Genomic DNA, 56,474 nt, shown 5'->3' with positions numbered 1-56,474 from the left:
GGGGGCGGGATGGCCGAGGTTGGCCACCCGGATAAACCTGTCCCAGCCCGCCCCCGCCGGAGGCACTCATGAGGTCGAGGAGCCTAAGCTCCTCGCGGGGGCTCCAAGGGGGCAGAGCCCCCTTGGCCACGGCCTGAACACCCCAGGATCAACCGGCCCACCAGGACCGGAGCGCCCGCGCCGTCAGGTCTGGCGGGATGCGCCGATCAGCGCGGCCAGGGCGTCCGCGGCATCCTCGCCGCCGTAGGGCTTGTTCAGCACCGCCGCGTCGCGGAAGCGTTCGGGCAGGATGGTGTTGGCCTCGTAGCCGGTGGTGAACAGGAAGGGCACGCCGCGTTCGGTCAGCACGTCGGCCACGGAAAACACCTGCTCGCCGTTCAGGTCCACGTCCAGCAGCGCCCCGTCCAGCGGCTTGCTGACCGCCAGCCGCACCGCCTGCGCCAGGGTGGCGGCCGGGCCTTCCACCGTCGCCTCGCGCCCGGTCAGCGCGTCCACCAGTTCCATCGCCACCAGCGCCGCATCCTCCGCCACCAGGATGCGCAGCCCGGCCAGGGAGAAGCGCGCTGGCGGCGGCGGCGGCGCGGGTTCCGGCACCGGCGCGCTGCTGGTGGCCTCCACCATCTGATTCAGGGGGATGGTCACCACGCAGCGCAGCCCGGCGGGGTCGAAGTTCATCTCCGAGGTGCCGCCCAGCTCGTAGCTCAGGCCGCGCTCCACCACGGTGGAGCCGAAGCCGCGCCGCTTGGGCGGCGACACCGGCGGTCCGCCGCTCTCCACCCAGTCCAGCAGCACGTTCTCGCCGCGCACGCCCCAGCTCACCGATACCTGCCCGGCCGGGCTGGACAGGGCGCCGTACTTGGCCGCGTTGGTGGCCAGCTCGTGCAGCGCCAGGCTGACCGCCAGCGCCGCCTTGGGCTTCAGCCGCAGCGCCGGCCCGCGCACGAAGGCGCGCTCGGCGCCCGCCGCGCGGTAGGGGCGCAGCTCCTCCTCCACCAGGGAACGCAGGTCGGCGCCTTCCCAGCGGGTGTTGGTCAGCAGGCTGTGCGCGACCGCCATGGCGCGGATGCGCCGGTCGAAATCGTGCACGAAGCCTTCCAGGCTGCCGGCGCCGGAGCGGGTGTGGCGCACCAGGGCCTGGATGTTGGCCAGGGTGTTCTTCACCCGGTGGTCCAGCTCGGCCATCAGCAGGTCCTGCTGTTCCCGCGCCTGGGACCTTTCGCGCGACACCTCGTCGATGCGGCGCAGCACCACCTCCAGCAGGCTGACATGCAGCGCCTGGGCGGCCTCCACCTCCACCGGCTTCCAGGGGCGGGAGCGGCCACGCACGGTTTCCTGCCAGGCCGCGAAGGAATGCCGCGGCGACAGCCGGGCGCCGTCGCCGCCGGGCTCCACCGGCTTGTCGGGGTTGCCCGCCCAGGTGACGGTGCGCACCGCTTCCGGCCGGAACCACAGGATGACGTCGTGCGGCGCGCGGCTGACCGACAGGGCCAGCACGCCGCTGGCAACCTCCGCGAAGTTCCTGGCCGGCTCGTAGACCTCCGGCAGCCGGTCCAGCGCCGTCACCCCGTCGCCCGCGGTTTCCGCCAGCCAGGCCGCCAGCGCCCGCACCTCCGCCTCGTCGGGCGTGACCCCGGCGCTGGCGTAGCGGCCGTCGATCAGCAGCGCCACGCCCTCGGAATCGACGTAGTCCTTCAGGCTGGGGCGGTTGCGGATCAGCCCGTCGCCGAGCTGCTCCTCGCGCGCCATCACCTGCACGAGTTGCTCGTGCACCCGCTGCATGTGCAGGGCGTAGTCGTGGTCCGCGCGCTGCTCGATCGCTTCCAGCTGGAAGGAGAACATCTGCGCGAAGAGCGCGCAGGCCGTGCGCAGCATCGGCGCCAGGTGCCAGGGCGCGCGGTGGTGGCAGGCAAACAGGCCCCACAGCTTGCCGCCGCGGATGATGCTCAGCGACATCGAGGCCCGCACGCCCATGTTGCGCAGGTATTCCAGGTGCACGGGCGACACGCTGCGCAGCGCGCAGTCGCTCATGTCCAGCGGCTGCCCGGTCAGCGGGTTCAGTGCCGGACGCAGCGGCGACGGGCGGTACTCGGCATCGGGGATCAGCCGCAGCCACTGCCGCAGGTACAGGGCCCGCGCCTGCCTGGGGATGTCCGAGGCCGGGAAGTGCTGCCCCATGTAGCTGTCGATGTCGGCCGCCTTGGCTTCCGCGATCACCGTGCCGCTCTCGTCGGGCAGGAACTGGTAGGCCATCACCCGGTCGAAGCCGGTGGCGGCGCGCAGCTCCGTCGTGGCGGCTTGGCAGAACTCCGTCAGGGAGGAGAAGCCCTGCAGCCGCGCCATCATCGCCTGCACCAGCGACAGCGCCTGGGGGCGGAAGCCCGGGCCGGGCACGGCCAGCGGTTCCAGCTCCATGATCAGCCCGGCCGGGGAGCGCCGCGCCTGCAGGTCGAAGCGCCGGCCCGGGGCCAATTCCACCGCGGGAAAGACCTGTGCCTGGCCGTCCAGGCCGCCGCCCGTGGCCGCCGCTTCGCGCAGAGCGGACAGCAGCTCCGCGCCCAGCACCGCCTCGGCCGGACCGTCCAGCACGGCTTCGGGCGCGCGGTCCAGCAGCCCCGCCGTGTTGCCCGCCAGTTGCAGCACCCGTTCCCCGGCGGGGTCCAGCACCAGCAGCAGGCCGTGCGGCTGGATGGAGCCGGGAATGTGGATCGGCTCGCGCTCGCAGGTCGCGAGGTCGGCGAGGTGGCTGTCGGGCAGGGTGTCGTCGCTCACGCCGCGTCGGCCTCGACCGGCAGGCAGCGCGGCATCCAGTCCGCCAGCGCGGCAAAGGTGGCGGCCGCGGCCTCCGTGGCGGCCGGCGCGTCCGCGCAGTGCGCTTCCAGCGCTGCGCGAAAGGCGCGCCAGCTTTCCCCCGCCGGCGGACGGCCCAGCCCGGCATGGAAGGAGGCGCCGCTTTCCGCCGATACGCCCAGCGCGGCCGCGGCCCGCCGCAGCACCACCTGCCCGCCCAGCACGGAGCCTTCCAGCACGTAAAGGCCGCCGAAGGCCTGGTCGCGCGTTTCGAAGCGCGGCAATGCGACGCAGCGGGGCAGGGCGCGGATGCGGGCCGGGCTTTCGCCCAGCGCCGCGAGATCCGCTTCCAGCCGGGCCGGGCGCCAGCCCACCACGTTCCGGCCGAGGCCCAGCGCCTGCCAGTCGAAGCCGGCCAGGGCCGCTTCCAGGGGCGCGAAGCCGCCCAGCATGGCGCCGAGCATGGCGGCATAATGCCCGCGCGACCGCAGGCACCGGTCCAGGTCCAGCTGCGCCTCGAGCTGTTGGTGGAGGGGAGCGGTGCCGGCTCGCAGGGCAGACAGCACGGAAGTGGCAGGGCTTATGGCCGGGGCGTCCAGAAAACGGGACGTGATCATGCCGCAGCGGCGCCCGGAAGAACAGCGGCCAGCGCCCGCCGGCCGGTTGCGCCGGTGCCGCAACGAGCCGGCGGCGGGCGGGAACGAGAAGGGGCGCCTCGCGGCGCCCCTCCGGTGTGTCCGTGCGGGAAAACCGCTCAGACGGAGTAGTACATCTCGAACTCGACGGGGTGCGGGGTGTGCTCGAAACGGTACACGTCGGCCCACTTCAGCTCGATGTAGCTGTCGATCTGGTCGCGGGAGAAGACGTCGCCGGCCATCAGGAATTCGTGATCGGCCTGCAGCGCGCCCAGCGCTTCGCGGAGCGAGCCGCACACGGTCGGAATGCCCTTCAGCTCTTCCGGCGGCAGGTCATAAAGGTCCTTGTCCATCGCCTCGCCGGGATGGATGCGGTTCTTGATGCCGTCCAGCCCGGCCATCAGCATGGCTGAGAAGGCCAGGTAGGGGTTGGCCGCCGGGTCGGGGAACCGCACCTCGACGCGCTTCGCCTTGGGGTTGGTCGCGTAGGGGATGCGGCAGGAGGCGGAGCGGTTGCGGGCCGAATAGGCCAGCAGCACGGGGGCCTCGAAGCCGGGGATCAGGCGCTTGTAGGAGTTGGTGGAGGGGTTGGTGAAGGCGTTCAGCGCCTTGGCGTGCTTGATGATGCCGCCGATGTAGTACAGCGCGTACTCGCTCAGGTCGGCGTAGCCGTTGCCGGCGAAGAGCGGCTTGCCGTCCTTCCAGATCGACTGGTGCACGTGCATGCCCGAGCCGTTGTCGCCGTAGACGGGCTTCGGCATGAAGGTCGCGGTCTTGCCGTAGCTGTGGGCGACGTTGTGGATGCAGTACTTGTAGATCTGCATGTGGTCGGCCTGGGTCAGCAGCGGGCCGAACTTGGTGCCCAGTTCGTGCTGGCTCTGCGCCACCTCGTGGTGGTGCTTCTCACCGATGACGCCCATCTCCATCATGGTGGAGAGCATCTCGGCGCGCAGGTCCTGCTCGCTGTCCACGGGGGGAACGGGGAAGTAGCCGCCCTTCACGCCGGGGCGGTGGCCCATGTTGCCCTCGGGGTAGTCCTTCAGGCTGGCCTTCGGGCCCTCGATGCTGTCGAGCTCATAGGTGCCGTAGGTGCCGCCGGTGCCGAACTTCACGTTGTCGAAGATGAAGAACTCGGCTTCCGGCCCGAAGAAGGCGGTGTCGCCGATGCCGGAGGACTTCAGGTAGGCCTCGGCCTTCTTGGCGGTGCCGCGCGGGTCGCGCGAATACAGCTGGCCGGTGGAGGGCTCGATGATGTCGCAGAACAGGATCAGCTGCGGCTTGGCGCTGAACGGGTCCATGCAGGCGTTCAGCGTGTCCGGCATCAGGATCATGTCGGACTCGTTGATCGCCTTCCAGCCGGCGATCGAGGAGCCGTCGAACATGAGGCCCTCGGCGAAGGTTTCCTCCTCCACCGTGGAAACGTGCTGCGCCGTGTGGTGCCACTTGCCGCGCGGGTCGGTGAAGCGGAAATCGACGTACTCGACGCTGTTTTCCCGGATCATGTCCATGACCTTGGTCACGCCGTCCGGAACCGCCGGGGCCGCCGGGGCTGCTGCGGGCTTCTTCGCCATGCTGTGGGTCCTGTTCCCCTCGTGGTGATCAACGCAGAGTGCGCTTCAAACAACCCGCGCGGTTCCCGGGCAGACGTCGCCCAGGAGCGCTCGCGGCACGCCGGACGCGCCCGGCACGCGGGGACGGGTTCTGGGCCCGACCGCCGGCGCGGCGCGTCCGGAATCTCGCTTCGCTAGACGGCGTCCTCGCCGCGCTCGCCGGTGCGGATGCGGATGACTTCCTGGATGTCGGACACGAAGATCTTGCCGTCGCCGATGCGGCCGGTTCGCGCGGCCGCGGTGATCGCCTCGATGGCGCGCTCGGCCAGGTCGTCGGGGCAGATCACCTCGATCTTCACCTTGGGCAGGAAGTCCACGACGTATTCGGCGCCGCGGTACAGCTCGGTGTGGCCCTTCTGCCGGCCGAAGCCCTTGGCCTCGACCACGGTGAGGCCCTGCAGGCCGATCTCGTGCAGGGCGTCCTTCACCTCGTCGAGCTTGAAGGGCTTGATGATCGCCTCGATCTTCTTCATCGGCTCCGCGTCTTCGTTTTCGAACCGCGCCGTTTCTGCGGCACGGCCGGTCGTTCCCCGGTTACGCGCGGCCGGTGGGTCCGGCGCTGTTTCCGCAGCTGGGCTCGGCCCTGGGTGTTGCACGCCCCGTGCCGGGCCGGCAATGGCGGCGAAGGGAGGTTTCGGCCCCGCCGCCCCGGAGGACCGCTGCCCGCCTCGGCAGGCTGCCTAAGAATTGGGCATCGGGCTGCGGTGCAGACCCGCCATCATGGCCCAGGGCAGGCGGCAGGCTGCATCCGGTCACCACGGCCGCGGTCCCGGCGCTTGCGGCAGGCGCTGCCGCGCCTGCACGTCCCTCCCTGGCCGGCAAGCCCGGCCCCGGTTGCGCGAGGGGGGAGGGGTCCCCATCATGCGCTCTCGCCGCCGGGCCGGACGGGAACGCGCGTTCACCCGGGAACGCCGCGCCGGTTCCTCGCGCCGCTTCCCGACCCCTGGCCGGGCAGCACCGCGAGGAACCGGGCATCCGGGCGGGCGGGAAAGGAAACACGCCCCATGAAGCCGCAGAACTCGCTGCTCTCAGGCATCGGCACCACCGTGTTCACCGTGATGTCGGCCCTGGCGGCGCAGCACGGCGCCATCAACCTCGGCCAGGGCTTCCCGGACTACGAGGGGCCGGAGGACGTGGTGCGCGCCGCCGCCGACGCGCTGCTGGACAACCGCAACCAGTACCCGCCGCTCACCGGCCTGCCCGAGCTGCGCGAGGCCGTGGCGGCCGCCAACCACCGCTTCTACGGCATCCAGGCCGACCCGGCCGCGGAGGTGATCGTCACCTCCGGCGCCACGGAGGCGATCACCGCCTCGCTGATGGCGATCCTCGATCCCGGCGACGAGGTCGTGCTGATCGAGCCGCTCTACGACACCTACCTGCCGGTGGTGCGGCTGCTGGGCGCGGTCCCGAAGCTGGTGCGCCTCGCCCCGCCGAAGTGGGAGCTGCCGCGCGCCGAACTGGCCGCGGCCTTCGGGCCGCGCACCAAGGCGATCCTGCTCAACAGCCCGATGAACCCCTGCGGCAAGGTGTTCACCGCCGCCGAGCTGGCCTTCATCGCCGACCTCCTCCAGCGCCACGACGCCTACGCGATCTGCGACGAGGTCTACGAGCACCTGACCTTCGACGGCTGGAAGCACATCCCGCTGATGACGCTGCCGGGGATGCGCGAGCGCTGCCTGCGCATCGGCTCGGCCGGCAAGACCTTCTCGCTCACCGGCTGGAAGGTCGGCTACGTCACCTGCGACAAGTCCATCGCCGGCAACGTCGCCAAGGCGCACCAGAACCTGACCTTCACCACACCGCCCAACCTGCAGCGCGCCGTGGCGCTGGGGCTGCGCAAGGGCGACGACTACTTCGACAGCCTGGCCAGCACCCTGCAATCCCGCCGCGACCGGCTGGCCGCGGGGCTGGAGCGGCTGGGCTTCGGGGTGCTGCCGGCGATGGGGTCCTACTTCATCACCGCCGATTTCCGCCCGGTGATGGGGGCGGAGGCCGCGGACGACGTGGCCTTCTGCCAGCACATCACCGAGGCGGCCAAGGTCACGGCCATTCCCGTCAGCGCCTTCTATGCCGGCGCCGAGGCCCCCACCCACTACGCCCGCTTCGCCTTCTGCAAGAACGAGGCGGTGCTGGACGCCGCCCTGGAACGGCTAGCCACCTGGCAGGCCGGCCGCGGCGTGGCCCGGGCGGCCCCCCGTGCCGCGGCGGGCTGAGGTGCGCCGCCACCCGGCCGCCCAGCACCCCGGTTGACGAGAACCGGGCCGGCGCCCTACACCGCCGGCCCGGACCCGTGCCATGCGCGGGTCGGGCACCTCGCCTCGCGCGGGGTGCGGGTCCTCGTTTCGCGAGGTCCCCCGGGGTGGCGGCCTTAGCTCAGTTGGTAGAGCGCCAGGTTGTGGTCTTGGATGTCACGGGTTCGAATCCCGTAGGTCGCCCCATCCCCTTTTCTCCCGCTTCCTGACCTGATTCCCCGCTGGCACGGGACTGGCTGGCGTTTGCCGGACCGGCCGGAAAGGACCCCATGCGGAACCAGCGCGCCCCGTCCCCGCCCGCCGCGCCTGCGCCACCGCCCGCGGTCCAGAAGCATTCCGCCCTGGAGGACGCGCATGCCCTGCTGATGGGCGCGCTGTTCATCGCCTTCGGCTTCGCCCTGCTGCAGCGGGCGGAACTGACCACCGGCGGCACGGCCGGCATCGCGCTCACCCTGCACTACGTCACGGGCGCCTCCACCGGGCTGCTGTTCTTCCTGCTGAACCTGCCCTTCTACCTGCTGGCCTGGCGCAGCATGGGACGCGCCTTCACCCTGAAGACCCTGGCCACCAACTTCCTGCTCGCCGGGCTGGGCTGGCTGCTGCCTGAGGTGCTGAGCCTGTCCTGGGTGAACCCGCTCTTTGCCGCGCTCGGCGCGGGCACGCTGATGGGCATGGGCGTGCTGGCCCTGGCGCGGCACCGCGCCAGCGTCGGCGGCATCGGCATCCTGGCGATCTACTTCCACGAGAAAGGCCGCTGGCGCGCCGGCCGCGTGCAGCTGATCTGCGATGCCGCCATCATCCTGGCCGCCACGCTGGTGCTGCCGCCCGACCGCGTGGCCCTGTCCGTGGCCAGCGCCGTGGCCCTCAGCCTCGTGCTCATCATCAACCACAAGCCCGGCCGCTACGCCGGCTACTGACCCACCGGCTCAACGGCTGGTTTCGTGCCGTGCGGGGGCTGTTCCGGATGGGGCGGGTTCGCTTGGGGTTTGAGCGTCGGCCAGGGGCGCTGCCCCTGGACCCCGCCGGGGAGTTACGAACTCCCCGGACCCCGCGTTGAGTGCCTCCGGCGGGGGCGGGATGGCTGACGGTGGTCATCAAGGGCCGCGTTATCCGGCCCGCCCCCGCCGGAGGCACTCATGAGGTCCAGGAGCCTAAGCTCCTGGCGGGGTGTCCAGAGGGGCAGAGCCCCTCTGGCCCAGGCACGAACACCCAGGGAAAACCCGGTCCACCCGGAACAGCCCTCCCGCGCGGCCCGGAACCAGCCGCCGACCGGGTGAGCCCCGGCGGTCAGCGCTTCGGGGTGCCGCCATAGGGGCCGGGGTAGGGCGGGGCTTCGTAGGCGGGCGGGTAGGCGCGGGCGTCGGCGGCGTCCACGGCGGAGCCGACCATGGCTCCCAGCAGCGCGCCGGCGGCGGCGGCCGAGCCGGCATCGGTCAGGGCGGGGTCGGGCACCACCACCTGCACGCAGCCGCCCAGCAGCAGGGCGGCCAGTGGCGCCAGCAGGGCCGCGTGGGGGATGGGCCGGGTCAGGGGGAGGCGGGTCATGCGCGCGGCATCTGCTGCTCGGCCAACGTCGCCCAGTAGGAGGCGCCGACGGGCAGGATCTCGTCGTTGAAGTCGTAGAGCGGGTGGTGCACCAGCGGGTCGTGCGGCGTGCGGCCGCCGCCCAGCATCAGGTAGGCGCCGTCCTTGGCGTTGAGCATGAAGGAGAAGTCCTCGCCCCCCATGGTCGGGCTTTCCATCTCGTGCACGCGGTTCTCGCCGGCCACGGCCATGGCGGCGCGGCGGGCGAGGGCGGTGCTCTCGGGCTCGTTCACCGTGGCGGGATAGGCGCGATCGAAGCGCACCTCGGCCGCCGCGCCGAAGGCGGTGGCGATGCCGCCGGCCAGCTCGCGCACCTTGCGCTCCAGCAGGTCGCCGACCTCGGGGCGGAACCAGCGGGCGGTGCCGCGCATCCGCACGCTCTCGGGGATCACGTTGAAGGTGTGGCCGCCCTCGATATGGGCGATGGTGATCACCCCCGCCTGCACCGGCTCCACGTTGCGCGCCACGATGGACTGCAGCGCGGAGACGATCTGCGCCGCGATCACGATGGGGTCGTTGCCGTTGTTGGGCATGGCGCCGTGCGCGCCCTTGCCGGTCACCAGGATCTCGATGTTGGCCACCGCCGCCATCACGGGGCCGACGCGCCAGGCGAACTGCCCGGCGGGGATGGAGGGCCAGTTGTGCATCCCGAAGACGCGCCCCATCGGGAAGCGCTCGAACAGCCCTTCGCGCACCATCACGTCGCCGCCGCCGAAATTCTCCTCGGCCGGCTGGAAGATGACGTAGGCGGTGCCGGAGAAGTTGCGCGTTTCCGCCAGGTACTTCGCCGCGCCCAGCAGCATGGCGGTGTGGCCGTCATGGCCGCAGGCATGCATCACCCCCGGGGTGGCGGAGGCATAGGGCAGGCCGGTCTGTTCCTCGATCGGCAGGGCATCCATGTCGGCGCGCATCCCGATGGCCGGGCCCTGGCCGGGGCCGCCCGCACCGTGGATCACACCCACGACGCCGGTGCGTGCAATGCCCGTCACCACTTCGTCGCAGCCGAATTCCCGCAGCCGCTCCGCCACGAAGGCCGCGGTGCGGTGTTCCTCGAAGGCGAGCTCGGGGTGGCGGTGCAGGTCCTGGCGCCAACCCGTCATCTCGTCGTGGAATTCGGCAATTCGGTTGAGAATGGGCATCAGGCGTGATCCGGCAGGCTGTGAGGAGGTTTGGGGCGCCCGGGCCGCGAAGGCAAGCATTCCGGATGCCAGCTTCCTTGTCAGGGACGCGAAAAGGTCAGGCGCAGCCCTTCTTCCAGCCCGATCGGGTCCACGCCCAGCTCCCGCCGCAGCGGCCCGACGTCGAAATCCTTGTTCTCCCCCAGGCGGCGCAGCTCCGCCGCGCGCACGGTGGGCAGGCCGGGCAGCAGCCGCGTCAGCGGCGCCAGGACCAGCAGCGGCCAGAGCGGCACGGGCAGCACCCGGCGCGGCGCCACCCCGGCGGCGCGGCACACCGCGGCCAGGAAGTCGGCGTAGCGCAGTGCGGCAGGGCCGGCCACCACGATCGCCCGCGGCCCGTCCCAGTCCCGCCGCAGCGCCGCCAGCAGGGCGCGCGACACGTCCGACTGATGCACCGGCTGCACCAGGGCGCGGCCGCCGCCCGGCAGCGGAGCCACCGGCAAGCGGCGCAGCAGCGCGGCCAGGCGCTGCACGTTGTCCTCGCCCTCGGCGCCGAAGATCATGGTGGGGTGCAGCATCACGCCCGGCCGGCCGCTCGCCAGCAGCGCCGCCTCGCCGGCGCGCACGCCGTCGCCATGCGCGTCGCGCCAGCGCGAGAAGCGCCGGGTGCTGCCCATCAGCACCAGCGGTGCCCCCGCGGGGGCCGCCGCGATCACCGCCGGCGCGTGCCGGGCATGGGCGCAGCTCGCCACCCGCCCGGCCCCCGCCAGCGCCGCCCGCAGCGCCGCCGGGTCGCGCAAGTCGGCCACCGCCGGTTCGCCCGGCAGGCCGGTGGCACGCCAGCGGCCGGGGTCGCGCACCACCGGGCGGAAGGCTTCCCCCGCGGCCAGCAGGGCGCGGCACAGCGCGGCGCCGGACCGGCCGGACGCGCCGATCACGGCGATGGGTCCCGAACTCAAAGGCAGCTTCTCCACGGCCCGCGATCGAGGTGGAAGTGGTCGCGGTGCGCCGCGTTGTAGTCCGGCCCCAGCACGCCGTCGAAGACCCGGCAGGCGCCCGCCCGCACCTCCCGCAGAAAGGCGCCGCGCGGGCCGGGGTCGTCCCAGTCGCGCAGCAGCGTCACCTCCCGCCCGTCGGCCAGGGTGAAGCCGGCGACGTCCAGCGCGCTGGCCGTGGCGTGTTCCGAGCGCCGGGTGCCGCCGCGCACCGCCCGGCAGTTGAAGGTGCCGAGCTGCCGCACCCGCACCACCGCCTGGCCGAAATGCCGCGCCGCGGCCGGCTGCACGGCATGCGCCTCGAAGATGGTCCAGGCGGCGGCCAGGGCGCAGGTCGCCACCGGACCGGGCGGGGCGAGCGCGGCGCCGCCGGTGGACAGGCGCAGCGCCCCCAGGATGGGGCAGTCCTCGCCGCCGTCGCGGTCGGGCACCCGCGACACCGCGATGCCGGAGGCCGCGAAGGCGGCGAAGCAGTTCTCCGGCTGCCAGTCCATGCGCGCCAGCTTGGGGCGGGTCAGCAGGTTGGGCGGGGCGCGCAGGTCCAGCGGCGCCCAGGGGTCCCATGCCGGCGGCAGCCGCAGCAGGCCGGAAAAGGCGATGCTGCTGCCGAGCAGGACGAAGAGCAGGAGGAGGAGAAGGCTGCGCCGCACCGCCGCGAGGTGGGGTGCCCCCCCCGCCGCCGCGAGGGCCGGCAGGGTTCGCGCGACGCCGGGAAACATCGGTGGTATTCTGCTACCACGCCATGTGGTATGAAAATACCACCAGCCGGAAACCCGGCTTTTCGCTTGACGCGCCGGGCCGCAACGGCGATATCCGGCGGCGATTTCACGCGCTTTATTGGATCATCATGCTCGCGACGCAGACCCGCTCGATCAAGCCGGCGGAGGTCAAGAAGGACTGGGTGCTCATCGACGCGGACGGGCTCGTGCTCGGCCGCCTCGCCGCCCTGGTCGCCAACCGCCTCCGCGGCAAGCACAAGTCCACCTTCACCCCGCATGTCGACTGCGGCGACCACGTCGTGATCGTGAACGCCCGCAAGGTGCGCGTCACCGGCGCCAAGGCGGAACAGTCCATCTTCTACTGGCACACCGGCTTCGCCGGCGGCATCAAGGGCCGCTCGGTGCGCGAGCGCCTCGACAGCCGCTTCCCCGAGCGCGTGATCGAGAAGGCGGTGGAGCGCATGATCACCCGCAACAACCTCGGCCGCCAGCAGATGCGCAACCTGCACGTCTATGCCGGCGCCGAGCACCCGCATGCCGGCCAGACGCCCTCGACGCTGGATGTCGCCGGCATGAACCGCAAGAACGTCGCCGTTGCCGCTGGCGGCGACCAGAACAAGGCCGCCTAAACCGTGAGCGAGCAGACCTCTTCCCCGACCACGGGCAACTCGCTGGCCGACCTCAAGACGCTGGTCGCCGGCACCCCGGCCGCCGCCGGCGTGCAGGATGCCATCCCCGTCGAGCCCAAGCGCGACGCCCAGGGCCGCTCCTACGCCACCGGCAAGCGCAAGAACGCCGTGGCCCGCGTCTGGATCAAGCCCGGCAAGGGCACGGTCGAGATCAACGGCAAGGCGATGAGCAAGTATTTCGCCCGCCCCGTGCTGCGCATGCTGATCGCCCAGCCCTTCCTGGTGGCCGACCGCTACCAGCAGTTCGACGTGAACTGCACCGTGGTCGGCGGCGGCCTGTCCGGCCAGGCCGGCGCGGTGCGCCACGGCATCAGCCGCGCCCTGACCTATTACGAGCCGGCCCTGCGCCCGATCCTGAAGAAGGCCGGCTTCCTGACGCGCGACCCGCGCGTGGTGGAGCGCAAGAAGTACGGCAAGGCCAAGGCCCGCCGAAGCTTCCAGTTCTCCAAGCGCTGATCGGGCCGCGGGCGCCCATCGGCGCCCGGGCCCTGGCGGCACGGTTCATACGGCAAGGGCGGTCCCGCAGGGGGCCGCCCTTTCTGCTTTCCCACCCCCGTCTTGCTTTTCCGGCGCGACCCGTGCGCCATCCCACCCGAGGAGAGGAGTTCCCGCGTCATGCCCAAGGGTCCCCTGCCCAGCGTCTTCGTGGACGGCGAGTCCGGCACCACCGGGCTGCAGATCGTGGAGCGCCTCGCGGCGCTGCCCGGCCTCGTCCTGCGTTCCCTGCCGGCCGAGCGACGCAAGGACCCCGCGGCCAAGCGCGACCTGATGGCCGAGGTGGACGCCGTGGTGCTCTGCCTGCCCGACGATGCGGCGCGCGAGGCCGCCGCCGTGGCCGCTTCCTTGGGCGAGCGCGCCCCGAAGTTGCTGGACGCTTCCACCGCGCACCGCACCGCGCCCGACTGGGTCTACGGCTTTCCCGAGCTCGCCGCCGGCCAGGCCGAGGCGATCGCCGCCGCACCCCGCGTGTCCAACCCGGGCTGCTACCCCACCGGCGCCGTCGCGCTGCTGCGCCCGCTGGTGGATGCCGGCCTCGTCCCGGCCGACTTCCCCATCACGGTGAACGCGGTGTCCGGCTATTCCGGCGGCGGCAAGTCCATGATCGCCGAGCACGAGAGCAAGGGCGCCCCGAGTTTCGAGCTCTACGGCCTCGGCCTGGAGCACAAGCACGTCGCGGAGCTGCAACGCTATTCCGGGCTGATGCGGCGGCCGATCTTCGTGCCCAGCGTCGGGCATTTCCGCCAGGGCATGCTGGTGTCGGTGCCGCTGCACCTCGACGCGCTGCCGGGCAACCCCCGCAGCGCCGACCTGCGCGCCGCGCTGGAGAAGCACTACGCCCGTTCCCCCTGGGTGCGCGTGCTGCCGGCCGACCCGTCCAACAAGCTGGAACCGGAAGCGCTCAACGACAGCAACGCGCTGGAGCTGCGGGTCTTCGGCAACGACGCCCGGCACCACGCCGTGCTGGTGGCGCGGCTGGACAACCTGGGCAAGGGCGCCTCGGGGGCGGCGGTGCAGAACCTCGGCCTGATGCTGGGCGTGGACGTGGAAGCCCGGCTGGGGCGCGCGGCATGAGCGCCGCCGGCCCGATCCTGCCCTACGAGGGCATCCTGCCGCGCCTCCACGCCACCGCCTGGGTCGCCCCCACCGCGCTGGTGGTGGGCGACGTGGAGCTGGGGGAGGAGAGCAGCGTCTGGTACCATTGCGTGCTGCGCGGCGACACGGCGCGCATCACGGTGGGCGCGCGCTCCAACATCCAGGACGGCACGATCGTCCACCTCAACGCCGACGAGCCCACCACGATCGGCGACGACGTGACGATCGGCCATGCCTGCATCATCCATGCCTGCACCCTGCGGAACCGTGCCTTCGTGGGCATGGGCGCCACGGTGCTGGACCGCGCGGTGATCGAGGAAGGCGGCATGCTCGGCGCCGGCGGGCTGCTGCCGCCCGGCAAGCGCATCGGCCCCAATGAGTTGTGGGTCGGCTCGCCCGCCCGGCTGGTGCGGGTGATGAGCGCGGAGGAGCGCGCCCGCTTCGACCGTACCGCGCCGCATTACGTCCAGCTCGCCCGCCGCCACCGCGCCAGCCAGGCGGGCTGACGCAGAGCCGCCGCGGAACGGCACGGCGCCGTTCCGCGGGCCACACATTTCCCCCCGATCTGCGCTTCCTCCCCGCCGCCCCCGCCCGCACGCCGCCGGGGCAAAGGGCGGTCTTTACGGGTTCGATTCGATATGGCATTGCGGGCCCGCAACGGAACCGGGGCTGCCCAGAACGGGCCGCCCCGGTTTCGCGTTGAACAGGGGGAGAGAATCGATCCATGCCCATTGGGGCCACCGTGGCAGCCGGCGCGGGAATGCACGCGCGGACCAAGGAATTCCTGCGCTACCTCAGCCAGAATCCGGGCGTGCGCAACATGATCGCGGCGCCGGATGACCGCAGCGTCGTCTACGCCGCCGCCTTTCTCAGCAGTCAGTGGCGCAACCAGCTCGCCGCCGCGACCGGCAAGCCCAGTGGCAACCGCACCCGCGCGATGTGGGAGGAGCTGGAGCGGCTGAAATCCGCCGACCGCGCCCGCAACGACTTCGTCATGCTGCCGGACATCCTCAAGGAACTGCCCTCGCCGCCCGGCGCCGATATCGGCGTGACCACGATGTACGGGCACCTGGAAGTGCTGGACAGGCTGGAGCCCTGGAACGTGAACGGCTTCATCGCCTGGCGCGCGGTGTCGGGCATCTACGCGTCCAATGCCCGCGGCCGCGTCCGCTTCTGCGTCGGTGAGATCGGCGCCGGTCCGGACGGCAAGGCGGACTGGCGCGGCAGCAAGGTGATCGCCGCGACGGAGATGTGGGTGCTGCTGCGCAACCGCGAGGTGGACGAGGAAACGCGCAGCATGGCCGAGTACCTGATCGACTGCGTGCGCTCCAAGAACCCGAAGATCAACGTCGCGTTGACTTAGCAACCCGGCGGCGCGCCGTGTCGCTTCCCCTTCCGCGCCACGACCCGCCCGGAGGAAGCCCATGCCCGCCGCCATCACCCTGCTGCGCGCCGCCCTGCTCGGGGGCGGCCTGCTTCTCGCGGCCTGCGCCACCCAGGCACCGCCGACGCGCCTGCCGCCCATCGCTTCCAACGGGCCGCAGTCGCCGGTGATCAACGTGATCTACGGCGCCGACGCCGCCTTTCGGCAGCCGCCGCTGCTGGCGGGCAAGCCGGCCGACGCGGCGGTGAACGTGATGCGGCTGGAATGGCTGGCCGAGGAAGTGCCGCGCAACATCACCTTCACCAACTTCTCCTCCATCACCGGCCCTGCCATGGGGGCCGCGCGCGGCGCCATCCGCCGCGACATGGGCATCGCCGCCAATGCCCCGGCGCAGCTGGTGATCGACAGCCTGGAACGCGCGCTGCCGGCCCTGGCCAGCAACGACCGCGCCGCCCTGGCCGCCGCCCTGCCGGCCCCGGTCTTCTCGCCCGACACGCCCGACCGCCTGGCCGCCATGCCGCGCGAGCCGGAAGCGGTGCTGGCCTTCCGCCGCGCCATCCGCGACCTGGAGTTCGGCCGCGACGACGTTTTCCCCCTGGGCATGTGAGCCGCCGCACGGGACCATGGGCGGGATGCAACGACGACTCGCGCTTTCCATCCTCGCCCTTCCCCTGGCCCTGGCGGCCTGTGCCGAGCTGCGCACGCCGCGCGGCCCGGTGCCGCCGCCCCCGGGGCTGCTGCGCAGCGCCGATCCGGGCCGCGAAGCCATTGCCGAGCTCGACGAGAGCTTCCGCGACGGCGGCCGCGCCCTGACCGGCAACGCGGCCCGCACCGCCCGTGCCGCCGCCCTGCTGGAATGGCTGGCCGCCGACATGGCCAGCAACCCGCGCTGGGCGCCCGTGAACAACGGCGTGCGCGAGCGCGTGCAGGCGGCGCGTGAGGAGATGCGCGAGGCCATCGGCACCCTGGCCGGCATTCCCGCACCCGATGCCGCCGGCGCCCTGGCCCAGGCCTCGCGCGACCTCGGTGCCGGGCGGCGCAGCGCCGCGGCCGAGGCCCTGGCCCCCCGCCGCTTCCGCGACGGCGGCGAGCGCACGCTGCAGCGCCTGGCCGAACCCGGCCCGCTGCCGGTCTGCGAGATCGCCCTGGGCGCCCTGGCGCAGGAGGTCCGGCGCCTCGACGGCATCGAGGGCTGGACCGTGCAGCCGGCCGCCGACCCCGGCGTGACCGGCACCCGCGTGCTGGAACAGGGCTTCTGACGCGCGGCACGCCCCCGTGGACGGGCTGACCGCCTTCGGCCTCTTCGCGGTGTCGGCGATGCTGCTGTGCTACGCGCTGGAAGACCGCAGCCCCTGGTTCGTGCTGCTGTTCGCTGCCGCCTGCGCCCTGGGCTCCGCCTACGGCTTCCTGCAGGGCGCCTGGCCCTTCGGCGTGGTGGAAGCCATCTGGTCCCTCGTCGCCCTCCGCCGCTGGCTGCACGCCCGGACGCCCTGACCTCCGGGTGGGATGGGCCGCTTGGATGCCGGGTCTGCTTGGGCGGTTGGGTTTGGTTGTTTTGACGTTGGCCAGGGGCGCTGCCCCTGGACCCCGCCGGGGAGTTTAAACTCCCCGGGCCCCACGTTGAGTGCCTCCGGCGGGGGCGGGTTGGTCGACGGCAGTCATTGAGGGTCACGTTGTCCGGCCCGCCCCCGCCGGAGGCACTCATGAGGTCGAGGAGCCTAAGCTCCTCGCGGGGGCTCCAAGGGGGCAGAGCCCCCTTGACCACGGCGAGAACATCCAGGCGCAACCGCCCAACGCACCCGACACCGGCGGCCATCCCGCCCGGCATCACGCGGCGGGTGGCTTGCGTCCGGGGGGCGGGGCGCGCTTCGATGTGGGATTGGCATCGTGCCGCGGCCGGATTCGGCGGGGCAGGGGGCCGGCACACCGTGGTTCGGAGCGCGCGGCACCCCATGCCCCATTTCGGCTGGCCGATGGCGGCCTTTCTGACCGGCCTGGCGCTGGTGCCTGCCCTGGCGCGCGCGCAGGAGGTCCGCACCGTGGTGGTGCCGGCCGGCTCGGGGGTGGTGGTGGCGCCGCGCAGTGCCCCGCCGCGCATGGCGGCGCGCCCCGCTCCGGCGCCGATGGCCTACAGCACCGTCGCGCCCGCCCCCGTGCCGGCGGAAACCGCGCCCTCGGCCCTGTTGCCGGCGCTGTCGCTGATCCCGCTGGCCGCGGCGGCCGCGCTGTTCGCGGGCAGCACGGCGGGCGGCGGCGGCGGCACGGGCGGGCCCGCGCGCACCCGCTGAGGGGTTCCAAGCCTTCGCATCCCGGTTCACCCTGGCCGCCGCACCGAACAGGCAGGAGCCAGGAACCACATGACGGCAGCAGGGCAGGGGCGCGACGCGGCGCTGGAACGGGCACGGGTGCTGTTCGACGAGCAGTTCCGCGACCGGCTGGCGGCGCTGGTGGCGATCCCCTCCACCTCGCAGGACCCTGCCCATGCCGCCGATTGCCGCCGCTACCTGGAAGAAGGGCTGCGCCCCTGGCTCGGGCAGATCGGCTTCGCGGTCACGGTGCACGACAACCCGCACGCCGGCTTCGGCCCGATCCTGACCGCCGAGCGGATCGAGGACCCGTCGCTGCCGACGGTGCTGCTCTACGGCCACGGCGACACCGTGCGCGGCCTGGACGAGCAGTGGTCCCCCGGCCTGGCCCCCTGGACCGTCACCGAGCGGAACGGCCGCTGGTACGGCCGCGGCACGGTGGACAACAAGGGCCAGCACGCCCTGGACCTGTGTGCCCTGGAAGCCGTTATGGCCGAGCGCGGCGGCAAGCTGGGCTTCAACGTGAAGGTGCTGATCGAGACCTGCGAGGAGCGCGGCTCCATGGGGCTGCGCGACTTCGTGTTCGCCCACAAGGAGGAGCTCGCCTCCGACGTGCTGATCGCCTCCGACGGCCCGCGCGTGGAGCCGGAACTGCCCACCATCGCCACCGGCACGCGCGGCACCTGGCACTGCGACCTCGTGGTGAAGCTGCGGCCCGGCGGGGTGCATTCCGGCCACTGGGGCGGGCTGACCACCGACCCGGCGATCGTGCTGGCGCACGCGCTGGCCGCGATCGTGGACCGCCACGGTAAGATCCTGGTGCGCGGCTGGCTGCCGCCGAACGGCGTGCCGGCCAGCGTCAAGGCGGTGCTGGAAGGCTGCCCCGTGGGCGGCGGCGGCATCGCCGCCACCATCGACCCGGACTGGGGCGAGCCGGGCTTCACCGCGGCCGAGAAGATCTACGGCTGGAACTCCTTCATCGTGCTGGCCATGACCTCCGGCCGCCCGGAAAACCCGGTCAACGCCGTGGCGCCCGATGCCCGCGCCCACTGCCAGATCCGCTACACCGTGGACACCGACCCCGGCACCTTCGAGGCGACGCTGCGCCGCCACCTCGACGAGCATGGCTTCCAGTTGGTGCAGATCGAGAATGGCGGGCTGCGCATGCCCGGCAGCCGCACCGACCCGCACCATCCCTGGGTCCGCTGGGCGCAGGAAAGCATGCAGCGCACCCTCGGCACGCGGGTGCAGGTGATCCCCAACGCCGCCGGCGGGTTGCCCGGCGACGTGTTCGTGGACGCGCTGGGCGTGCCGCTGGTCTGGGTGCCGCATTCCTACAACGGATGCCAGCAGCACGGGCCGGACGAGCACGCCATTCCCGCCCTGCTGCGCGAGGGCATCGCCGCCTTCGCCGGCATGTACTGGGACCTCGGCGAGGGCGGCGCACCGAAGGCCTGAGGCGCCCTGGCAGCCGCGCCCGCGACCGGCGCGGCTGCCATTTTCCCACCATCTCCGCGCCCAGGGGACGCCACCGGCAACCCGCATCCTCCCGGCTGCCTTTCTCCCAGCTCCGGGGATGCTCTCGCCATGAACCGCCGTTCGCTCTTCACTCTCGCCGCGCTGCTGCCGCTGGCCGTCGCCGCCCCCGCCCTGGCGCAGCCCTGGGAATGGCAGGCCAATCAGGACCGCGACGCCTGGAACCGCGCCCAGGACGACCGCAACCGTTGGCTGGACGAGCAGAACCGCCAGCGCGCCGAGGCCGACCGCTGGCGCGCCGAGGAAGAGCGCCGCCGGGTGGAGATCGACCGCGGGCGCATCGAAGCCGAGCGCCGCCGCGACGAATGGGACCGCCGCCGCGCCGAGGACTGGCGCTGGCGTGGCGAGGAGCGCCGTCGCTGGCGCGAGGAGCAGTGGCGCCGCGACGCCGAAGCCCGCCGCGCTGCCGAGGAACGCAGCCGCCTGCGGGCCGAGCAGGACCGCCGCCGCGCCGAGCAGAACCGCCGGCGGGACGAGGAGCGCCGCCGCGCCGAGGCGGCCGCCCGCTGGTAGCGGCCCGCGGGCTAGGGGACGGCAACCCCCGGCAAGCCACCCGCCGGCCAGGGGACGGCGACCGCCCGGCCTGTCACTCTTCCTCACGCGGCCCGTGCTGGGGCCGTTACATCGGCGGGCCACCTTCATGCGGTTCCCGCTCCAGGAGAAGCGCCCGATGCGTCCCCTTCCCAGAACCGTCGCCCTGGCCGCCGTGCTGCTGTCCGGCCTCGGCGCCCTGCCCGCCCTGGCGCAGCCCGGCCCCGGCGGCCCACGCGGCCCCGCCCGCATGTTCGAGGCCGCCGACGCCAACCGCGACGGCCGCGTCACGGCCGAGGAAGGCTGGACCTTCCTGTCCGCCCGCTTTGCCGAGGTGGACAGCAACGGCGACGGCGGCGTGACGCGCGAGGAGTTGCAGGCCTACGCCTCGCGCCAGATGAACAACCGCCCGGTGCCCGCCGGCGCGCAGCAGCGCGGCGACGCCATGTTCCGCGCCGCCGATGCCGACCGCGACGGCCGCGTCACCCTGACGGAGCTGCGCCCGATGGCGGAGGCCATGTTCCGTATGGCCGACCGCGACGGCGACGGTGCCCTCGCCCGCGACGAACTGTCGCAGCGCCGCACCCCCGCCCGCCGCACCCAGGCCACGCCGCCGGCCCCGCCCGCCGCCGAACCCCCGGCGCGCTGAACCCCGGCCCCCGCAACGGCCCGCGGCACCCCGCCGCGGGCCGTTCGCGTTTCCGGGTCCGACGGTGGCGGTTGTTCCGTGGTGTTCAGGCGTCGGCCAGGGGCGCTGCCCCTGGACCCCGCCGGGGAGTTTAAACTCCCCGGACCCCACGTTGAGTGCCTCCGGCGGGGGCGGGTTGGCCGACGTTGCCCGCCATGACTGACGTGGGCCATCCCGCCCCCGCCGGAGGCACTCATGAGGTCGCGGCTAAGCTCCTCGCGGGGTGTCCAGAGGGGCAGGGCCCCTCTGGCCCAGGCCAGGGCACCCCAGAACAACCGCAGCCACCCGGAACCCACGGACCAGGCATTGCCGCCGCGCGGGCCGGCCGGGTGGGGGCGGGGCGGTCCGGGACTTGCCGCGACCTGCGGGCGTCCCGACCTTGTGGCCGGAACGCGGGGACTCCCATGGCTGGATACGACTTCGACCTTTTCGTGATCGGCGGCGGCAGCGGTGGCGTGCGCTGTGCGCGGATCGCCGCCGGGCATGGGGCCCGGGTCGGCGTCGCCGAGGGGCGGCACTGGGGCGGCACCTGCGTCAATGTTGGCTGCGTGCCCAAGAAGATCATGGTGCAGGCCGCCGAGTACGGCCAGTGGATCGAGGACGCCGCCGCCTTCGGCTGGACCGGTGCCACCAAGGGCGAGCATGACTGGTCCGTGCTGCGCGAAGCGCGCGACCGCGAGGTGGCGCGCCTGTCCGGCCTGTACCGCCGCATGCTGGAAGGCGCCGGCGCCACGGTGTTCGAGAACAACGCCACCTTCGTGGACGCGCACACGCTGCAGGTGGGCGAGCAGCGCGTCACGGCCGAGAAGATCGTGATCGCGGTGGGCGGCCATCCCATCCGCCCCGACCTGCCCGGCGTGGAGTGCGGGCTGATCTCGGACGACCTGTTCACCCTGGAGAAGCGGCCGGAACGGGCCGTGGTGATTGGCGGCGGCTATATCGGCGTGGAGTTCGCCTGCCTGCTGCACGGGCTGGGCGTCGACGTGCGGCTGACCTACCGCCAGAAGCTGCCCCTGCGCGGCTTCGACCAGGAAATCCGCGAAGCCCTGGCCGAGGCGCTGGCCGCCAACGGCATCCAGGTGCATGCCGGCCAGAAGATCGAGAGCCTGGGCGCCGCCGGTGACGGCCGCATCGTCACCCTGGCCTCCGGGCAGTTGCTGGAAGGCGACGTGGTGTTCCTGGCCGTGGGGCGCGAGCCGGCGACCAAGAACCTGGGGCTGGAGGCCGCAGGCGTGGCTGTGGACGACAAGGGCGCGGTGAGGGTGGATGCCGACCAGCGCACCAGCCAGGCGCATATCTTCGCCATCGGTGACGTCACCGACCGGGTGAACCTCACCCCCGTGGCCACCGCGGTGGGCCATGCCCTGGCCGACACGCTGTTCGGCGGCGGGCCGCGCCATGCCTCCTTCGACAACGTGCCCAAGGCGGTGTTCTCCGCGCCGCCCATAGGCAGCGTCGGCCTGACGGAGGAAGAGGCCGCCGAGCGCGGCCCCACCGAGGTCTACGTGACGCGATTCAACCCGATGCGCCACACCATCACCAAGCGCGCCGGCCGCCGGGCCTTGATGAAGCTGCTGGTGGATGCGGAAACCCGGGTGATCCTGGGCGCCCACATGCTGGGCGAGGACGCGCCGGAAATCCTGCAGGGCGTGGCGGTGGCGGTGGTGAACGGGCTGACCAAGGAGCAGTTCGACCGCACGATCGGCATCCACCCCACCGCGGCGGAGGAGTTCGTCACCCTGCGCTCCCCCGCCCGGCGCGTGGGAGACCCGCAGGCGGCGGAGACCGAGGAAGCCGCCTGAGGCTTTCCCCGGGGGCTGGGCGGCGTCTATGGTCGCCCGGCCTCCACGGACACGTCACGAGAAACGATGAACAGCCTCCCCTGGCACCCCGGCTCCTGGCGCGACATGCCGATCCGGCAGGTGCCCGACTATCCCGACCGCGACGCGCTGGCCGCCATGGAAGGCAAGATCGCCTCCTTTCCGCCGCTGGTCTTCGCCGGCGAGGCCGACCGGCTGACCGCGCGCCTGGCCGATGCCGCGGAAGGCCGCGCCTTCGTGCTGCAGGGGGGCGACTGCGCGGAATCCTTCGGCGACTTCCGCGCCGACAGCATCCGCGACACCTTTCGCGTGCTGCTGCAGATGGCCGTGGTGCTGACCTTCGGCGCCTCGCTGCCCGTGGTGAAGCTGGGCCGCATGGCCGGGCAGTTCGCCAAGCCGCGCTCCTCGGACGTGGAGAAGCGGGGCGAGGCGGTGCTGCCCTCCTATCGCGGCGACATCGTCAACGGGCCGGAATTCTCCCCCGCCGCCCGGGTGCCAGACCCGTCGCGGATGGAGTTCGCCTATCTCCAGTCCGCCGCCACGCTGAACCTGCTGCGTGCCTTCGCCACCGGCGGCTATGCCGACCTCCATGAGGTGCACCGCTGGAACCAGGGCTTCGTGGCGCGCTCGCCGCTGGCCGCGCGCTACCAGGACTTGGCGCACCGCATCGACGAGACGCTGCGCTTCATGGCCGCCTGCGGCATGAGCGAGGCGCCGCAGGTGCGCGAAACCGAGTTCTACACCTCCCACGAGGCGCTGCTGCTGCCCTACGAGCAGGCGCTGACCCGCGAGCCCTCCACCCATCGCGGCCGCTTCTACGCCTGTTCGGCGCACTTCCTGTGGATCGGCGACCGCACCCGCCAGCCCGAGGGCGCCCACGTGGAATTCCTGCGCGGCGTGGCCAACCCGCTGGGGCTCAAGGTCGGGCCCACCACGGAAGCCGCCGACCTGCTGGCGCTGTGCGAGCGGCTGAACCCCAGCAACGTCGCCGGGCGCCTGACCCTGATCTCCCGCATGGGGGCGGAGAAGGTGGAGGAGAAGCTGCCCGCGCTGGTGCGGGCGCTCGCCGCCGAGGGGCGCAAGGTCACCTGGATCTGCGACCCCATGCACGGCAACACCGTGGCCGCCGGCTCCTACAAGACCCGCTCCTTCGACGCGATCCTGCGGGAGGTGCGCGGCTTCTTCGACGTGCACCAGGCCTGCAACACCTGGCCCGGCGGCGTCCACATCGAGATGACCGGCACGGATGTCACGGAATGCCTGGGCGGCGCCCACCGGCTGACCGAGGCCGACCTCAGCCGTTCCTACGCCACCGCCTGCGACCCGCGGCTGAACGCCGAGCAGTCGCTGGAACTGGCCTTCCTGGTGGCCGAAGAGCTGAAGAACCGCCGCCCCGGCGCGCCCGCCCTGCCGTTGCAAGCGGCGCAGTGAGGGAAACCGCACCCGTGGCCGACGGCACGTCCGCATCCTCCGGGGCGGGGCTTCCCGCCTCCTCCGAGGGGCAGGTCCCCGCCTCCTCCGAGGCGGAGATTTCCGCCCGCACGGACAGCTACTTCAACCGCACCAAGGCCATCGTGGCCGCGCATGGCGATTGCCGCGTGACCTACGCGGTGTTCCTGCGCCGTCCCGTGGTGTCCGCCCCGCGGCTGATGCTGGACTGGGTGCGCGCGGTGATGGCGCGCCGCGGCGCCGCGGTCGAGATCCAGCTGATGCACGAGGAAGGCGCCTGGGTCGGGGCGGGCGACCCGATCCTGTACCTGACCGGCTCCTTCACCGCGCTGGCGGATCTGGAAACCCTGATCCTGCAGAAGCTCGGCGCCGCCTGTGTCGCGGCGCACAACGCCTACCAGATGAGCCTGGAACTGCCCGCCGTTCCCTTCCTGGCCATGGACGCCCGGCACTGCGCCGGCGCCGAGATGCAGGAGCTGATGGCCTATGCGGCCTCCGTCGGCAGCCGGGCCGCGCAGCGCGAGGGTGCCAAGGGCTTCACCGGCTGCGCCAGCGACGCCACCGCCCATTGGTTCGGCGCGGCCCGGGGCATGGGCACCATGCCGCACGCCCTGATCGGCTATGCCGGCTCCACCGTGCGCGCGGCCGAGATGTTCCGCGACACCTACCCGGATGACGACCTGACGGTGCTGACCGATTACTTCGGCGCCGAGGTCACGGACGGACTGGCCGTGTGCCGGCGCTTCCCCGATCTCGCCGCCGCGGGCCGGCTCTCGGTGCGGCTGGACACGCATGGCGGCCGCTTCCTGGAAGGGCTCGACCCCGGCCTGTCCTACGACGCGCTGGAACGCCACGTCCCCGGCGCCATCCGCCGCTACCGGTCGGACACGGAGCTGCGCTACCTCGTGGGCACCGGCGTGTCGGCCGCCGCCATCTGGCGCATGCGCGAGGCGCTGGACGAGGCCGGCTTCCCCAAGGTGCGGATCATCGCCTCCTCCGGCTTCTCGGTGAACAAGTGCCGCGTGATGGCGGAGGCCAAGGCGCCGCTGGACGTGGTCGGCACGGGCTCCTTTATCCCCGACAGCTGGGGCGAAACCTACGCCACGGCCGACATCGTGGCCTATGATGGCGTGCCCCGCGTCAAGGTCGGGCGCGAGTTCCTGCTGCGCCCCCCACGCTGAGCGCTTCCGGCGGGGCAGGGACGGCGCCGCGGCCGGGAGGGGCCTGTTCCCGTCCCGGACCGGTCGGTTCCGCAGGGGCGACCTGGCCCCGCAGCAGGAACTGCGCCGCGGTGAGGTAGTAGTTCCGGGCGGTGGCGTTGACCTGCCGCTCCCCGAGTTCGGTCAGCGCCGCCGCCTTGACCTTCCGGGCATCGGCCTGCGCGGGATCCACCGTCAGGAGGTGGTCGGCCAGCTCGGCCGCCCATTGGAATGCGCCCTCCTCCATCGCCCGGCGGGCCCGGGCCAGCATGGCCTCGGCGCCGCCGGCCAGGTCCAGCATCCGCGCGGCGCGCTCTGCCGGTGGCAGCGGAAAGATGTTGGTCGGGTTGCCGTCGAACCAGCCGACGGTATCGGCAAAGATGCCGCGAACCGTCCAGGCCACGCAGCCGTAGTATTCCTGCAGGAAGGGGCTCGCCGCCAGTTCGGGCGGCAGCCTCACCTCCTGCACCAGCTCATCCGGGGTCCTGCCCCGCCGGATGCCGTCCAGGGTCTGGTCGAGCACGCTTCGGATGCCGTCCCGATAGGCCGTCAGGGCTTCGCGCACCGCCTCCCGCCCGAGCACCGGGCGCATGTGCCCCTGCACGAGGAACCAGGCCTCCAGCGCGAGCATCCGCTCCAGGCTGGCGATCCACCGCTCGGGTGGCCGCAGGCGCAAGCCGCGCAGCGGCGACAGGTTCGGGTACGATTTGTAGAAATCGTCGCCCGGCAGCAGGACGCCCTTGGCGGGAAGCCAGACGGCCAGGTTCTCCGGGGACTCGCCCGGCGTGTGGATCAGGTGCAGCCGCAGGCCGGCGACCTCGATCACCGCTTCCTTGCCGCCGAAGGTGTGGGTCGGGGCCAGGAAGCCCTCGCGCGTATGCGGCGTCCGCCGCCCGTATTCCAGCTGGGTTCCGGCGTTGATGAACAGCGCGTCCGGCAGGCCCAGGCCGAAGGCGTCGCCGCCGCCGCGTGCCCCGCGGCCGAATTCCGGCCCGGCTTCGACCAGCGTCCGGTGGGCGTGGATTTCCGGCCGGTCGTCGCCGGCGAAGACGGTGGCGCCGCCGGAATGGTCGGGGTGGTTGTGCGTGTAGAGGATGGCGCGAACCGGGCGGCGCATCCGGCTGCCGAAGGCTTCCACGATGTCGCGCGCATCGGCCGGGTTGGCCGCGGTGTCCACGATCACGCAGCCGCCCTCGCCCTGGATCAGCGTCACGTTGCTCGCGGAATAGCCGACCGCCGCGAAGACCCCGTCGGTGACCTCGATCACCTCCCGCCGGAACTCCGCCGAACTGGCCCGGAGCTGCTCGCGCCCCGCGAATTCGTCCCGGGCGGCGGAAGCCGGATGTGCCGGGAAAGGAAGGCAGGTCATGGGGCCTCCTGAAGCCGCTGTTCCGCGAAGGCCACAGCCTGCCGCGTCCGGCGGGAAAGGTCAGCCATCCCAACCTGCGGGCGGGCGCGACCGAGCGCATCGCCGGCCGGGGCCGGGGCCGGGCATGGGCGGGGGAGGGGAGAGCGCGCGCTCCGCGCCTCAGCGCATCCCCAGCCCCTTGTCGCCGGCCGCCACCCGCTGCCGGATCAATTCCTGTTCCTGCCGGGCGCCTTCGGCATCGGTGAAGAAGGTGAACACCGCGAAGCGCCGGCCGCGCGTCACCGGCATCGCCTCGTGCAGCATATCGCAGCAGAAGATCGCGGCGTCGCCGGGACCGGGGGCATAGAGTTCCGGCCCGTATTCCGGGAAGCGCAGCGTGCCGCCCTCGTAGTCCTCCCCTGATGTGTTCAGGTTCAGGCTCAGCGCGAAGCGGCGCTGCTGGGTAAAGGGCGTGCGGTTGTCGCGATGCGCGCCGAAGGCGCCGCGGTCGGCGGCGTCGTAGCAGCCGATGCGCGGCGGCTCGAAGCTGGCGGCGCGGAAGCGGAAGGCGCGGAACATTTCGGGCAGGGCGCGCCGTTGCAGGCGGCGGGCAAAGGTCTCGTACAGCGCGCGGTCGTCCAGCGGCACGTCGGCGCGGCGCTTGATGCCGTCCGCGCCCGCGGCCCCGGTTGCCCCGCCGGCGCCGCTGGCCACGCGGTCGCGGATCTTGGCGCCCTTCTGCCAGTGCCGCAGCAGCGCCTTCTGCAACTCGGGCTCCAGCACCTCCGGCAGCAGCAGCACGGGGGCGGTGCTGCGGCAAATCACCGCGGGCTCCGGCGCGGGCAGGGAGCGGATCACCGCCTCCGCCGCACCTGGCCCCGCCGCCACCAGCCCGACCCGCCCGCGCGCCGTCAGCACCGAGGCACCCCCCGCCGCCAGGCCGAGCATCCCCGCAAGCTGCCGGTCCGGGTCGAAGACCCGCAGCGGCGCGCCCCCCGGCGGGCTGCCGTCCGGGGCACGGTGTTCCACCAGCACCAGCGTGGCGCCGCGGGCCGTGGCTTCCTGCGCCAGGGATTCAGGCAGTTCGGGGAGAGGCGAGAACACCAGCACGCGGTGCAGGTGCGCCAGCGACTGGTGCAGCAGGTCGAAGGGTTGTCCCGCCCCGTCGAGCAGGGACAGCGAGGAGATGAAGTCCCCGGGCAGCAGGGCGGGCGGGCTGGGCGGCATGGCCGCGTTTGTCCCGCAAGGCGGCGGTGCCCGGCAAGGGTGACGACGGGCAGCGGCTGCCATTCCCGGCGCCGCGGCGCGTTGTGCTGGCCGATGCTCCGATACGGCGGGAAAGGCTGGGGGAGTAACTCCCCCAGGCCCCGTCCTTTTGGGGGAGTCTGGGCGCGCCTTTGGCCAGAGGCACGCCCAGACTCCCGAAAGTAGAAGGGGGTCCGGGGGGATACTTCCCCCCGGCTCGCTGCCTTCACCGTGCCGAAACGACGCCGCTGGCGCCGCCCGCCACAGCCACTAGGCTCCGGCCGATGCCCGCCCCTCAGCCCGACACGCTGCGCCTCGCCGCCGCGCCCTTTGCCCCGCGGCCCGGCGACCCGGCGGGGAATGCCCGGCGCATCCTGCACCTGCGCGCCGAAGCCGCGGCGGCCGGCGCCGACCTGCTGGTGCTGCCGCCCTATGCCCTGGCCGGCTTTCCGCCCGAACTCCACCGCCCCGGCGCGGTGCTGCTGCGCGCCTGCGCCGCCGCCGCAGAGCATCTGGCGGCCGCCACCGCCGACGGCGGCCCCGGCCTGGTGCTGGGCACCCCCTGGCAGGACGGTTCGCGCTGCCACCACGGCGCGGTGCTGCTGGACGGCGGCGCGGTGCTGGCCCGCCGCGCCTGCCACGTCGCGCCCGGCCCCTTCGACCCCGGCCCGCCCGCCGGCCCGGCGGTGTTTCGCGGCCTGCGCCTGGGGCTGCTGGTCGGCGCCGACTGGCACGGCCCCGACCTGGCCGAAACCCTGAGCGAGAGCGGGGCGGAACTGCTGCTGGCCCTGGACGCCGAGCCCTTCGCGCCGGGCGGGGCGGAGCGCCGGGTGGACCGCGCCGTGGCGCGCGTGGTGGAGACCGGCCTGCCGCTGCTGCTGCTCAACGCCCTGGGCGCCGACGGGGAACGGGTCTTCGACGGCGCGTCCTTCGCGCTCAACGCCGACCGTTCCCTGCCGGTCTCGGGCCCGCTCTTCGCCCCGGGCGGGACGCCCTCGGAATGGCGGCGCGACGAGGACGGCTGGCACGCCCGGCCCGCCCCGCTGCACCCCCTGCCGGGGCCGGAGGAAGCCACCTGGCGCGCCCTGGTGCTGGCGCTGCGGGCGCGGGTGGAAGCGGGCGACCATCCCGGCATCCTGCTGGACCTCGCGGGTGACCGGCCCGGCGCCCTCCTCGCCGCGGCCGCCGCCGACGCGCTGGGGCCGGGGCGGGTCCGCGCGGCGGTGCTGTCCGCCCCCGGCACCGCCGAAGCTGCGCCCGCGGCGGCCCGGGCCCTGGCCGCCCGGCTGCGGCTGCGCTGCGACACCCTGGTTCTCGGGCCGGCACTGGACGGCCTGCGCGCGGTGCTGCCGGGCGCGGCCGAGGGGGCGGGGGCGGCGCGGCTGCGCGGCGCCGTGCTGCGCGGCCTGGCCGAAACCTCCGGCGAACTGCTCCTCACCGCCGCCACGCGCGGCGCCCTGCTGCTCGGTCCACCGGTGGAAGCCGATTTCGCCCCCTTCAAGCACCTGGACGAGGCGGCGCTGCACCGCCTCGCCCGCTGGCGCGACGCCGCCCGCCCGGCCGGGCTGCCGGGGCCGGACGCCGGCTTCCTGGCGGACCTGCCCGGTCCCGCGCCGGGCGACCCGCCAGGAAGCCCCCTGGGAAACGCCCCCGAAAACCCGCCGGGAACCGACGCCATCCTGACCGCCCTGCTGGCCGGGGATGCCGACCTGGAGGCGCTCGGGCGGGACGGGCATGCGCGCGACGCCGTCCTGCACGTCTGGCGCCGGCTGCAAGGCGCCGCTAGGGACCGGGGCGGGGTGCCGCCCGGCCCCGCGCTGGGCGGGCCGCTCGCCGCGCGTGCCTTCGCGCGCGACTGGCGCTATCCCCTGTGCGACACATCCCCGGAAGCGCCGGCCCCCGCGCCGCCATCCGGGCCAGAAGGAGCGGCTTCACCGTGAGCGACGACCTGGGCGGCCCCGACCTGCTCCCCCCCGAGGAAGGCTACGCCGTGCGCATCCGCGACCTGTCCGGCGGCAACGGCGCCGAGCCGGTGGAAACCATCCGCGGCTTCGTGTCGGCCGAGCACGCCAATGCCTTCGCCCGCCGCTACGTGCGCGACAGCCTGGAACGCTGCCGCCAGCCCGGCCTGCGCCCCGAGGCGGTGATGGAAGCCTGGCTCTCCTTCGGCGAGGACGCGGACGTGCTGGGCGCCGGCGACGAGGCCTGGCGCTCCACCGCCGAGATCCACGGCTTCGCCACCTACCCGCCCGAGGATGACGAGGAGCGCAACTGGCGCGTGCTCGACCCCCGCCGGGACGAGGATGCGGACGACGAGGATGAGGACGCGTGAAGGTCCGCTTCGCCCCCAGCCCCACGGGCTACCTGCATGTCGGCAACGCCCGGCAGGCGATCGCCAACTGGTTGCTGGCCCGCCGCCAGGGCGGCCGCTTCCTGCTGCGCCTGGACGACACCGACACCGAGCGCTCCAAGCCGGAATACGCCCGCGCCATCGAGGAGGACCTGCGCTGGCTCGGCCTCGACTGGGACGAGACGATCCGCCAGTCCGACCGCACCGAACGCTACGCCGCCGCGGCCGAGAAGCTGAAGGCGCTGGGCCGCCTCTACCCCTGTCTGGAATCCGAGGACGAGCTGGAGTTCAAGCGCGAGCAGCGCCGCCGCCAGCACAAGCCCCCCGTCTACGACCGCGCCGCGCTGAAGATGACGGCCGAGCAGCTCGGCCGGGCGCTGGCCAACGGCAAGCAGCCCTACTGGCGCTTCAAGCTGTCGGGCGGCGAGGCGCAGTGGCGCGACGGCGTGATGGGCGAGCGCAAGGTCAAGCTGCCCTCGCTCTCCGACCCCGTGCTGATCCGCGCCGACGGCACGTTCCTGTACACCTTCACCTCGGTGGTGGATGACCTGGAAACCGGCATCACCGACATCGTGCGCGGCGAGGACCACGTCACCAACACCGGCATCCAGCTGGACATCATGGGCGCCCTGGGCATGGGGCGGCCGATCCGCTTCGCCCACCTGCCGCTGCTGGTGGACGCCGACGGCGAGCCGCTGAGCAAGCGGCAGAACAGCGTCTCCCTGCGCCAGTTCCGCCGCGACGGCATCGAGCCGGCGGCGATCGTGGGCTACCTCGCCGCACTCGGCACTTCGCGCGACAGCCGCCCCGCCACCCCGCCCGAGCTGGTGGCGGACTGGGACCTGTCGACGGTGTCGCGCTCCGCCGCGCGCTTCGACGCGCGGCAGCTGCTGGCGCTGAACCGCAAGCACCTGCACACCGTGGCGTTCGACACCGTGCGCGACGCCCTGCCGCCCGGCGCCACGGAGGCGTTCTGGCTGGCGGTGCGCGGCAACCTCGACACCGTGGCCGAGGCGCGCGACTGGCTGGACGTGGCGGAAGGCCAGGTCTCGCCTCCCGTGCAGCCGGAGGAGGCGGAGTTCCTCCGCACCGCCCTCGACACCCTGCCCGCCGAGCCCTGGACCGCCGACACCTGGTCGCGCTGGACCGCCGAGCTGGGCGCGCGCACGAGCCGCAAGGGCCGCGCACTGTTCCTGCCGCTGCGCCGGGCGCTGACCGGCGAGGACCACGGCCCCGACCTGCACGCCCTCCTGCCGCTGATCGGGCGCACCCGCGCCAGCCAGCGGCTCTCCGCTTCGGCGGGCTGAGTTTCACGAATGACGCAAATCCAGCTGCACGACAGTGCCCGGCGGCACAAGGTCGATTTCTCCCCGATCGATCCGGACCACGTCCGCATCTACGTCTGCGGGCCCACGGTCTACGACCTCGCGCATCTCGGCAACGCGCGCCCGGTGGTGGTGTTCGACGTGCTGTCGCGCTTCCTGCGCCAGCACTTCGCCCGCGTCACCTACGTCCGCAACATCACGGACGTGGACGACAAGATCAACGCGCGCTCGCGCGAGAGCGGCGAGCCGATCGCGGCCATCACCGCCCGCACCGCGGCCGATTTCCACGCCGACATGGCGGCGCTGAACTGCGCGCCGCCCGACCACGAGCCCCGCGCCACCGACACCATCGCCGAGATGGTGGCGCTGATCGGGCGCCTCCTCGAAGGCGGCCACGCCTACGCCGCCGAGGGCCACGTGCTCTTCTCCGTCGCCTCCTTTCCCGCCTACGGCGCGCTCTCCGGCCGCTCGCCCGACGAGCTGCTGGCCGGCGCGCGGGTCGAGGTCGCGACCTACAAGCGCGACCCCGGCGACTTCGTGCTGTGGAAGCCCTCCGACGCCGACACGCCGGGCTGGGACAGCCCCTGGGGCCGCGGCCGCCCGGGCTGGCACATCGAGTGCTCCGCCATGTCGCACAAGTTCCTGGGCGCCGACTTCGACATCCACGGCGGCGGCCAGGACCTGCTGTTCCCGCACCACGAGAACGAGCGCGCGCAATCCCTCTGCGCCTTTCCCGGCAGCCATTTCGCCGGGCTGTGGATGCACAACGGGCTGCTGCTGGTGAACGGCGAGAAGATGTCCAAGAGCCTGGGCAACTTCCTGACCGTGCGCGACATCCTCGAACGCGGCGCCTGGGCCGGCGAAGCCTTCCGCCTCCTGCTGCTGCGCACCCATTACCGCGCCGAGCTGGACTACACCCCCGAGCGCCTGGACGAGGCCAAGCACGAGCTGGACGATTTCTACGCCCTGCTCGCCCGCCTGCCCGAAGGCAGCGGCAGCGCCGACGCGGAGGAGGTGGCGCGGCTCCGCGACTGGGCGCTGGAACCGCTGGCCGACGACCTGAACACCCCGCTCGCCCTGGCGCGGCTGCGCGACCTGCGCACCCTGGCCAACGTGGGCGCGGTGGGCGGTTCCGCCACCGTGGTGCTGGGCCGCATCGGCCTGGCCGAGGCCCCCGAGCCCGCCACCGCCGCGGCCGCCCTGCGCGCCGCCGCCGCCGTGCTCGGCATCCTCGGCGGCGACCCCGTAGCCTGGCGCCAGGGCGGCGCCGACGGTGAGGCCGCGGCGGTGGACGCCGCCATCGCCGCCCGCCTCGCGGCACGGGCGGCGCGCAACTGGGCCGAAGCCGACCGCATCCGCGACGACCTCGCGGCCCAGGGCATCGTGCTGGAAGACGGCCCCAAAGGCACCACCTGGCGCCGCCGCTGACCTGCGCGGCGCGGTCCCTGCGGCGGGCCGGTCGTTTCGGTGCGGGTGGCTGGGGTCGGGTCTGGGTGACTCTGACCGTGGCCAGGGGCGCTGCCCCTGGACCCCGCCGGGGAGTTTAAACTCCCCGGACCCCACGTTGAGTGCCTCCGGCGGGGGCGGGATGATCCACGTCTGTCATGGCGGTCACCGTCGGCCAACCCGCCCCCGCCGGAGGCACTCATGAGGTCCAGGAGCCTAAGCTCCTGGCGAGGTGTCCAGAGGGGCGGCGCCCCTCTGGCCCCGGCCGGAACACTCCAGACCCGACCTCAGCGACCAGCACCGGGGCGACCGGCCCGTCCCAGGACTGCGGCGGTCATCACGCTTCCGCCGGCCACGGGAACAGCGCGGGGCGGGGCGGCGTTGCTTGCGGCGGGGCCGGGTTTCCGGTCCGGGCCGTGCGGGCCCGGCGTCGTGCCGGACCCGCGCCGCCACGCCCTTGCCGCACCGGAGCGCGCTGCCATGCCCACCATCCGCCGCGCCGTCAGCGCCGCCATTGCCGGCCTCGGCCCCGTCTTCGCCCGGCCGCCCGGCGCGGCGGCGCAGCCCGTGCAGCCGCGGATCGACGACCCGCGGATGGCGGCGCTGCTGCGGCCCGGCGCCCCGCTGGTGCAGCTGGCGGAAGGCCTGCGCTGGTGCGAAGGGCCCGCCTGGGTGCCCGGGTTGGGGCTGGTGTTCAGCGACGTGCGCGCCGACCGCGAATGGCTCTGGCAGCCCACGGGCCTGAGCATCCGGCGCGAGCCCAGCGGCCACAGCAACGGCCACACCGTGGACCGCCAAGGCCGGCTGATCGCCTGCGAGAGCGGCAACCGCTGCGTCAGCCGCATCGACGCCGACGGCCGCCGCAGCGTGCTGGCCGACCGCTTCGAGGGCAAGCGCCTGAACTCGCCCAACGACGCCGTGGTGAAGTCCGACGGCACGATCTGGTTCACCGACCCCGCCTACGGCCTGCTGCAACCGGATGAGGGCTACGGCGGCACGGCCGAGCTGGACGGCTGCTTCCTGTTCCGCCTCGACCCCGCGGACGGCACCCTGTCCGTCGCGGCGGACACGCTGCAGCAGCCCAACGGCCTGGCCTTCTCGCCCGACGAGGCGGTGCTCTACGTGTCCGACACCTCCGAGGGCCCGCCCACCAACGGCACGCGCCGGGAAATCCGCGCCTTCGACGTGGCCGAGGGCCGGCACCTGCGCAACGAGCGCCGCTTCGCCCAGCCGCTGAAGGGCGTGCCCGACGGCTTCCGCCTGGACCGGGCGGGCAACCTGTTCTCCTCCTCCGGCGACGGCGTGGAGGTCTTCGCCCCCGACGGCACCCGGCTGGGCGGCATTCCCGTGCCGGGCGGCACCGTGGCCAACCTGTGCTTCGGCGGCGAGGAAGGCCGCCACCTGTTCCTGTGCGCCGGCAGCCGGCTCTTCGCCCTGGAGGTCGCCACGGCCGGCGCGCTGCCCTGAGCCCGGCCTGCGCCGCATCCGGACCCGGCCGGGACGGCACGGCGCGGGACCGACCCGGGCCGTCCGGCGGAAGCCCTGGCCACGGTGCTTGCGTTCCCGTGGGGGGAAGCCCCCAGCCTCCGCCGCCCACGACCCAGGAGCCACCCATGCCCCGCACCGCCCTGCTGCTCGCCACCCTGCTGCTGCCGGCGATGCCGGTTCTGGCCCAGGCCCCGCCGCATGACGGCCACGCCCTGCCGAGCGTGCCGGCCGCCCCCGTGGCCCCGCCCGCCCCCTCCGCCATCCCGGCGACCCCGGGCGCGGCAGCGATCCCCGGCGCGGCAGCGACCCCGGTTGCGCCAGCGGCCCCCGGCGCGGCAACGGCCCCCGGCGCGGCAGCGGCCCCGGGCGCGGCAGCGACCCCGGGTGCGTCAGCGACCCCCGGCGCCGCGCCCGGCCCGGGTGCCGCGGCAACCCCCACGCGGCCCGCGACCCCCGGCGCGGTGGCGGTGGAAACCGCCAGCACCCGCGAATACCGCGAGGCCATGATGCGCATGCACCGCGACATGCAGGTCCCCTACACCGGCGATGCCGACCGCGACTTCCTGTCCGGCATGATCCCGCACCACCGGGCCGCGGTGGAAATGGCGCAGATCGCCCTGCGCTACGGCAAGGACCCGGAGATCAAGCGCATGGCGGCCGAGATCATCGCCGCGCAGGAGCGCGAGATCGCCCAGATGCAGGCCATGCAGACCCGCCTGCGCTGAGGCCGGACCGGGCGCCGCCGCGGCCGGCCGCCGCGGCGCGGCCGGCGCCCCCCGCCTCGCGGCCCCTTGTGCCGCGCCGCGCCCCGACGCAAGGGGATGCCGCATGACCGGACGAGACCGTGAGGACGGCGCCGACCTGCACCCCGCCCCGGGCGAGAGCCCGATCGTGGTGCTGGTGCGCCCGCAACTGGCCGACAACATCGGCGCCTGCGCCCGCGCCATGGCCAATGGCGGGCTGTTCCACCTGCGCCTCGTGGCCCCGCGCGATGGCTGGCCGCAGAGCCGCGCCTGGGCGGCCGCCAGCGGCGCCGGCCGCATCCTGGACGCCGCCACCGTGCACCCCACGGTGGCCGACGCGGTGGCGGACTGCCAGCGTGTCCTCGCCACCTGTCCCCGCCCGCGCCACGTGGTGATCCCCGTCCGCACCGCCCGCGCCGCGGCCGAGGACCTGCGCGAGATCAACGGCCGCGGCCTGCGCGCCGCTGTGCTGTTCGGCCCCGAGCGCGCCGGGCTGGACAATGACGACATGGCCCATGCCGACACGCTGGTGCGCTACCCGCTCAACCCCGCGCACATGTCGCTCAACCTCGGCCAGGCGGTGATGGTGCTGGCCTATGAATGGTGGACGGCGGCCGAGCCCACCCCGCCGCGCGTGCTGATGACCAACGAGACGCGCGTGGCCACCAAGGGCGAGCTGGACATCTTCCTGAACCGCCTTGTGGGCGAGCTGGACGAGTCCGGCTTCCTGGACAACCTGCCCAAGCGCCCGGGCATGGTGCGCAACCTCCGCCACTGGTTTGAGCGTGGCGAGGTGACGGAACAGGAGCTGCGCACCCTGCACGGGGTGGTAACGGAACTGTCGCGCGGCCGGGTGCGGCGCGGGCGGGTCGAGCCGGACTAGGGCCGGGCCGCCCAGGCGGGAAACGGCCGGACCGGCGAAGCGGACCTGCCGGCGGGGCAAGGAACCTGTTCCAGGCCGGCGGCGTCACCCGGAAACCGGGCCGCGTGGTCGCCCCCGGGCGGCCCGCCGCCGCCCGGCCGGTCACCCGTGTTCGGGACCCTCGCGCCGGATGGCCAGGGTCAGCAGGGCCGCTTCCAGGCTGCGGCTCAGGTGCTTGTCCAGCGTCGGCGGCGGGCCCGGATCGGCGCCAGCGGGCGCCGTGGCGGGCCAGGGCGCTTCGGGCATCGCGGCCACCGCTTCCGGAACGGCGGGGGAGGGGGGTGCGGCCAGCTCCGGCGCCAGCTCGGGGCGGCGCCTGGCGGCCGCGTGCACCAGGGGGAAGGCCAGCCGGTAGAAGGCGGACAAGGTCACCCGGTCCGCGGCCCGGCGAAGCCGTCGCGGGACGCGCGTCACCAGCCGGGCGGGCGGCACCGCCGGCAGGGCGGCGGCCGGCGCAGCCTCCGCCGCGGCGGGTGCCGCGGCAGCCCCGGCAGCAGGCGACGGTTCCGCCGCAGCCGGCCCCCGCCCCAGCAGGCCGCCGACCGCGCGCAGGCTGCGGGGCAGCAGCCGGTTGGCGTTTTCCTGCTGCAGCGCTTCCAACTCCGCCCGCAGCGCGGTGATCGCCTCCTCCTTGCTCAGCACGGCCGCGTTCAGCGACCAGGCCCAGGCTTCGGACGCCGTGAACTGCTGCCGCAGCGTGGCGGCTTCGGCGGCGGCTTCCTCGCCCTGCTTCCGTTCCTCGTCGAAGGCGGCATAGGAACGCTCCAGGCTTTCCTCCGCCCGCGCGGCGCGATCCCGGGCCGCGCGCAGCTGCGCTTCCAGCGCCTCGCCCCACTCGCGCGCCACCCGGGCCTGCTCTCCCAGCGCCGCCGCTTCGTCCCGGGCCGCCAGCAACCCCGCTTCCAGCGACAGCTTCCATTCCGCCGCCGCCGCTTCGCGCGCTTCCGCCTGGGCGAGCCTGTCCCGGGCCGTGCGCAGCTCGGCCTCCAGCGCCTCGCCCCGCTGCTCCGCGGCCTGCGCGCGCGGCCCGGCTTGGGCGAGTTCTTCCCGCACCGCCAGCAGCTGCGCCTCCAGCGAGTGCCCCCATGCGTCGGCGGCCTCGGCCCGCGCTTCCACCTGCGCGACCGCTTCCCGGCTGGCGAGCAGCTGAGCTTCCAGCGAGTGCCCCCAGCTATCGGCCGCCTGCACCCGCGCCTGGGTCCGGGCGAGCTCCTCGCGCAACGCTGGCAACTCCGCCTCCGCCGCGCGCGCCCGTTCCGCCGCGCCCGCCAGCTCGTCGCGCGCGGCGAGCAGCTGGGCTTCCAGCCCATGTCCCCACTGGTCGAGCGAGGCCAGCAGCGTCGCGGTCTCGGCCGGCGCCACGTGGAAATCGTCGAACACGTTGACCGGCAGCCCGAAGGCCGCGGCGCGGGCGGCACTTTCCTCGCGCAGGAACCAGGCGTTCAGCCCGTCGAAATACACCGCGCGGTAGCGCGCCGCCGACAGCAGCCCGCTCCATTCCGCGTCCACCCGTTCCTGGGTTCCCGGGCGCGTCGCCTCGATCACCAGGACCTCCGGCCGGTGCCGCGTCCAGTCCGCGCCGCGCAGGATGCGCCCTTCCGCCCCTTCCGCGTCGATCTTGAGGAAATGGATGTGCCGCCCCGCCGCATGCGCGTCCAGCACCGCGGCCAGGGTGGACACTTCCACCTCGCATTCCTCGATCGCCACATCGGCCGGCGCCACATCCTCCGGCGCGTGCAGCCGCGAGGTGCCGAGGATTTCCCCGCTGCTGCGGGAACGGTCCACCAGGAAGCGCGCCCGCCCGGCCTGTTCCGCCAGCGCGAGGCGGAGGTTGGTGTCCCGCGGACGCGCTTCGGGAAAGGCGTCGAAGGACGGTCCGGGCTCGATGTTCAGCCCCGTCCAGCCCGCGTCGTAGAACCCCTTGGTGACGGAATGCAGCGCCGGGTCGAAGGCGCCCACGTCGACGTAGAAGCCTTCCTCCACGTCGCGGAACACGCGCCGGAGCAGGACGTCCTCGAAGTTCTGCGCGTAGCTGATAAAGGTCATCGGCCGGTCCCGGGATGGTCCTCCCGGGGGAGGTCGACGGCGGGATCGGTGTTGCGCCACACCTGCACGCCGTCATCCACCAGCGACAGCGTGGCGCCGTGCTGGGCCAGCACACAGGGCTGCTCGGCTTCCAGCTTCCAGCCCGCCGCGGCAAACAGGTCCAGCAGCCCCGCCTCGATCGCCCGCCCATGCGTGCCGATCACGATGCGCCGCACGCGGGCACGCAGGGTGTTCATCGCCGCCGGCAGCACGAAGCTCTCAGCGCCCTGGATGTCGCAGTGCAGGATGTCCACCACCGGCAGCGGCTGCAGCAGCGTTTGCAGGGAAATGCTGCGCACCTCGTCCACCTCCGCGCCCGACGGCGCGGTAGCGTCCCCGGCATCGAAGCGCGCTTCCGCGCCCCATTCGCTGCTGGGGTCGTGCAGCCGCGGGAAATGCGCCGTGCCGTCCTCGGAGCCGACGATGCCGTGGATCAGCGAATACCGCTCCGGGTCCAGGCCGTTGTCGCGGAAATGCGTGCGCAGGAACTCGTAGTGCGAGGCCGCGCCCTCCACCCCGGCCAGGTGGACCTCCGTGATGCCCAGCCGCTCCGCCGCCTTGGCGCCCCACACGAGCCAGGGACCCCAGCCGGCGCCGAGTTCCACCACCGTCAGCCGCCCGCGGGCCTCGAACAGCGAGCGGAACATCGCGCCCCATTCCTCGCGCCCGTGCAGGGGCATCGGCGCGCCGTCGGCGCCCTGCACCAGCCCGGCAAAGGAATGGAAGCTCGGCGGCAGGTAGTTGCAGCGCGTCCGCACGCCCAGGAAGTCGCGGAAAAACCCGGGCTCGCCGGGGCCTTCCCAGGCCGGGAAACGCTCCAGCCAGGGCTGGTGCGGATGGGTCGAGGGCGGCGCTTCCACGAAGCTGCGCGCGGTGCGCTGGAATTCCGGGCTCGCCATGAAGTTCTGCCGCAGCTCGCTGACCGAGCCGGCCATCTCCAGGTGCTCGCGCAGCGCGGCGTCGCCGTCGGGTTCGCGCCCAAGCAGCAGGCGATACGCCCACACGACGCCTTCCCTGGGAACCGCTGCTCCGTCCGGCGCATTCGGCATTCCGCTCTCCCCCAACGTCGCGGCCCCCACCCGGAACGGCCGCGAACCCCTGCGCTGCGCAAACGCCGTCGCGATGGCCGCCGGACCCCGCGCAGCCCCGGCCGTGCCCTGCGCGGGCTTATCAGCCCGTCGCTCCCCAGGTCTAGGCGAAGCGCCCGGAAATCGGCAACAGTGCCCGGGACGGGCCGGTGCGACGCCGCGCAGCACCGGGACGGACGGCGGGGCGAGAACTGGCCGGCGGTCGCCGCCGCGGCGCGCTTCGGCGCCCCGTCACGGGTTCAGGAAGGAAGTGGTGACGTGCCCGGCACAGTTGACGCCGCAAGAATCTCCCCGGCCGCATGACGACGCCCAGCATCATCGTCGACGCCCGCTGCCTGCAGGACCCGCAGTTCCGCGAACGCGGCATCGGCCAGCACGCGGAAGCCCTGCTGCGCCACCGCCCGCGCGGGCCCGGGGCGCCGCGGCTGGTGGCCCTGCTGGACCCGGCCCTGCCGCGCCTGCTGCCGCGCCTGGCCGTGCTGTTCGACGCCGAACGCGTCACCGCCTACGAGGAGCCCGCGGGCACCGGCTGGTTCCTCAGCCTGTCGCCCATGACGCACGACCCGCTGCGGGTGGCGCGGCTGCTGACGCGGCCGGGCCGCCGGCGCGCCGCGATCATCTACGACTTCATCCCGCTCGACATGCCCGGCACCTACCTGCGGGGCGAGAAGGCGCGGCTGGACTACCACGCGGGCCTCGCCTGGCTGGGCGCCTACGACCTGTTCCTGCCGATCTCGCGCGCCACGGCCGGGCGGCTGCACGCGGTCACCGGCACGGCGGAAGGCGCGCGCAGCGTCACCACCGGCGTCGCGGTGCGCGGCGCGCTGGTGCCGGAACCCGACCTGCCGCCGGCGAAGCTGGAACACCTGCTGGTGGTGGCCGGCCCCGACCCGCGCAAGAACATCGAGGTCGCGCTGCGCGCCCATGCCCGCAGCGCGCCGTTGCAGCGCCGCGGCGTGCCGCTGCTGGTGGCCGGCGCCTATCCACCCTCCCTGCAGGAGAAGTACCGCGAGGAGTACGAGCGCGAGGCGGGCGACCCCGAGCTGCTGCGCTTCCTGCCCCACCTGTCCGACGCCGAGCTGCAGCGGAACTACCGCGCCGCCTTCGCCACCGTGGCGCCGTCCCGCCTCGAAGGCTTCTCCATCCCCATCGTGGAAGCCAGTGCCAACGCCTCCCCCGTGCTGGCCGCCGATTGTCCCGCCCAGGCCGAGCTGGTGGCCGACCCCGGCGCGCTGTTCGAGCCGGAGGATGCCGACCGCCTCGGCGGCATGATGGAGCGCATGGTGGCCGATCCGGCCGCGCGCGCGGCGTTGCAGGCGCAGCAGGGTGCGCTGTGGCGCCGCTTCACCGAGAGCGCGGTGGCCGAACGCTTCTGGCGCGCCATCGCCGAGGCCCCGCCCGCATCCCCCGCCGTGTCGCGCCGCGCCAGGCCGCGCATCGCCATCATGACGCCGATGCCGCCGGACCGTTCGGGCGTGGCGGATTTCAGCTTCGCCACGGTGGCGCCGCTGGCGCGCATGGCGGACACGGAAGTCTTCACCGCCGCCACCGCGCCGCGCATCCCCGAAGGCGCCGCGTTTCGCCCGATCTCGGCGCTGCCGCACCTGTCCGGGCGCTACGACCGCGTCGTGTCGGTGGCCGGCAATTCCTACTTCCACGACGAGATCGTGGGCAACCTGCTGGACTATGGCGGCGCCTGCATCGCCCACGACGCGCGCATGCTGCACTTCTACCTGGAAAAGTTCGGGCGCGACCGCACGCTGGCCCTGGCGCGTTCCGAAACCGGCCGCGCCGTGCGCTCCGCCGAGCTGGATCTCTGGGCGCGCGAACAGTGGCGCATGCAGGCGCTGTTCCTGAAGGAGATCGCAGCGGCGTCGCAGCCGCTCTTCGTGCACTCGCTCAAGCTGCGCGACATCGTGGGCGAGCTCTACGGCACCCGGGCGCGCTACCTGCCCTTCGCGCTGCTGCGCTCCTTCGTGGCGGAGGAGGTGCAGCGTCCTTCGCGCGCGGCCGCGCGCCGCGCCCTGGGCGTCGCCGCGGACGAGCTGCTGGTGATCCATCTCGGCTTCGTCGCCGACGACAAGGCGCCGGAGGACCTGGTCTGGGCGCAGCGCCTGCTGCACGACTGGGGCTACCGGCTGCGCCTCGTTTTCGTCGGCCTGCCCAACCACCCTGCCGTGGAGGCGCACCTGAACTGGCTGGCCGGGGCGCTGGACCTGGGCGGCCGGGTGACCATCACCGGCTCCGTGGCGGAAGCGGAATGGCGGCGGTGGCTGCTGGCCGCCGACGCCGCGGTGCAGCTGCGCACCTACCGCTTCGGGCAGATTTCCGGCGCCCTGCAGGACTGCATCGCCGCAGGCCTGCCGGCCGTGGCCAATGCCGACCTCGCGGACTCGCTGGGCGGCCCCGATTTCGTGCGGCAGGTGCCGGACCAGTGGAGCCCGACGCTGATCGCCGAGCTGCTCGCCCCCATCCTGGACCGCGGCCCGCTGGCGCCGCGCGACGAGGCGCAGCGCGCCGCCTATTCCGCCGAGCACGAGCCCGCCGTCTACGCGGCGCACCTGCTGCGCGGGCTCGACCTGGAGGTCGCCTCCTGATGCCGGCGCCGATCGCGATCGACATCACCGAGACCGTCGCCGACCCGATCCGCACCGGCATCCAGCGCGTGGTGCGCGAGCTGCTGCGCCACTGGCCGGCCGCCATCCCGGCCATCCCCTGCCGCTACGACCTCGCCACCGACGCGCTGGTGGAACTGCCGCGCGAGGCGGTGGAGATCCTGTGCGAAACCGCGCCCGAGCTGCGCGAAGCCCCGGTCGAGGCGCTGCGCTCTCGCCTCGCCACGGCCATCGCGCAGGCCCCCACCGCCCGCATCCCCGACGGCGTCATGGTGTTCAACCCGGAACTCTTCGGCGGCCGCGACCACAGCCTGCATTACAACCGCCGCCTGGAGGCCGATCCGCAGGGCTCGCGCTTCCTGGCCTACGACTTCATCCCCTGGCTGCGGCCGGACCTGATGCCCTTCGGCCGGGCGCAGGCCATCGCCGGCATGTGGTACCTGCGCGCCCTCGCGGCTGCCGAGCGCGTGTCCTTCATCAGCACGGCGACGCGGGACGATTTCGCGGGGCGCATCCGGCGGCAGCCCGATTTCCAGGGGCCCGTGCTGCCCCTGGGCGCCGACGGGCTGGGCGTGCGGCCGCGGCCCTTCGACCGCGGGCGCCGCACGCTGCTCTGCATCGGCTCAATCGACGGGCGCAAGCGGCAGGAACAGGTGGTGGACGCCTTTCGCGCCCTGCGCGCCGAAGGCGCCGCCGATGGGGCCGAGCTGGTGCTGGTGGGCCGTGCCGTGGACCAGGGCGGCGCGCTGGCCAAGGGCATCGAGGCCGCGGCGGCCGCCCCGGATTCCGGCATCCGCTGGGTCCGGCACGCCACGGACCAGGAGGTGGCGGCGCTGCTGGCGCAGGCGCGGGCCACGGTCTACGCCAGCGAGAACGAGGGCTTCGGCCTGCCGCCGGTGGAAAGCCTCTTTGCCGGCGTGCCGGTGGTGGTGGGCAGCCATCTGCCCTCCACGCGCGACCTGCCCCCGCTGGGCCAGGTCCGGCTGCCGGAGGTGACCGGCGCCACCCTGGCCGCGGCGATGCGGCGCGTCCTGGACGACGCGGAGGCGGAGGCCCTGTGGCGGGACGCGGCGGACCTATCCCTGCCGACCTGGCGGGACTTCGCCGCCGCCGCTGCCGACTGGGCCGCCCGCTGAGGGTTCCGCGGGCCTGACCGGCCGCTGTGGCAGCGCCGGAGGCCGGGCACCGCACGGGACGCTCGCGAAACGACCGCCGCCGGTGCCAGGATGTCGTTCCGGCCCGTGCGGAGGAGAGCCATGCGATCGATCCGGGTGTGCCGCCTGATCCTCGCCGCCCTGGCGCTCACCCTGGCGCCCGCCCTGGCCGGGGGCGCCCTGGCCCAGGACGGCAGGCTCGACCCGGTCGCCGCCGCGCGCGACGCCGTCCTGCATCTCCAGTTCGAGGTGACGGGCCCACCCGCAGCCGATGCCGGCAGCCGCTGCGCCATGCCGGCGGTGGCGCGGCGCGTGTTCCGCGCCGACGGCGAAACGGCCGACCTGCCGCCACGGCCGATCAACCCGGTATCGGCGGGCACGGCGCTCACGCTCGTGATGCCCTGCCTGAACACCGACATGCCCTTCGAGCCCGTCCACACGTCAGGGCCCCTCGCGGAACGGGCCCGCGTGCTGGACCCGCCCTGGGACGGTTCGAGGCGCCTGCGCGTGCCGGTGCCGCGCGAGCGCCGCGTGCCGCGCCCCGGCGAGGTGCTGGAAGCCTTTCTCACGCCCAGCCTCGCCCCCGACGGCCCCTGCGGCGAGCCCTTCTCGGTGGAACAGGGCCGCTGGGTCGTGCCCCGCGCCCTGATCGCCACGCCGGTCACCCGCCCCGGCGACGCGCCGCAACTCCGCGACCCGCCGGGGATGCGCTTGCCGCGATGGGCGCTGCCATCACCTCCGGTGGCGCGCGAGAACCGGCCGTTCCTGTTCCCCACGCGCGACGTGGCAGTGACCTTTCGCCATTCCGCCCGCCCGGGCGAAACCTTCCGCGCCGCCTTCAGCGCCTGCGAAGCCGCCATCCGCACGTCGCTGCTGGACGCGCAGGGGCAACCGCGCGACGGCGCCCTGCTGGAACAACGGACCGGCGGCCTGCTGCAGTTGCGCGACGCCGAGCGGCGGATGGAGTTCCTGGCCCGGCGGCCGGGCCAGCCCTCGAACCGGATCGCGGTGGCGCCGGACCATGCCACCTTCCGCCGCGAGGGCGAGGCCAGCGTCGCCGGGCTGGCCTGCACGCTGTGGCGGGTCACGGAATACGACTGGGTCACCGGCAATGCGCGGCGCGCGGGGGTGGAGATGATCCCGGCCCAGCTATGCGTGACCGCCGACGGGGTGGTGCTGCGCCGGGTGGACCAGGACGGGCGGATGGAGGCCGTGTCGGTGGACTACGCCCCGCAGGACCGGGCTGCCTTTCGTTCGGAAGGCTACGCGCAGTCCGTCAGGAGGCTGGAACGAACAGTCGGCGTCGGCTCCCTGCCGGAGCCGCTGCGCTGAGAACCGCAAGCGCCTGAGGCGGCACGCGGCTGTTTCCTGAGCCGGGACCCTGTCGTACCCGCACCCCGGGACGGCACCGCCGCCGTCCCGGGAAGTGCCCCGCCCTTACCGCCGCGCACTCTCCAGCACGAAGCGCACGCCCCGCCGGGCCAGCCCGCCGGCCACGCCGATCGGCGTGCCGTCGGCGCGCCAGCAGGCGGCGCCGGTCATGCTGCCGCCCTCGAAGGCGATGGCGTTCATCCCCCCGCCCACTGTGGGCACCGGCGCCACGGGATGGCCCTTGGCGGCCAGCGCCGCGCGCACCGGTTCCGGGAAGCCCGCTTCCACCTCCACCGCCTGGCCCTGGGTCCAGAGCCGCGGCGCTTCCACCGCTTCCTGCAGGCTCATCCCATGGTCCAGCAGGTTGATCACCGCCTGCATGGCGGAGGGAAAGATCTTCAGCCCGCCCGGCAGCCCCAGCGCGAAGGCGGGCGCGCCGTTTCGCAGCACGATCAGCGGCGCCATGGAGGTGGTCACCCGCTTGCCCGGCGCCACCGACAGGGCGCGGCCGGGATGCGGGTCGAAGTTGGACATGTAGTTGTTGGGGATCAGCCCCAGCCCGGGCAGCCGCACCCGCGCCCCGAACAGGCTGTTGATGGTCTGAGTCATGCTGACCACCGTGCCCGCCGCGTCGGCCGCCGTGACATGGGTGGTGTCCGCGCCTTCCCCCGGCGCCACCCCCGCGTGCCAGGACTGCGCCCGGCCGAGGTCCAGCGCCGCGCGCCGTTCGTCGGCGTAGTCGCGCGACACCAGCCGGGCCACGGGGATGCGGATAAAGGCCGGGTCGGCGGTCACGGCGGCGCGGTCGGCAAAGGCGATCTTCATCACCTCCGCCAGCAGGTGCAGCGTTTCGGGCGTGCCGAAGCCGGACGCCCGCAGGTCGAAGCCTTCCAGGATGTTCAGCATCTGCGCCACGTGCATGCCGCTGGCCGAGGGGGCAGGGGGCCCGATCACCTCGTGGCCGCGATACAGCGCCCGGATCGGCTCCCGCTCCACTGCGGGGTTGCCGGAAAAGTCGGGCATCGCCAGCACGCCGCCGTGCCGGGCGAACCAGTCGCAGGCGATCGCCCCCAGCGCACCGCCATGCACGGCGCCCGGCCCCTCGCGCGCGATCACCCGTAGCGTCTCCGCCGTATCGCCCTGCACCAGCCGGTCGCCGGGCTGCAACGGCTGCCCGCCCGGCAGGAAGACCCGCGCCATCTCCGGGTCCAGGGCCAGGTCCGCCGCGGCATCGGCGATGCAGTCGCACAGGTAGGAGGTGACGCGGAAACCCCGCTCGGCATGGCGGATCGCCGGCGCCATCACGTCGGGCAACGGCAGGGTGCCGTAGCGCTCCAGGATCTCGCACCAGGCCCGCAGCGCGCCCGGCGCCGCCACGGCCAGCGGCCCCACCAGGTTGGCGCGGCCTTCCGCCTCCATCCGCAGCGCCGGCTCGTCCGAGAGCGGGCGGTACAGGTCCAGCGGCGCCGCCAGCGGCGTGGCGGAAAGCCCGTCCACGATGACGTGCCGCCCGTCCGGGGTGCGGATATGCGCCAGCCCGCCGCCCAGCAGCCCCACCATCATCGGCTCCACCACCGAGAGGGCGAAGAAGCTGGCCACCGCGGCATCCACCGCGTTGCCGCCCGCCGCCAGCATCTCCGCCCCCGCGGCCGAGCCCAGCGGGTGGTTGGTCACCACCATCCCCCGGCTGCCCGTGGCCGGCGCCTTCTGGGTGGAGAACACCGTGCCCGCCCGTGCCCGCCAACCGCCCATCGCCGCCTCGCCCATGCCCGCCATGCCCTTTCCTGCCGCGTCAGGCCACGCGCCTGCCGCATCGCTGGGCAGCTTCTCCCCGGCGCGGGGGTGCGTCGAGCCCAGTGGGCCTCGCAGACTCCGGAGGGCGGACCTATTCTCTCCCCCGAGCACCCCGATCGTGCCGGAGATCCCCGTCTTGCCCGATACCAACCTGCCCGATCCCTCCCGCATGCGCTTCGCCGTGGGCCAGTCCGTGAAGCGCAACGAGGACCCCACCCTGTTGCGCGGCCAGGGCCGTTACACCGACGACCTCCAGGTGGCCGGCCAGGTCCACGCCCACATCGTCCGTTCCTCGCACGCCCACGGGGTGATCCGCGGCATCGACACGGCGGCGGCCCGCGCTATGCCGGGCGTGCTGGGCGTCTGGACCGGCGCGGACCTCGCGCAATACGGCACCATCCGCTGCGCCATGCCGCTGAAGAACCGCGACGGTTCCCCCCTGCGCGCGCCGGAACGCCCCTCGCTGGCCACCGACAAGGTGCGCTACGTCGGCGACCCCGTGGCGGTGGTGGTGGCGGAAACCGCCCTGCAGGCCCGCGACGCCGCCGAGGCGGTGGAGCTGGACATCGAGCCGCTGGACGCCGTGACCGAAGCCTCCGCCGCCGCCGCCCCCGGCGCGCCGCAGGTCTTCGAGGACGTGCCGAACAACGTCGTGCTGGACTTCCACCACGGCGACAGCGCCAAGGTCGCGGAAGCCTTCGCCACCGCCGCGCACACCGTGAAGCTGGAACTGCGCAACAACCGCATCGTGGTCTGCCCGATGGAGCCGCGCTCGGCGGTGGCGGAATACGACGGCGACCGCTTCACCCTGCGCGTCGGCTCCCAGGGCGTCTTCGGCCTGCGCCGCCAGCTCGCGCAGGACATCCTGAAGGTGCCTGTCGAGAAGGTGCACGTGCTGACCGGCAATGTCGGCGGCTCCTTCGGCATGAAGGGCAGCGTTTACCCGGAATACGCCCCCATCCTGCACGCCGCCCGCGAACTCGGCCGCCCCGTGAAGTGGACCGATGAGCGCTCCGGTTCCTTCGTGTCCGACCAGCACGGCCGCGACCACGAGACGGTGGCCGAACTCGCCCTGGACGCGCAGGGCAAGTTCCTGGCGGTGCGGCTGACCTCCTTCGCCAACATGGGCGGCTACCTCGCCACCGTGGGCCCGCTGATGGGCACGATGGGGTTCCTGAAAAACATCCAGTCCAACTACGCGACGCCGCTGATCGAGATCGACACCAAGTCGGTCTTCACCAACACCACCCCCGTGGGCGCCTATCGCGGCGCCGGCCGCCCCGAGGGAAACTACTTCATGGAGCGGCTGATCGAGGAAGCCGCGCGCCAGATGGGTCGCGACCCGCTGGAGCTGCGCCGGATCAACCACATCCGCCCCGAGCAGATGCCGTTCAACACTGCTTCCGGCACCACCTATGACGGCGGCGAGTTCTCCGCCCTGATGGACGAGGCGCTGCGCGCCGCCGACTGGGACGGCTTCGAAGCCCGTGCCGCCGAGAGCAAGTCCCGCGGCCTGCTGCGCGGCCGGGGCCTGGGCAACTACCTCGAATGCACCGCCCCCGCCGGCAAGGAACAGGGCACGGTGCGCTTTGAGGAGGACGGCGACGTCACCATCGTCACCGGCACCCTCGACTACGGCCAGGGCCACTGGACGCCCTTCGCCCAGCTGCTGAGCGAGCGCCTCGGTATCCCCTTCCAGCGGATCAAGCTGGTGCAGGGCGATTCCGACCAGCTCGTGCATGGCGGCGGCACCGGCGGCTCGCGCTCCATGATGTCCTCCGGCACCGCCCTCATCGAGGCCTCGGACAAGGTGATCGAGAAGGGCCGCGAGGCCGCCTCGCACATCCTCGAAGCCGCTGCCGCCGATATCGAGTTCGAGCCGGGCGCCGGCCGCTTCTCCATCGCCGGCACCGACCGCGGCATCGGCATCCTCGACCTCGCCGCCCGGATGCGCGCGGCCGACGACCTGCCGGAGGAGCTGCGCTCCCTCGACGTGACGCATGTCACCGAGGACAAGCCGATGGCCTTCCCCAACGGCTGCCACGTCGCCGAGGTCGAGGTGGACCCCGAGACCGGCCACGTCCAGCTGGCCCGCTACGTCGCGGTGTCCGACTTCGGCGTGCAGGTGAACCCGATGCTGGTGGCCGGCCAGGTGCATGGCGGCATCGCCCAGGGCATGGGCCAGGCGCTGATGGAGCGCGTGAGCTACGACGAGGGCGGGCAGATCCTCTCCGCCTCCTTCATGGACTATGCCCTGCCGCGGGCCGAGGACATGCCGTCGCTCACCACCTCCTCCCGCGGCGTGCCGGCCCGCACCAACCCGGTGGGCGCCAAGGGCTGCGGTGAGGCCGGTTGCGCCGGTTCCCTGCCGGCGGTCATGAACGCCCTGGCCGACGCCCTCGGCCGTGCCGGTGCCGCCCCGGTGGACATGCCCGCCACGCCGGAAAAGGTCTGGGTCGCCCTGCAGCGGGCGTCCGCGGCGGCCTGACGCCTGGGCGCGGCACTGCTTGGCCCGTGGGGGCTCGGCCCCCACGCCCCAGGCAAAGGCGGAGCCTTTGCCTGGGGCGGGGACCTCGTAGGTCCCCGGACCCCGCCGTGAGTTGGCGCTGGTGGAGACGGCATCACTCCGCGGGCGTAGCCGCCGTGAAGTGATGCCGTCTCCACCAGCGCCATTCTTTTGCGAACGGGAGGTCGAGGAACCTCAGCTTTCTCGCGGGGGAGCGCGAGGGGGCAGAGCCCCCTCGTGAACCACCCGCGCGACGCCCTGCCTCAGATCCCCGAATACCCCGCCCGGGCGCGCCAGTACTGCCAGGCGCGCGCCAGCGGCCGCTCGCTCAGCAGCATGGCCCCCGTCTGCTCGATCTCGCCCGGGGTCAGGAAGCTCGCGCCCCCCAGCGCCACGGCGCGGCTCTGCAGCTCGGCGTTGTCGCGCATGCGCACGGACACGAACACGGCCGCCGCCAGGCTGGTGCCGACGCAGCTGGCGCCGTGGTGGCGCAGCAGCACCGCGCTGCCGCTGCCCAGGGCGCGGGCATGGCTGTCCGCCTTGGGGATGTCGTCGATCAGCATGTTGGTGTCGCCGAACTCCGTGCGGCTGTCCCAGACCGGAACCTCGCTCCCCAGCACCGCGGCCATGTGGAACACCGGCCGCAGCGGCGTGGACGCCACGGTGAATGGCAGCACGGAGGGCGCGTGGTGGTGCACGCAGGACTGCACCTCCGGCCGGGCGGCGAAGACGCGGGCGTGCAGCACGCTTTCCAGGTAGGGGCGGCGGCCGTTCAGCTCGACCGGCTTGCAGTCCAGGTCGAACTCGATCAGGTCGTCGCGGTCCACCAGCTCCGGCGAGCGCGAGCAGGACACGAAGAAGCGGTCGGGGCGGCCGGGATGGCGCAGGCTGATATGGCCGAAATCGTCCAGCACCCCCTCATGCGCCAGGATGCGGTTGGCGATCACCAGCTCGCCCAGGGCGGCGTATAGTTGTTGGTCCATCTCGAACTCCCTTCTCCCCCTCGGAGCGGCATTCCGCCGGTCCGGCATCGAAAGCCGCGGCAAAGGGCGCTAGACCCCCGCGCGGAGCCATCCCGCGGCCGGGCGCCGCGGAACACACGGATCGTCCCGCGGCGCGCGGGGCGCCACGGAAACCGAGCCGGAGACCTAGCATGCGAACCCTTCACCGTCGCGAGGCCGCGGCAGCACTTCTCGCCCTGCCGGCCCTGGCGCTCGGCCGCCCCGCCGCCGCCCAGAACAGCCGCCCCGTGCGGGTGGTGGTGCCCGCCGCCCCCGGCGGTGCCATCGACGTGATCGGCCGCATCTACGCGACCCGCCTGAGCGAGAAGACCGGCAGCCCCTGGGTCACGGAGAACCGCTCGGGCGCCAACAACACCGTGGGCGCGGCCGAGGTCGCGCGCTCCGCCCCCGACGGCAAGACGCTGCTGATCAACGCCGACATCCAGCTGATGGCGAAGCGCGTGATGCGCGCCGTGCCCTACGACCCCATCACCGACTTCACCCCCGTGGCCCGGCTGGCCACCGCGCCGCTGGTGCTGGTGGGCAATCCCGCGGGCACGCCGAACGGCGACCTCGGCGCCCTGGTGGCGGCGATGAAGGCGGCGCCGGACAAGTTCGCCTTCGCCAATTCCGCCCTGGGCAGCATGGGCCACCTGAGCACCGAAAGCTTCAAGCGCCGCGCCGGGCTGGACACGCTGGTGGTGTCCTATCGCGGCACCGCCCCGGCGCTGACGGACGTGCTGGCCGGGCAGACCGCGCTGATGGTGGCGCCGCTGGGTTCCGCCCTGCCGCATCTGCGCGCCGACCGGCTGCGCGCCTTCGCGGTGTTCAGCCCGAACCGCTCCGCCCAGGCGCCGGAAATCCCCACCACGGCCGAGGCCGGTATGCCCGACCTGCAGTTCACCCTGTGGTACGGCCTCTGGGGCCCCAAGGGCATGCCGGCCGAGGTGGTCAACGCGCTGAACGCCGCGGTGCGCGAGGTGGGCGCCGAGCCCGCCATCCGCGCCCGCCTGACCGAGCAGGGCGCCGACCCCGTGGACGAGGACGCCGCCGGCTTCGCCCGCTTCATCGGCACGGAGGCCGAGCGCAACGGCCGCGTCGCCCAGGAAGCCGGGATCGAGCCGGAATAAGCGCCGGAACGGGCGCGCCGCACGGGAAACGCCCCACGGGGCGCGCCCGGCCGCGCCTCAGTGCGGCACGGCGCCGGTCTCGACGCCGGTCTTGTCGTGCAGCGCGAAGCGGTCCACCAGCGCCGCGCTGGCAGCATTGTAGCCGACCACCTCCACCGCGCGGCCGTCGCGGCGGAGCTGCGCCACGACCTTGTCGAGAGCACCGACGCCCGAGATGTCCCAGAAATGCGCGGCGCTCACGTCGATCACCACCGCCGGCGCTTCGCCTTCCACCCGCAGGGCGCGGGTGAAGCGCTGCACGGAAGCGAAGAAAATTTCGCCCGAAACGTGATAGGTCGCGGTGCCCCCGTCCGCCGACAGCACGCGCCGCACCGCGAACATCCGCTGCACCTTGGCGGCGAAGAAGATGCCCGAGAGCAGCACCCCGGCCAGCACGCCCTGCGCCAAGTCCCGCGTCGCCACCACCACCGCCACCGTGACCAGCATCACCACCGAGGAGGTGGGCGGGTGGCGGCGGAGGTTGGGGATGGAGGTCCAGCTGAAGGTGCCGATCGACACCATCACCATGACCGCCACCAGCGCGGGCATCGGGATCTGCCCGACCCAGGGCCCCAGCGCCGCCAGCAGCACCAGCAGGATCACCCCCGCCGCAAAGGTGGACAGCCGCGTGCGCCCGCCGGAGGTCACGTTGATCACGGACTGCCCGATCATGGCGCAGCCGCCCATGCCGCCCACCAGCGCCGACACGATGTTGGCGCCGCCCTGGCCCAGGCATTCGCGCCGCTTGTCGCTGTCGGTGTCCGTCATGTCGTCCACGATCTGGGCCGTGAGCAGCGATTCCAGCAGCCCCACCGCCGCCATGGTCAGCGAATAGGGCAGGATGATCCGCAGCGTCTCGAACGTCAGCGGCACCTCGGGCAGGGCGAAGCCTGGCAGGCCCGTGGGCAGGCTGCCCATGTCGCCCACCGTGCGCACGGGCAGGCCGAAGCCGATGCCCACCGCCGCCAGCACCAGGATCGCCACCAGCGGCGACGGCACCGCCTTCGTGACGCGCGGAAACAGGTAGATGATCGCGAGCCCCGCCGCGACCATGGCATAGGTGTGCCAGGTGACGCCGGTCAGCTGCGGCAGCTGCGCCAGGAAGATCAGGATGGCCAGCGCGTTGACGAAGCCGGTGATCACCGAGCGCGACACGAACTGCATCAGCAGGTCCACCCGGGCGAGGCCGGCGGCCGCCTGGATCAGCCCCATCAGCACCGTGGCCGCAAACAGGTACTGCACCCCGTGCTCGCGCACCAAGGGCGTGACCACCACCGCCACGGCGGCCGTGGCGGCCGAGATCATGCCGGGCCGCCCGCCCAGCAGCGCGATGGCGATGGCGATGGCCACGGAGGCATAAAGGCCGACGCCCGGATCGACGCCGGAAATCAGCGCGAAGCCGATCGCCTCGGGGATCAGGGCCAGGGCGACCACCAGCCCGGCCAGCAGGTCGCGCCGCGCCTGGGCGGCGCCCGCGAACCATTCGGTCCGGAAACGGGACGTGCGTGTCATGGGATAAACCAGGGATCGAACACGGGCAGCGGCGGCCTCGGCGGCAAGCAGGGTCCGGTGTTCATGGTCCGGCGGATCAGCGGCCGGAATAGCCACCCGGGATCGCACCGGGTCCAGTTTGGGTGGCCGAGCCTTACCAGCCGCCGGCCCGCGGCGGCAATCCCGCCGCCCCGCCCAGGGCGGCCGAACCGGGTGCGACGCCCCACGTCGACCGCACCCCCGGCAAGCGCTGCCGCCCACCACCTGCGCCACCGTGCGCGCTGGGGCAGGGGAGGGACCACCCCGCGAGGCCCCCGGACATCACCTGATCCCCGGCCGTCCCGCCGCCCGGCGCCGGGCCGTCGGAGCAGGGCCGGGCGATGTGTCAAATTCCGGCGAAAATGACACATGCGGCGGCGCTTTGCCGGCCCCGGACCACCGCGCAGCGTCTGCGCGCGGAAAGAATTCCTTGACGGATCAGGCGCTTGCGCGGTAAACCCGCTGTCCCGGACCCTTCCGTTCCCGACCCGCCGGAGCCACGGCGGTAAGGAAGTAAGATGGTAAGGAAGTAAGGCGAAAGCCCGCCCAGCCTCCCCCCGGACGCAACCCTCCCCCACACCATCCCGGGCGTGCGGCGGCCGCCGCTTCGTGGAAAGCTGCGCCCCCGGGATGGTCGCGACGGCGGTCCAGGAAGGCGGATCGCGGTTCCGCGGCGGGAGCAGGCGCGCATGGCTATCGACCACCCCTCGGAAGCCGGTTCAACCGCGGCGGAGGCCCCCTTTATCCAGGGCGGCACGCCGGAATTCCGCCGCACCAACCTCGCCCTGCTGGCAGCGGGCTTTTCCACCTTCGCGCTGATGTACTGCGTGCAGCCGCTCATGCCGGTCTTCTCGGCCGAGTTCGGCGTCAGCGCCGCGGCCAGCGCCCTGTCGCTGTCGCTGACCACCGGGCTGCTGGCGGTGGCCATGCTGGTGGCCAGCGCCTTGTCCGAGGCGGTGGGCCGCAAGCCCGTGATGGTGTTCTCGCTGCTGGTGTCGGCGGCGCTGACCGTGCTGTCCGCCCTGGTGCCGTCCTGGGACCAGTTCCTGTGGCTGCGCGCCTTGCAGGGCATCACCTTCAGCGGGTTGCCCGCCGTGGCGATGGCCTATGTCAGCGAGGAGGTGGACCCGAAATCCACCGGCTACGCCATGGGGCTCTACATCAGCGGCTCCGCCCTGGGTGGGCTGGGCGGGCGGGTGATCACCGGGCTGCTGAGCGACCTCGGCTCCTGGCGCTTGGCGATCGCGGCGGTCGGGGTGATCGGCCTCCTCGCCGGGCTGGCCTTCTGGCGCGCCCTGCCGCCCTCGCGCCATTTCCAGCCGCGGCCGCTGGCACCGCGTGCCCTGCTGGCCAATGCCCTGGACCACCTGCGCGACGGCGGCCTGCGCTGGCTGTTCCTGGAAGGCTTCCTGCTGATGGGCGCCCTGGTGACGGTGTACAACTACGTCGCCTACCGCCTGCTGGCGCCGCCCTTCTCGCTCAGCCAGGCGATCGTGGGGATGATCTTCGCGGTCTACCTGGTGGGCATCGCCTCTTCCACCATCGCCGGCACGCTGGCGGACCGGCTGGGCCGGCCGCGCATCTTCTGGGTCGCCGTGCTGCTGATGCTGTTTGGGCTGGGGCTGACCCTGTTCGAATCCCTGGTCGCGGTGATCGGCGGGCTGGCAGTGCTGACCTTCGGGTTCTTCGGCGCCCATTCCATCGCCAGCTCCTGGGTCGGGCGGCGGGCGCGGCGGGCGAGAGCGCAGGCCTCCTCGCTCTACCTGTTCTGCTACTACATGGGCGGCAGCATCGTGGGTGTGGCCGGTGGCGTGTTCTGGGGCAGCCACGGCTGGCACGGGGTGGTGGCGCTGGTAGGGGCGCTGCTGCTGGCGGCGCTGGCGGTGGCGGCGGTGCTGTTCCGGCTGAAGCCGCTGGCGCCCTAGGCAGGCAGGGGCTGACGGGCCTTCTGCAGCGGGGCGGTGCAGAAGCCGCGCCCGGCCTGGTCGGAGGCCGCATGCCAGGGCGGAAGGTGGCCGGGCATTGCCCGCCAGGCCACGCCGTAGCGGTGCAGACAGCCGCAGCCCGCTGAACGCCTCACGCACTGGGTGCTCGCGCTGTCCGGCATCCCCGGGCAGCAATGTCCGCTCCGGCGCCGCCCCCCATTCATTGCCGGAACCTCAACGGGTTGAGGTTGCGTCCAGACCTTTGCCCGGCACGAGGCTGCCCGTCAGCCCGCAACTCCCTTCAGGCCGTCAGCCCCTGACACCCTTCAGGTGCATCGGTGCGGCTCAAGGCCACGCGTGCGGCGGAGCCGGCGGTTTTTCCATCTCGCAATCCGGCTCTGCAGGTATAAAGCGCCCATGCAGATCGTTTCGTCTGTCCTGAACCTGGCCTCGCGCCTGGGCGGCCCCCGGATGGCCTTCCAGATCCAGCTCCTCCGCTGGCAGCGGTGGAAGAACGTCGAACGGGAATGGCTGCTGCTGCCCCTGTTGGCCGACCGCTCCCGTGTGGCGGTGGATGTCGGCGCCAATCTCGGCCTCTACGCCGGACGTCTCGCGCAGCTTTGCCGCAAGGTTCATTGCTTCGAGCCAATCCCCTGGCTCGCCGATGATCTCGCCACGCGCCTGCCGCGGCGCGGCGTGGTGATCCATCAGATCGCTCTGTCCGACCGCGCAGGTACGGCCGAGCTCCGCATCCCCTATGGCGAGGCCGGCCAGGAGATGCACGGGCTGAGCACGCTGGAAGACGCCAACAGCTTCCAACACGACGTCACGACGACGCGGCTGGTCGACTGCCGGGTCGAGCGCCTGGACGCGGTGGTCGAGGACCCGATCGGCTTCATCAAGGTCGACGTCGAGGGCCATGAGCTGGCGGTGCTGCGCGGGGCCGTAGGCATCCTCCGGCGAGACCGGCCGACCCTGCTGATCGAAAGCCAGCAGCTGACCAACCCGGACGCGCCGGCCAGCGTCTTCGATTTCCTGGGCGACCTCGGCTATGCCGGTTATTTCTACGAGCGCCATCAACGGCGCGGCATCGCGGAGTTCGACATCGGCCTGCACCAGCACCCGCGGGAGATGAGGCCAGGTGGCCTCTACGTGAACAACTTCATCTTCACGGCAACGCCCGAAAACGCTGCCCGCCTGCCGCCGACGCTCGATTGACGATCTAGGGCTTTCCCGGCCACCCGCCCCGGCGGCGCTTGGTGGCTCCGTGTTGCCGAGCTTCGCGGTCGGCCCCGGACGCACCCGCGCGTCGGAGCGGGTGGAGGCTGGCGAACGCGGCCGAAATCCGTTCTAGGCTGCGCGCCCCGACCACCCCGGTTCCAGGAACAGCCCATGAGCGACGCCAGCAACCCGGGCCCCGCCCTGCCGGATGGCGTGGACCTCGTGCTCCTCCCCCGCGTCCACGACATTGGCGGCTTCGAGGTCCGACGCGCCCTGCCGGCCAAGGAACGGCAGATGGTCGGCCCCTTCATCTTCTTCGACCAGATGGGCCCTGGCGAGTTCCTGTCCGGCCGCGGTCTGGACGTCCGCCCGCACCCGCATATCGGCCTGTCCACCGTGACCTACCTGTTCGACGGCGCGATCCAGCACCGCGACAGCCTGGGTTCCGACCAGCCCATCCGGCCCGGCGACGTGAACTGGATGGTGGCGGGCCGCGGCATCACCCATTCCGAGCGCACGGCCGCCGCGGACCGTCCCCGCGGCGGCCGGCTCTTCGGCATCCAGTCCTGGGTCGCCCTGCCGCGCGACGCCGAGGAGGCCACTCCCGGCTTCACCCATCACCCCGCCGCCACCCTGCCGACCACGGCCGACCGCGGCGCCCGGCTGCGCCTCATCGCCGGCGAGGCCTGGGGCCTGCGCTCCCCCGTCGGCACGCATTCCCCGTTGTTCTACGCCGACGCCGCCCTGGAGCCCGGCGCCGTCCTGCCGCTGCCCGATGGTCACGAGGAACGCGCCGCCTATGTCCTGGACGGCGAGGTGGAAGTCTCCGGCGACCGTTTCGAGCCCGGCCGCATGCTGGTGTTCCGCGCCGGCGACCGCCTGTTCCTGCGCGCCGGCCCGCAGGGCGCGCGCCTGCTGCTGCTGGGCGGTGCCGCCATGGACGGCCCGCGCTACCTGTTCTGGAACTTCGTGTCCTCCTCGCGCGAGCGCGTGCAGCAGGCCAAGGACGACTGGAAGGCCGGCCGCTTCGCCCTGGTTCCCGGCGACGACCAGGAGTTCATCCCCCTGCCCGAGGAACGCGTCCGCGCCCAGGCCGGCAGCCAAGCCACCGGCGCCGGCTCCCCGACCACCTAGAGCAGTTTCCGGTCATTCCGGCTCATATCCGCACGCGGTGAAGTAGTTGGCGCACTCGGCGGGCGTGAACTGCGGGAGCGCATCGGCGATGGCGGCCCAGAGGTCCGGGATGGTGCGGG

47 protein-coding genes, 1 tRNA gene, 1 pseudogene and 1 other annotated feature are annotated in these 56,474 nt (G+C 73.3%); of the genes and pseudogenes, 33 read left to right on the top strand and 16 right to left on the bottom strand.

The annotated features are described in order from the left end of the window. Window positions 1-183 precede the first annotated feature (183 nt). The 4 genes from ACLIBK_RS14955 to ACLIBK_RS14940 all read right to left on the bottom strand — a co-directional run bounded on the left by ACLIBK_RS14955 (window position 184) and on the right by ACLIBK_RS14940 (window position 5,505). Window positions 184-2,769 carry an HWE histidine kinase domain-containing protein gene (locus ACLIBK_RS14955; protein ID WP_415388076.1) on the bottom strand — a complete coding sequence of 862 codons (2,586 nt, stop codon included), beginning with the start codon at window positions 2,767-2,769 and terminating at the stop codon, window positions 184-186. Beyond that, on the bottom strand, window positions 2,766-3,353 hold the full coding sequence (locus ACLIBK_RS14950) for a biliverdin-producing heme oxygenase (protein WP_415388075.1): 588 nt from the start codon (window positions 3,351-3,353) through the stop codon (window positions 2,766-2,768). The genes ACLIBK_RS14955 and ACLIBK_RS14950 overlap by 4 nt, the downstream gene beginning before the upstream one ends. 188 nt (window positions 3,354-3,541) lie before the next feature. Beyond that, a complete protein-coding gene (glnA, locus tag ACLIBK_RS14945; RefSeq protein WP_415388074.1) occupies window positions 3,542-4,993 on the bottom strand; it encodes a type I glutamate--ammonia ligase in 1,452 nt (483 codons plus the stop codon). A 173-nt stretch (window positions 4,994-5,166) separates the two neighbouring features. Further along, complete coding sequence (locus tag ACLIBK_RS14940; RefSeq protein WP_415388073.1) at window positions 5,167-5,505, bottom strand: P-II family nitrogen regulator; 339 nt, start codon at window positions 5,503-5,505, stop codon at window positions 5,167-5,169. Window positions 5,506-6,036: 531 nt separating this feature from the next. On the opposite strand from ACLIBK_RS14940, the gene ACLIBK_RS14935 reads away from it, so the two are divergent. The 3 genes from ACLIBK_RS14935 (at window position 6,037) to ACLIBK_RS14925 (ending at window position 8,201) form a co-directional block, all read left to right on the top strand. Beyond that, a complete protein-coding gene (locus ACLIBK_RS14935; RefSeq protein ID WP_415388072.1) occupies window positions 6,037-7,245 on the top strand; it encodes an aminotransferase in 1,209 nt (402 codons plus the stop codon). 149 nt (window positions 7,246-7,394) lie between these two features. Continuing rightward, window positions 7,395-7,470, top strand: a tRNA-His gene (locus ACLIBK_RS14930). 83 nt (window positions 7,471-7,553) lie between these two features. Continuing rightward, window positions 7,554-8,201, top strand: coding sequence for a YitT family protein (locus ACLIBK_RS14925; protein ID WP_415388071.1), 648 nt, complete (start codon window positions 7,554-7,556; stop codon window positions 8,199-8,201). A 370-nt stretch (window positions 8,202-8,571) separates the two neighbouring features. On the opposite strand, the gene ACLIBK_RS14920 is transcribed toward ACLIBK_RS14925, so the two are convergent. The 4 genes from ACLIBK_RS14920 to ACLIBK_RS14905 all read right to left on the bottom strand — a co-directional run bounded on the left by ACLIBK_RS14920 (window position 8,572) and on the right by ACLIBK_RS14905 (window position 11,700). After that, window positions 8,572-8,829: a hypothetical protein gene (locus tag ACLIBK_RS14920; protein WP_415388070.1), complete on the bottom strand. Its 258-nt coding sequence runs from the start codon at window positions 8,827-8,829 to the stop codon at window positions 8,572-8,574. After that, complete coding sequence (locus ACLIBK_RS14915; protein WP_415388069.1) at window positions 8,826-10,007, bottom strand: M20 aminoacylase family protein; 1,182 nt, start codon at window positions 10,005-10,007, stop codon at window positions 8,826-8,828. Before ACLIBK_RS14915 ends, ACLIBK_RS14920 begins: the two co-directional genes overlap by 4 nt. 80 nt (window positions 10,008-10,087) lie before the next feature. After that, window positions 10,088-10,945 (bottom strand): SDR family oxidoreductase, encoded by an 858-nt coding sequence (locus ACLIBK_RS14910; protein WP_415388068.1) that lies wholly within the window; start codon window positions 10,943-10,945, stop codon window positions 10,088-10,090. Then, window positions 10,942-11,700 carry an extensin family protein gene (locus tag ACLIBK_RS14905; protein WP_415388067.1) on the bottom strand — a complete coding sequence of 253 codons (759 nt, stop codon included), beginning with the start codon at window positions 11,698-11,700 and terminating at the stop codon, window positions 10,942-10,944. Before ACLIBK_RS14905 ends, ACLIBK_RS14910 begins: the two co-directional genes overlap by 4 nt. Window positions 11,701-11,828: 128 nt before the next feature. On the opposite strand from ACLIBK_RS14905, the gene rplM reads away from it, so the two are divergent. The 15 genes from rplM to ACLIBK_RS14830 all read left to right on the top strand — a co-directional run bounded on the left by rplM (window position 11,829) and on the right by ACLIBK_RS14830 (window position 24,877). Then, complete coding sequence (gene rplM / locus ACLIBK_RS14900; protein ID WP_415388066.1) at window positions 11,829-12,329, top strand: 50S ribosomal protein L13; 501 nt, start codon at window positions 11,829-11,831, stop codon at window positions 12,327-12,329. Between the two features lie 3 nt (window positions 12,330-12,332). Beyond that, entirely contained in the window at window positions 12,333-12,845 is a 513-nt protein-coding gene (gene rpsI, locus ACLIBK_RS14895) for a 30S ribosomal protein S9 (RefSeq protein ID WP_415388065.1), read from the top strand. A 159-nt stretch (window positions 12,846-13,004) separates the two neighbouring features. Beyond that, on the top strand, window positions 13,005-13,961 hold the full coding sequence (gene argC, locus ACLIBK_RS14890) for an N-acetyl-gamma-glutamyl-phosphate reductase (protein ID WP_415388064.1): 957 nt from the start codon (window positions 13,005-13,007) through the stop codon (window positions 13,959-13,961). Beyond that, window positions 13,958-14,488 (top strand): gamma carbonic anhydrase family protein, encoded by a 531-nt coding sequence (locus ACLIBK_RS14885; RefSeq protein WP_415388063.1) that lies wholly within the window; start codon window positions 13,958-13,960, stop codon window positions 14,486-14,488. Before argC ends, ACLIBK_RS14885 begins: the two co-directional genes overlap by 4 nt. A 218-nt stretch (window positions 14,489-14,706) precedes the next feature. Further along, a complete protein-coding gene (locus ACLIBK_RS14880) occupies window positions 14,707-15,345 on the top strand; it encodes a hypothetical protein (protein ID WP_415388062.1) in 639 nt (212 codons plus the stop codon). Window positions 15,346-15,406: 61 nt separating this feature from the next. Beyond that, window positions 15,407-15,973: a hypothetical protein gene (locus ACLIBK_RS14875; RefSeq protein ID WP_415388061.1), complete on the top strand. Its 567-nt coding sequence runs from the start codon at window positions 15,407-15,409 to the stop codon at window positions 15,971-15,973. A 25-nt stretch (window positions 15,974-15,998) separates the two neighbouring features. After that, window positions 15,999-16,625 (top strand): hypothetical protein, encoded by a 627-nt coding sequence (locus tag ACLIBK_RS14870; RefSeq protein WP_415388060.1) that lies wholly within the window; start codon window positions 15,999-16,001, stop codon window positions 16,623-16,625. A 16-nt stretch (window positions 16,626-16,641) separates the two neighbouring features. Continuing rightward, the gene (locus ACLIBK_RS14865; protein ID WP_415388059.1) at window positions 16,642-16,860 is read left to right on the top strand and encodes a hypothetical protein; all 219 of its coding nucleotides are present in this window, start codon (window positions 16,642-16,644) and stop codon (window positions 16,858-16,860) included. Window positions 16,861-17,318: 458 nt separating this feature from the next. Next, window positions 17,319-17,654: a hypothetical protein gene (locus ACLIBK_RS14860; protein WP_415388058.1), complete on the top strand. Its 336-nt coding sequence runs from the start codon at window positions 17,319-17,321 to the stop codon at window positions 17,652-17,654. Window positions 17,655-17,723: 69 nt separating this feature from the next. Beyond that, entirely contained in the window at window positions 17,724-19,130 is a 1,407-nt protein-coding gene (locus ACLIBK_RS14855) for a M20/M25/M40 family metallo-hydrolase (RefSeq protein ID WP_415388057.1), read from the top strand. Window positions 19,131-19,259: 129 nt separating this feature from the next. Beyond that, window positions 19,260-19,721: a hypothetical protein gene (locus ACLIBK_RS14850; protein WP_415388056.1), complete on the top strand. Its 462-nt coding sequence runs from the start codon at window positions 19,260-19,262 to the stop codon at window positions 19,719-19,721. A 157-nt stretch (window positions 19,722-19,878) separates the two neighbouring features. Further along, window positions 19,879-20,388 (top strand): EF-hand domain-containing protein, encoded by a 510-nt coding sequence (locus tag ACLIBK_RS14845; protein WP_415388055.1) that lies wholly within the window; start codon window positions 19,879-19,881, stop codon window positions 20,386-20,388. 443 nt (window positions 20,389-20,831) lie between these two features. Beyond that, window positions 20,832-22,229, top strand: coding sequence for a glutathione-disulfide reductase (gorA, locus tag ACLIBK_RS14840; protein ID WP_415388054.1), 1,398 nt, complete (start codon window positions 20,832-20,834; stop codon window positions 22,227-22,229). Window positions 22,230-22,295: 66 nt separating this feature from the next. Further along, complete coding sequence (locus ACLIBK_RS14835) at window positions 22,296-23,678, top strand: class II 3-deoxy-7-phosphoheptulonate synthase (RefSeq protein WP_415388053.1); 1,383 nt, start codon at window positions 22,296-22,298, stop codon at window positions 23,676-23,678. Between the two features lie 98 nt (window positions 23,679-23,776). Further along, complete coding sequence (locus ACLIBK_RS14830; RefSeq protein ID WP_415388117.1) at window positions 23,777-24,877, top strand: nicotinate phosphoribosyltransferase; 1,101 nt, start codon at window positions 23,777-23,779, stop codon at window positions 24,875-24,877. On the opposite strand, the gene ACLIBK_RS14825 is transcribed toward ACLIBK_RS14830, so the two are convergent. Continuing rightward, the gene (locus ACLIBK_RS14825; RefSeq protein ID WP_415388052.1) at window positions 24,837-26,264 is read right to left on the bottom strand and encodes an alkyl sulfatase dimerization domain-containing protein; all 1,428 of its coding nucleotides are present in this window, start codon (window positions 26,262-26,264) and stop codon (window positions 24,837-24,839) included. The two genes, ACLIBK_RS14830 and ACLIBK_RS14825, sit on opposite strands and share 41 nt — an antisense overlap. 159 nt (window positions 26,265-26,423) lie before the next feature. Then, window positions 26,424-27,470: a 2OG-Fe(II) oxygenase gene (locus ACLIBK_RS14820; RefSeq protein ID WP_415388051.1), complete on the bottom strand. Its 1,047-nt coding sequence runs from the start codon at window positions 27,468-27,470 to the stop codon at window positions 26,424-26,426. Between the two features lie 302 nt (window positions 27,471-27,772). Here ACLIBK_RS14820 and ACLIBK_RS14815 point away from each other — a divergent pair, with 302 nt between their 5' ends. The 7 genes from ACLIBK_RS14815 to ACLIBK_RS14785 all read left to right on the top strand — a co-directional run bounded on the left by ACLIBK_RS14815 (window position 27,773) and on the right by ACLIBK_RS14785 (window position 35,723). Further along, window positions 27,773-29,428, top strand: coding sequence for a nitrilase-related carbon-nitrogen hydrolase (locus tag ACLIBK_RS14815; protein ID WP_415388050.1), 1,656 nt, complete (start codon window positions 27,773-27,775; stop codon window positions 29,426-29,428). Beyond that, window positions 29,425-29,820, top strand: coding sequence for a hypothetical protein (locus tag ACLIBK_RS14810; RefSeq protein ID WP_415388049.1), 396 nt, complete (start codon window positions 29,425-29,427; stop codon window positions 29,818-29,820). The genes ACLIBK_RS14815 and ACLIBK_RS14810 overlap by 4 nt, the downstream gene beginning before the upstream one ends. After that, entirely contained in the window at window positions 29,817-31,145 is a 1,329-nt protein-coding gene (gene gltX, locus ACLIBK_RS14805; protein WP_415388048.1) for a glutamate--tRNA ligase, read from the top strand. Before ACLIBK_RS14810 ends, gltX begins: the two co-directional genes overlap by 4 nt. Before the next feature lie 9 nt (window positions 31,146-31,154). Continuing rightward, complete coding sequence (cysS, locus tag ACLIBK_RS14800) at window positions 31,155-32,591, top strand: cysteine--tRNA ligase (RefSeq protein ID WP_415388047.1); 1,437 nt, start codon at window positions 31,155-31,157, stop codon at window positions 32,589-32,591. Window positions 32,592-33,089: 498 nt separating this feature from the next. Then, complete coding sequence (locus ACLIBK_RS14795) at window positions 33,090-34,076, top strand: SMP-30/gluconolactonase/LRE family protein (RefSeq protein ID WP_415388046.1); 987 nt, start codon at window positions 33,090-33,092, stop codon at window positions 34,074-34,076. 146 nt (window positions 34,077-34,222) lie between these two features. Further along, complete coding sequence (locus tag ACLIBK_RS14790; RefSeq protein ID WP_415388045.1) at window positions 34,223-34,822, top strand: DUF305 domain-containing protein; 600 nt, start codon at window positions 34,223-34,225, stop codon at window positions 34,820-34,822. Window positions 34,823-34,925: 103 nt separating this feature from the next. Then, window positions 34,926-35,723, top strand: coding sequence for an RNA methyltransferase (locus ACLIBK_RS14785; RefSeq protein ID WP_415388044.1), 798 nt, complete (start codon window positions 34,926-34,928; stop codon window positions 35,721-35,723). Window positions 35,724-35,864: 141 nt separating this feature from the next. On the opposite strand, the gene ACLIBK_RS14780 is transcribed toward ACLIBK_RS14785, so the two are convergent. Beyond that, a complete protein-coding gene (locus ACLIBK_RS14780; RefSeq protein ID WP_415388043.1) occupies window positions 35,865-37,808 on the bottom strand; it encodes an FkbM family methyltransferase in 1,944 nt (647 codons plus the stop codon). After that, the gene (locus ACLIBK_RS14775; protein WP_415388042.1) at window positions 37,805-38,851 is read right to left on the bottom strand and encodes an FkbM family methyltransferase; all 1,047 of its coding nucleotides are present in this window, start codon (window positions 38,849-38,851) and stop codon (window positions 37,805-37,807) included. Before ACLIBK_RS14775 ends, ACLIBK_RS14780 begins: the two co-directional genes overlap by 4 nt. Before the next feature lie 383 nt (window positions 38,852-39,234). On the opposite strand from ACLIBK_RS14775, the gene ACLIBK_RS14770 reads away from it, so the two are divergent. The 3 genes from ACLIBK_RS14770 to ACLIBK_RS14760 all read left to right on the top strand — a co-directional run bounded on the left by ACLIBK_RS14770 (window position 39,235) and on the right by ACLIBK_RS14760 (window position 44,036). After that, window positions 39,235-41,532: a glycosyltransferase gene (locus ACLIBK_RS14770; RefSeq protein WP_415388041.1), complete on the top strand. Its 2,298-nt coding sequence runs from the start codon at window positions 39,235-39,237 to the stop codon at window positions 41,530-41,532. Then, window positions 41,532-42,686 (top strand): glycosyltransferase, encoded by a 1,155-nt coding sequence (locus ACLIBK_RS14765; RefSeq protein WP_415388040.1) that lies wholly within the window; start codon window positions 41,532-41,534, stop codon window positions 42,684-42,686. Before ACLIBK_RS14770 ends, ACLIBK_RS14765 begins: the two co-directional genes overlap by 1 nt. Window positions 42,687-42,806: 120 nt before the next feature. Further along, window positions 42,807-44,036 (top strand): hypothetical protein, encoded by a 1,230-nt coding sequence (locus tag ACLIBK_RS14760; RefSeq protein WP_415388039.1) that lies wholly within the window; start codon window positions 42,807-42,809, stop codon window positions 44,034-44,036. A 105-nt stretch (window positions 44,037-44,141) separates the two neighbouring features. On the opposite strand, the gene ggt is transcribed toward ACLIBK_RS14760, so the two are convergent. After that, window positions 44,142-45,851 (bottom strand): gamma-glutamyltransferase, encoded by a 1,710-nt coding sequence (ggt, locus tag ACLIBK_RS14755; protein ID WP_415388038.1) that lies wholly within the window; start codon window positions 45,849-45,851, stop codon window positions 44,142-44,144. Window positions 45,852-46,038: 187 nt separating this feature from the next. Here ggt and ACLIBK_RS14750 point away from each other — a divergent pair, with 187 nt between their 5' ends. Then, window positions 46,039-48,357: a xanthine dehydrogenase family protein molybdopterin-binding subunit gene (locus tag ACLIBK_RS14750; protein WP_415388116.1), complete on the top strand. Its 2,319-nt coding sequence runs from the start codon at window positions 46,039-46,041 to the stop codon at window positions 48,355-48,357. A gap of 281 nt (window positions 48,358-48,638) precedes the next feature. Here ACLIBK_RS14750 and ACLIBK_RS14745 read toward each other — a convergent pair whose 3' ends face one another. Further along, window positions 48,639-49,358, bottom strand: coding sequence for a class II aldolase/adducin family protein (locus tag ACLIBK_RS14745; RefSeq protein WP_415388037.1), 720 nt, complete (start codon window positions 49,356-49,358; stop codon window positions 48,639-48,641). Window positions 49,359-49,528: 170 nt separating this feature from the next. Between ACLIBK_RS14745 and ACLIBK_RS14740 the strand changes: the two genes are divergently transcribed. Then, on the top strand, window positions 49,529-50,506 hold the full coding sequence (locus tag ACLIBK_RS14740) for a Bug family tripartite tricarboxylate transporter substrate binding protein (RefSeq protein ID WP_415388036.1): 978 nt from the start codon (window positions 49,529-49,531) through the stop codon (window positions 50,504-50,506). 57 nt (window positions 50,507-50,563) lie between these two features. On the opposite strand, the gene ACLIBK_RS14735 is transcribed toward ACLIBK_RS14740, so the two are convergent. Beyond that, window positions 50,564-52,057, bottom strand: coding sequence for a SulP family inorganic anion transporter (locus ACLIBK_RS14735; protein ID WP_415388035.1), 1,494 nt, complete (start codon window positions 52,055-52,057; stop codon window positions 50,564-50,566). A 62-nt stretch (window positions 52,058-52,119) separates the two neighbouring features. After that, window positions 52,120-52,175 (bottom strand) — a sequence feature (sul1 is cis-regulatory element that is thought to sense ions involved in sulfur or methionine metabolism; They are found in Alphaproteobacteria). Window positions 52,176-52,764: 589 nt separating this feature from the next. Here ACLIBK_RS14735 and ACLIBK_RS14730 point away from each other — a divergent pair. From ACLIBK_RS14730 to ACLIBK_RS14720, 3 genes are all read left to right on the top strand, one after another. Continuing rightward, entirely contained in the window at window positions 52,765-54,000 is a 1,236-nt protein-coding gene (locus ACLIBK_RS14730; protein WP_415388034.1) for an MFS transporter, read from the top strand. Window positions 54,001-54,417: 417 nt separating this feature from the next. After that, complete coding sequence (locus tag ACLIBK_RS14725; RefSeq protein ID WP_415388033.1) at window positions 54,418-55,218, top strand: FkbM family methyltransferase; 801 nt, start codon at window positions 54,418-54,420, stop codon at window positions 55,216-55,218. 174 nt (window positions 55,219-55,392) lie between these two features. Next, on the top strand, window positions 55,393-56,355 hold the full coding sequence (locus tag ACLIBK_RS14720) for a pirin family protein (RefSeq protein ID WP_415388032.1): 963 nt from the start codon (window positions 55,393-55,395) through the stop codon (window positions 56,353-56,355). A gap of 12 nt (window positions 56,356-56,367) precedes the next feature. On the opposite strand, the pseudogene ACLIBK_RS14715 reads toward ACLIBK_RS14720, so the two are convergent. Continuing rightward, window positions 56,368-56,474, bottom strand: a pseudogene (locus tag ACLIBK_RS14715) (IS630 family transposase); the annotation flags it as partial.

It is taken from the genome of Roseomonas sp. BN140053 (assembly GCF_047690175.1).
Lineage (GTDB): Bacteria > Pseudomonadota > Alphaproteobacteria > Acetobacterales > Acetobacteraceae > Roseomonas.
This window is presented reverse-complemented; position numbering and strand designations above follow the sequence as displayed.

Excerpts from the sequence above, each read along its gene's own strand:
- rplM (WP_415388066.1), top strand. The coding sequence starts at position 11,829 with ATGCTCGCGACGCAGACCCGCTCGATCAAGCCGGCGGAGGTCAAGAAG.
- ACLIBK_RS14785 (WP_415388044.1), top strand. The coding sequence starts at position 34,926 with ATGACCGGACGAGACCGTGAGGACGGCGCCGACCTGCACCCCGCCCCG.
- ACLIBK_RS14820 (WP_415388051.1), bottom strand. The coding sequence starts at position 27,470 with ATGCCGCCCAGCCCGCCCGCCCTGCTGCCCGGGGACTTCATCTCCTCG.
- ACLIBK_RS14940 (WP_415388073.1), bottom strand. The coding sequence starts at position 5,505 with ATGAAGAAGATCGAGGCGATCATCAAGCCCTTCAAGCTCGACGAGGTG.
- ACLIBK_RS14720 (WP_415388032.1), top strand. The coding sequence starts at position 55,393 with ATGAGCGACGCCAGCAACCCGGGCCCCGCCCTGCCGGATGGCGTGGAC.
- ACLIBK_RS14885 (WP_415388063.1), top strand. The coding sequence starts at position 13,958 with ATGAGCGCCGCCGGCCCGATCCTGCCCTACGAGGGCATCCTGCCGCGC.
- ACLIBK_RS14745 (WP_415388037.1), bottom strand. The coding sequence starts at position 49,358 with ATGGACCAACAACTATACGCCGCCCTGGGCGAGCTGGTGATCGCCAAC.
- ACLIBK_RS14850 (WP_415388056.1), top strand. The coding sequence starts at position 19,260 with ATGAACCGCCGTTCGCTCTTCACTCTCGCCGCGCTGCTGCCGCTGGCC.
- ACLIBK_RS14920 (WP_415388070.1), bottom strand. The coding sequence starts at position 8,829 with ATGACCCGCCTCCCCCTGACCCGGCCCATCCCCCACGCGGCCCTGCTG.
- ACLIBK_RS14790 (WP_415388045.1), top strand. The coding sequence starts at position 34,223 with ATGCCCCGCACCGCCCTGCTGCTCGCCACCCTGCTGCTGCCGGCGATG.
- ggt (WP_415388038.1), bottom strand. The coding sequence starts at position 45,851 with ATGGCGGGCATGGGCGAGGCGGCGATGGGCGGTTGGCGGGCACGGGCG.
- ACLIBK_RS14875 (WP_415388061.1), top strand. The coding sequence starts at position 15,407 with ATGCCCGCCGCCATCACCCTGCTGCGCGCCGCCCTGCTCGGGGGCGGC.
- ACLIBK_RS14780 (WP_415388043.1), bottom strand. The coding sequence starts at position 37,808 with ATGACCTTTATCAGCTACGCGCAGAACTTCGAGGACGTCCTGCTCCGG.
- ACLIBK_RS14795 (WP_415388046.1), top strand. The coding sequence starts at position 33,090 with ATGCCCACCATCCGCCGCGCCGTCAGCGCCGCCATTGCCGGCCTCGGC.
- ACLIBK_RS14770 (WP_415388041.1), top strand. The coding sequence starts at position 39,235 with ATGACGACGCCCAGCATCATCGTCGACGCCCGCTGCCTGCAGGACCCG.
- ACLIBK_RS14845 (WP_415388055.1), top strand. The coding sequence starts at position 19,879 with ATGCGTCCCCTTCCCAGAACCGTCGCCCTGGCCGCCGTGCTGCTGTCC.
- ACLIBK_RS14730 (WP_415388034.1), top strand. The coding sequence starts at position 52,765 with ATGGCTATCGACCACCCCTCGGAAGCCGGTTCAACCGCGGCGGAGGCC.
- ACLIBK_RS14825 (WP_415388052.1), bottom strand. The coding sequence starts at position 26,264 with ATGACCTGCCTTCCTTTCCCGGCACATCCGGCTTCCGCCGCCCGGGAC.
- ACLIBK_RS14935 (WP_415388072.1), top strand. The coding sequence starts at position 6,037 with ATGAAGCCGCAGAACTCGCTGCTCTCAGGCATCGGCACCACCGTGTTC.
- ACLIBK_RS14925 (WP_415388071.1), top strand. The coding sequence starts at position 7,554 with ATGCGGAACCAGCGCGCCCCGTCCCCGCCCGCCGCGCCTGCGCCACCG.
- ACLIBK_RS14855 (WP_415388057.1), top strand. The coding sequence starts at position 17,724 with ATGACGGCAGCAGGGCAGGGGCGCGACGCGGCGCTGGAACGGGCACGG.
- ACLIBK_RS14740 (WP_415388036.1), top strand. The coding sequence starts at position 49,529 with ATGCGAACCCTTCACCGTCGCGAGGCCGCGGCAGCACTTCTCGCCCTG.
- cysS (WP_415388047.1), top strand. The coding sequence starts at position 31,155 with ATGACGCAAATCCAGCTGCACGACAGTGCCCGGCGGCACAAGGTCGAT.
- ACLIBK_RS14735 (WP_415388035.1), bottom strand. The coding sequence starts at position 52,057 with ATGACACGCACGTCCCGTTTCCGGACCGAATGGTTCGCGGGCGCCGCC.
- ACLIBK_RS14760 (WP_415388039.1), top strand. The coding sequence starts at position 42,807 with ATGCGATCGATCCGGGTGTGCCGCCTGATCCTCGCCGCCCTGGCGCTC.
- ACLIBK_RS14915 (WP_415388069.1), bottom strand. The coding sequence starts at position 10,007 with ATGCCCATTCTCAACCGAATTGCCGAATTCCACGACGAGATGACGGGT.
- ACLIBK_RS14750 (WP_415388116.1), top strand. The coding sequence starts at position 46,039 with ATGCGCTTCGCCGTGGGCCAGTCCGTGAAGCGCAACGAGGACCCCACC.
- ACLIBK_RS14765 (WP_415388040.1), top strand. The coding sequence starts at position 41,532 with ATGCCGGCGCCGATCGCGATCGACATCACCGAGACCGTCGCCGACCCG.
- ACLIBK_RS14815 (WP_415388050.1), top strand. The coding sequence starts at position 27,773 with ATGCCCGCCCCTCAGCCCGACACGCTGCGCCTCGCCGCCGCGCCCTTT.
- ACLIBK_RS14725 (WP_415388033.1), top strand. The coding sequence starts at position 54,418 with ATGCAGATCGTTTCGTCTGTCCTGAACCTGGCCTCGCGCCTGGGCGGC.
- ACLIBK_RS14905 (WP_415388067.1), bottom strand. The coding sequence starts at position 11,700 with ATGTTTCCCGGCGTCGCGCGAACCCTGCCGGCCCTCGCGGCGGCGGGG.
- ACLIBK_RS14870 (WP_415388060.1), top strand. The coding sequence starts at position 15,999 with ATGCAACGACGACTCGCGCTTTCCATCCTCGCCCTTCCCCTGGCCCTG.
- ACLIBK_RS14880 (WP_415388062.1), top strand. The coding sequence starts at position 14,707 with ATGCCCATTGGGGCCACCGTGGCAGCCGGCGCGGGAATGCACGCGCGG.
- ACLIBK_RS14835 (WP_415388053.1), top strand. The coding sequence starts at position 22,296 with ATGAACAGCCTCCCCTGGCACCCCGGCTCCTGGCGCGACATGCCGATC.
- argC (WP_415388064.1), top strand. The coding sequence starts at position 13,005 with ATGCCCAAGGGTCCCCTGCCCAGCGTCTTCGTGGACGGCGAGTCCGGC.
- ACLIBK_RS14860 (WP_415388058.1), top strand. The coding sequence starts at position 17,319 with ATGCCCCATTTCGGCTGGCCGATGGCGGCCTTTCTGACCGGCCTGGCG.
- gorA (WP_415388054.1), top strand. The coding sequence starts at position 20,832 with ATGGCTGGATACGACTTCGACCTTTTCGTGATCGGCGGCGGCAGCGGT.
- glnA (WP_415388074.1), bottom strand. The coding sequence starts at position 4,993 with ATGGCGAAGAAGCCCGCAGCAGCCCCGGCGGCCCCGGCGGTTCCGGAC.